The organism is Nonomuraea sp. NPDC003560, assembly GCF_042878785.1.
Taxonomy (GTDB): Bacteria; Actinomycetota; Actinomycetes; order Streptosporangiales; family Streptosporangiaceae; genus Nonomuraea.
Genome location: NZ_JBIAOF010000002.1, coordinates 403,701 through 459,972, shown reverse-complemented (window position 1 = coordinate 459,972; position 56,272 = coordinate 403,701). Strand labels below are relative to the sequence as shown.

Below are 56,272 nucleotides of genomic sequence, written 5' to 3'. Positions count from 1 at the left end.
CCGACAGCCCGCCGGGGCCGAGCTTGGTGTGCAGGGCGGGGTCGGCGCCGCGCGGCAGCCGCTCGGCCTCCATGCGCGCCTTGAGCCGCCTGATCTCCCTGATCGCGTCCTCGCGCAGCCCGCCGGCCGGGTAGCGCAGCTCGTCGATCACGGACGTGAACGCGGCGCCGAGGGAGGCGTCGCCGGCCGAGAAGCGGGCGCGCAGCAGCGCCTGTGCCTCCCACGGCGACGACCAGCGGGCGTAGTAGGCCCGGTAGGAGGCCAGCGTGCGCACCAGCGGCCCCTGGCGGCCCTCGGGGCGCAGGTCGGGGTCGATGAGCAGCGGCGGGTCGGGCGCGGGCAGCGACAGCAGCCGGCGCAGCTCGTTGGCCACGGCGAAGGCGGCGTCGGTGGCCTCCCGCTCCTCCACGCCGGGCAGCGGCGAGTGCACGAACATCACGTCGGCGTCGCTGGCGTACGAGCACTCCATGCCGCCGAGGCGGCCCATGGCGACGACCGCGAACCTGGTCACGTCGGGGGCCTTGGCCAGCGCGGCGTCGAGCGCGGCCTGCAGGGTCACGTCGGTGAGCGACGACAGGGCCGTGCCGACGGCCTCGATGTCGAGCAGCCCCGAGATGTCGGCGACGGCCGTGCGGAACAGCTCCCTGCGGCGCAGCCCGCGCACGGCCGCCACCGCGGTCTCCGGGTCGCCGGCGTGCCGGGACACCGCGGCCGACGCCTCGCCGCGCAGCGACTCGGGCGGGCGCACGGCCAGCTCCGCGTCGGAGCCGAGCATCGCGACCGCGTCGGGGGCGTGCATGAGCAGTCCGGTGGCGTAGCGGCCGGTGCCGAGCACCCGCGCCATGCGGGCGGCCACCGCCGTCTCGTCACGCAGCAGCCGCAGGTACCAGGGGGTGCTGCCGAGCTTGTCGCTGACCTGGCGGAAGCCGAGCAGCGCCGCGTCGGGGTCGGGCGTGTCGGCGAACCAGCCGAGCATGACGGGCAGCAGCGTGCGCTGGATGGCCGCGCGCCTGGACACGCCCGTGGTCAGCGCGGCGATGTGCCGCAGGGCGCCGCTCGGATCGACGTAGCCGAGCGCCTCCAGCCGGGCCGCCGCCGCGGCCGTGGACAGCCGCGCCTCCGACTCCGGCAGCCGGGCCACCGCCTGGAGCAGCGGCCGGTAGAACAGCTTCTCGTGCAACCGCCGCGCCTCCATGGCGTGCCGGCGCCACCGGGCGGTGAACTCCCCCACCGGGTCGGCCTGCATGCCGAGGGCGCGGCCGAGCCTGCGCAGGTCGGCCTCGTCGGTGGGCAGCAGGTGGGTACGCCGCAGCCGGTGGAGCTGCAACAGGTGCTCGACCTGGCGCAGGAACGAATACGCCTCGGCGAGCCCGCGCGAGTCGTCGCGGCCGACGTAGCCGCCGCGGGAGAGGGCGGCCAGGGCCGGGAGGGTGGCCCGGCGGCGCAGCAGCGGGTCGAGCCTGCCGTGCACGAGCTGCAGGAGCTGGACGGCGAACTCGATGTCGCGCAGCCCGCCGGGCCCCAGCTTGAGCTGCCGCTCCCCCTCGGCGCGCACGTGCGACTCGACGCGGCGGCGCATGGCCTGGACGTCCTCGACGAAGTGCTCGCGGGTGGCGGCCGTCCAGACCAGGTCGTTGACCGCCTGGACGTAGGACTCGCCGAGCTCCTGGTCGCCCGCCACCGGACGGGCCTTGAGCAGCGCCTGGAACTCCCAGGTCTTGGCCCAGCGGCGGTAGTAGGCCAGGTGGCTGGCCAGGGTGCGGACCAGCGGGCCGGACCGCCCCTCGGGGCGCAGGCCGGCGTCGACCTCCCACAGCGAGCCCTCCTGGGTGGCCGCCGTGCAGGCCCGCATCATGGCCTGGGCCAGCCGGGTCGCCGACCGCAGCGCCTTGGTCTCGTCGGCGCCCTCGCGCGGCTCGGCGACGAAGATCACATCGACGTCGCTGATGTAGTTGAGCTCGCGCGCGCCGCACTTGCCCATGCCGATGACCGCCAGGCGCGCCTCGGAGTCGTCGACCTCGGCGCGGGCGATCGCGAGGGCGGCCTCCAGCGCCGCGCCGGCCAGGTCGGACAGTTCGGCCATGACCTCCGCGAGCGTGGCCTGCCCGGTGAGGTCGCGGGCGGCCAGGTGCATGAGCCGGCCCCGGTAGGCGACCCGCAGCGCCACCAGCGGGTCGGGGTCGCCGGCGCGCGGCTCGGGCTCGCCGGGCTCGGCGCCGACGGCGCGCAGCAGCGCGGCGCGCGCCTCGCCCAGCTCGGGCTCGGCCAGCAGGGCCGTCTGCCCGGGGTGGCGGACCAGGTGCTCGCCGAGCGCGGCGCTGACGCCGAGCACGGCGAACAGGCGCGCCCTGAGCCGCTCGTCCTCGCGCACCGCGGTCAGGACGGCCGGCTCGCGCTCGGCCAGGCGGGTCAGCGAGACCAGGGCCAGGTCGGGATCGGCCACGGCGACCAGGAACTCCAGGAGGTCGTCGAGGTCGGCCGGGGTGCGGTCGAGCAGCTGGGCGGCTCTGGCGCCGTCGGCGAAGCCGAGCTTGGCCAGGCGTGCGGCGGTCGATTCGATCCTGGGCACCTGCTCATCTTGACAGGTGGCTTCCGGAAGGCCGTAAAGTACAACGCAACGTAGCGTTGTGTTTGCTGAGGAGGGGGACGACATGAGCCGGATGCCCGCGGCGGTGACCTGGGGACTGCTGGCGGCCTGGGCCGTGCACGACGCCGAGGAGCTGGCGACCATGGCGGGATGGGCGCGGCGGGCCCGTCCCCGGCTGGAGCGGCTGTACCCGGGGGTGCCGTGGGAGCGGCTGGAGGTGTCGCAGGCGCGGGTGAACGTGGCGATCGGGCTGATGGGCGGCGTGGTGGCGGGGGCCTCGGCGCTGGGGGCGCGCAGCGGCGGGCGCAGCCCGGTGTTCCAGGCGGTGCTGGCCGGGTTCGGGCTGCACGGGGTCGTCCACCTGGCGCAGGCGGCCGCCACGCGGGGGTACACGCCGGGGGTGGTGACGGCGCCGCTGGTGGTGATCCCGTTCTCGGCGTGGGCATGGCGGCGGTTGCGGCGGGCGGGGGTGGTGGCGGCGCCGGGGCGGTCGGCCGCGTTCGGGCTCGCGGCGCTGCCACTGGCGGTGGGTGGCGTGCACGCGGTCGCCCACCTGCTCACCCGCCGCCATGACCGGGCCGCCGAGCCATCGGCCGCCGAGTCGTCGGCCACGGAGTCATCTGCCACGGACGGCCTCGGCCGCGACCGCTGGTTCTGACCAGCACCGGCGTCCGGCTCCTGGCCGCCCGGGTTGGGCTGTCAGGTCGGGCGGGAGGCTTCGACCACCTGGGCGAACGCCTGCGCCACCGGGCGCCAGGTCGCGACCAGGGCGGGCTCGGCGGCCTTGACGGCGGCGTTCAGGTCCTCGGCCGCCGCCAGGTCCGACTCCGCCGTCCAGGAGGTGAAGATCTCCGGGGTGGCCTCGGGGTGGAACTGCACCGCCCAGGCGCGCTCGCCGACCCGGTAGGCCTGGTTCGGGTACTGGGCCCCGGTCATCAGCGGCACCGCGCCCTGCGGCAGCCGCGTCATGGCGTCCTGGTGGTACTGGATGGCGGTGGCCCGGGCCGGGACGCCGGACAGCAGCCGGTCGGAGGCGGCGGCGGGGAGCGCGACCACCTCGCACGCCCCCACCTCCAGGCCGTTCCCGCCGCGCTCGACCGTGCCGCCGAGCGCCATGGTGAGAAGCTGGGCGCCGAGGCAGATGCCCAGCGTGGGCGTGCCCTCCGCCACGGCGCGGCGCAGCAGGGCGCGGGTGGCGGGCTGCCAGGGGCTGCGCTCGTCCTCCCAGGCGGCCGCGGCGCCGCCGAGCACGATCAGGCCGTCGGCGGCCCGCTCCGGCACCGGCTCACCCCGGTACGGCCGTACGACGTCGCAGGTCAGGCCCAGCCAGTCGGCCAGGTGGCCGAGCCCGGCGCCGGCCTCGTGCTCGATCACGGTGATGCGCATATCGGGTAATTTATCCGCATTTTTTGGCGAAAACGCCCTTACGCCCGCCGTGCGAACTGCGCGCGCGACGGCCGGTGACTCCCGGCCCCGGACGGCGTCCCTAGGATCCGGCTATGAGATTCGACGAAGTGGACGGGCTCCGCGTCGCCACGTTCGGCACCGGCCCCCGCAAGGTCATCGCGGTCCACGGCATCAGCGCCTCGCTGATGGCCTGGGGCGCGGTCGGACGACGGCTGCCCGAGGAGTGGTCGCTGATCGCGATGGACCTGCGCGGCCGTGGTCACAGCGCCTCCCTGCCCGGCCCGTACGGGCTGCCCCGGCACGCCGAGGACGTCCTGCGCGTCGCCGAGCACGTCGGCGCGGGCCCGGACGCGGTGCTGGCCGGCCATTCGATGGGCGCGTACGTGGCCGTGCTGGCCGCGGCCGAGCGCGACTTCGACCGGGTCGTCCTGGTGGACGGCGGCCTCCCCCTCCCCCTGCCCGAGGGCGCGGACCCCGACGCCGCGCTGGCGGCCACGCTCGGCCCCGCGCTGGCCCGGTTGCGCCGGACGTTCGCCTCGCCGGAGGAGTACGTGGACTTCTTCAAGGCCCACCCGGCCTTCGTCGGCCACTGGAGCCCCGACGTGGAGGCGTACGTGCGCTACGACCTCGACGGCCCCGAGGGCGCGCTGCGCTCGCGGGCGGTCGGCGAGGCCGTGCTGGCGGACGGGCGCTGGATGCGCACCGAGACCGCCGAGATCGGCGCCGCGCTGGCCGCGATCAAGGCGCCCGCCCACCTGCTCAGGGCCCCGCGCGGCCTGCTGAACCAGGACACCGGCATGCTCCCCGACGAGGTCGCCCGCACCTGGACCGCCCGCGTGCCCGGCCTGCGCGACGAGGTCGTGCCCGACTGCAACCACTACACGATCCTGTTCGACGAGCAGCCGGTGACGACCGTCCTGGAACGGATCACCGGGGCATGAGAACGGCCCCCGAGCCGAGCTCGGGGGCCGTTCGCAGACGCAGGTCAGCGTGGAGCGATCCACGTGGCGCGGGCGGCGGCCACCAGGGTGCCGTCGTCCTCGTAGATGCCGCTCTCGCCGTACATCTTGCGGCCGTCGCGGCCGGTCGGACGGGCCACGACGGAGTAGCGGCCACCCGGCAGCACCGGGCCGTTGATCTGCACGACCAGGCGGCCGAGCAGGGCCGACTCGCCGGGGCCGAAGTGCGCCCAGCCGGTGATGCAGTCGAGCACCGCGCCCACGATCGAGGCGGGCACGCCGTCCTCGCCGCTCACCGTGAACGGCACCCGCCAGCCGGCGGCGACCAGGTCGGAGCCCTCCACCGGGCCGGGGAAGATGCGCAGGCCGTCGCCCGGCTCGCGCAGGCCGCAGGCGAAGCACTCGGCGAACGGGTGGGCCTTCAGGCCGACGAACCCGGCCTCGGCGCGGGCGGCGTCGGTGAACGGCACGAACCCGGGCCCGGTCAGGGTCTCCGCGACGGGGATGGCCTCGACCAGGACCTTGTCGCCGTCGGACAGCGAGACGCTGTTGGCGACGTGCTCCAGGCGCAGCTCGGTCTCCAGGGGCGTGGGCGCGTGCAGCGTGACCTCGACCGCTGATCGGCCGCCGTTCAGCGCCTCTGCCATGGTGCCCGCGATCCAGCCGCCGTTGGCGACTCCCACCGGGCCCCGGAAACGCTCGGGAACGGTCAACACGGTCTGCAGGGCAGCCGTCGTCATGCCACACCCTCCAATATCGCCCCAGAAGGCGAGAAGTCCGGAAATATCGTAAAGAGTAGGCCGATTTTACTGGACTCCCGGATTACCACGATGCTGGGGGTCCCTGACCGACGGCCGACTCATGCCATAACGCCACAGGCGTGGCCGAAACTTCCCCGGCCGCCCCCGGCCGTCCCCTCCCAGGGTCGGCGCCGTCCATGGCACGGATGTGACTCGGGGGTGAGGAACAACGAAAATCGGCCCCAACCCGGAGCCGCATCTGTATCCGGGGTGAGACCGATCAAGGCGTCGGCAGTACCTTATCCCGTGATTTCCCCGCCCCGGGCCCATTCCCGGTGAATCCCGTCGGACCGTTCCGGCGGCCGGGCCCGCCCGCCGCGCGCCCCCGCGCCCTATGCTGGCGCGAACAGGGGTCGAAGCGAATACGATCGGGCGGGGTGGGGCTGTGCAGCGGGCGACGTTACGCTTTCCGCCCCGGTCGCTGGTCGTGCTGACCGGGCTGCCCGGCGCCGGCAAGACCACGCTGCTGCGCCGCCTCTACGGCCTCCACGGCGCCGAGAGCGCGCCCGTCGCCGCCGACGCGGTCGTGGTGATCGACTCGGGGCAGTCCCGCCTGCGCTGGGACGGCCGGATCCTCTGGGCCCCCCGTCCGGTGCGCCGCGCCGTGGTGTTCGCCACCCACCTGAGCCGCATCAGCCGGGCGCTGGCCGGCGGTCAGGCGGTCCTCGCGCACAACCGGGGCTGCGCCACGTACGTGCTGAAGGGGTTCGCCTGGCTGGCCCGCAGGCAGCAGGCGAGCTTCCACCTGCTGCTGCTCGACGCGCCGCCGGAGGCGGCGGTCGCCGGGCAGCACGCCAGGGGCCGGGTGGTCGCGCCCCGCACGTTCGCCCGCCACCGCCGCCGCTGGGAGAGCCTGCTGGCGCGGGTGACCGGCGGCGACCCGGCCCCGGCCGTCAGCGCGCACGTGCTCACCCGCGCCGAGGCCGACCTGCTGACGCACATCGTCTTCGACAGCGCCGACCGCGCCCCCGCCGACTGACGGCGTCCGGGGGGATGCGGACGCACGAGGAAGGACCACGCCCCATGAAGCAGTACCTGCTCACCCTGTTCGAGCCCGACGGCCCGCCGCCCGAGCCCGCGGTCCTGGAGCCGATCATGCGCGACATCGGCGCGGTCGAGGCGGAGATGCGCGCGGCCGGCGCGTGGGTCTTCTCCGGCGGCCTGGCCCCGGCCGAGCAGGCGTCGGTGATCCGGATGCGCGCGGACGAGCCGTTCACCACCGACGGCCCCTACACCGAGGGCAAGGAGCACGTCGGCGGGTTCACCGTCATCCGGGCCCCCGACCTGGACGTCGCGCTGGAGTGGGGACGCCGGCTCGCCCGCGCCGTGGGCGTGCTGCCGGTCGAGGTGCGCGAGTTCAAGGGCTGAACCGGGCGGGTCTCCCCCGCCCGGCCTCACAACACCGGCAGGTAGCGGCCCAGCTCGAACTCGGTGACCGTACGGCGGTACTCGCGCCACTCGGCCCGCTTGTTGCGCAGGAAGAAGTCGAAGACGTGCTCGCCCAGCGTCTCGGCCACCAGCTCGCTGCGCTCCATGACGGCGATGGCCTCGTCGAGCGAGCCGGGCAGCGGCTGGATGCCCAGGGCCCGGCGCTCGGCGCTGGTCAGGGTCCAGACGTTGTCCTCGGCGGCCGGCGGCAGCTCGTAGCCCTCCTCGATGCCCTTGAGCCCGGCGGCCAGCACCAGCGCGAAGGCCAGGTACGGGTTGCACGCCGAGTCGAGGGAGCGGAACTCGACGCGGGTCGAGCCGCCCTTGTGCGGCTTGTACATGGGCACCCGGACCAGCGCCGAGCGGTTGTTGTGCCCCCAGCACACGTAGGAGGGCGCCTCGCCGCCCTGCCCCGCGATGGCCTCGGCGCCGCCCCACAGCCGCTTGTAGGAGTTGACCCACTGGTTGGTGATGGCGGTGATCTCGGCGGCGTGCCGCAGCAGGCCCGCGATGAACGAGCGGCCGATCTTCGACAGCCGGTAGTCGGTGCCCGCCTCGTGGAAGGCGTTGCGGTCGCCCTCGAACAGCGACATGTGCGTGTGCATGCCCGAGCCGGGGTGCTCGGTGAACGGCTTGGGCATGAACGAGGCCCAGATGCCCTGCTCCAGGGCGACCTCCTTCATGATCAGCCGGAACGTCATGATGTTGTCGGCCGTGGTGAGCGCGTCGGCGTAGCGCAGGTCGATCTCCTGCTGGCCGGGGGCGCCCTCGTGGTGGCTGAACTCGACGGAGATGCCCATCGACTCCAGCATCATGATCGCCTGGCGCCGGAAGTCGTGGCCGGAGCTGTGGGGCGTGTGGTCGAAGTAGCCGCCGGAGTCGATCGGCTCGGGCCGCTGCCCGGCCTCGGGACGGTTCTTCAGCAGGAAGAACTCGATCTCGGGGTGGGTGTAGAAGGTGAAGCCCATGTCGGCGCACTTGGCGAGGGTGCGCTTGAGCACCCAGCGCGGGTCGGCGTGCGACGGGGTGCCGTCGGGCATCAGGATGTCGCAGAAGATGCGCGCCGCGCCCGGCGTCTCGCTGCGCCAGGGCAGGATCTGGAACGTCGAGGGATCGGGCTTGGCCAGCATGTCGGACTCGTAGACGCGGGCGAAGCCCTCGATCGCCGAGCCGTCGAAGCCGATGCCCTCGGCGAAGGCGCCTTCCAGCTCGGCGGGCGCGATCGCGACGGACTTGAGGAAGCCGAGGACGTCGGTGAACCAGAGCCGGATGAACCGGATGTCGCGTTCCTCTAGCGTGCGGAGCACGAACTCCTGCTGGCGGTCCAAGGCGTCCCCTCGTTGAAGACGGTGCGGGTCTTGACATCAGCATGCCGTGCCCGTGTTTCGCACACGTTACGGGGGGTGCCGGTGCGAGCCTCACTGACAAAGGGGCCGCCCAGATCTACTGTGATCACGCAGTTAGTCTCGGGGGAGGCATTGGTGGCTATCGACCTGCTCAATCACAAGCTCGATCGGGCGTTCGACCACATCGACGCGAACGGCAACGGCGTCGTCGAACGGGAGGACCTGCTGGGGCTGGGCGCACGCCTGCTGGTGGGTTTCGGGGAGTCCCCCACCTCGGTCACCGGCAACCGGCTCGTCGGCAGCTTCGACGGCATCTGGTCGACGTTGTCGCGAGCGCTCGACCGCGACGGCGACTCCGGCATCGCGCGCACGGACTTCCGCGGCGGGATGACGGCGGCGTTCGTCACCGGCGACCGGTACGAGCCGGTGTTCCGGCCGGCGACGGTGGCGGTGGCCCAGCTCTGCGACGGCGACGGCGACGGCCTGATCCGGCCGGGCGAGTTCCGGACGATGCTCAGCGCGTTCGGCACCGCCTACGACGACGTGGACGAGGCGTTCGACCGGCTCGACCGGGAGGGCAGAGGCGCGCTCACCGTCGAGGAGCTGATCCGCGCGGCCGAGGACTACTACCGCAGCTCAGACCCGAACGCCGCGGGCAACTGGCTTTACGGTCCGCTGTGAACACGGCCGTGAGCACCACCGTGTTCGCCACGGTGCGCACCGCGCTCCGCTCGGTCCTGCACTGGAAGCCGATGTTGCCGCTGCCGCGCAAGGGCGGCTCGCCCGCGCTGGCGCTGCTGCCGCTCGTCGAGCGGGTGCCGGCGATGGCGGCGCCCTGCCGGATGCACCCGGCCGTGTACGCCATCGAGGCCGCGGTCATCGACTGGGCCAGGCGGACGGGCCTGCGCGCCGACGCCGGGGTGGGCTTCCACCGGATGGCCGGGCGCGCGTTCGCCGAGTTCGACGCGGCCGCGGCGGCGCTGTTCGCCCAGTGGCTGACCTGGCTGTTCCACCTCGACGACGAGCTGGACGAGGGGTCGTGCCCGCTGGACATCTTCGGCGGCATGCTCAAGGGCGCGGCCCGGCACCCGCTGGAGGCCGCCTTCGCCGACCTGTGGCGGGTGACCAGCGCGCGGATGAGCGACCAGTGGCGGGCCCGCTTCGCGGTCAACCTGCGCCGCCAGGCCGACGCCTGCCGCACCGAGGCCGACAACCGGGCCGCCGGGCGCATGCCGACGCTGGAGGAGTACCCGGCCCTGCGCAGGGGCACCGTGGGCCCCTACCTGTACGACCTGGTGGAGCCGTGCCTGCGGGTCGAGGTGCCGGCCTGGGTGGTCCAGTGCGACCCGTGGCGGGAGCTGGTGGAGGCCTGCAGCGACGTCACGGCCTGGTGCAACGACGTGGCCTCGCGGCCCAAGGAGCGCGGCGACGTGCACAACCTGGTCGAGCTGGCGGTGCGGCAGCTCGGGCTGGGCGAGCGCGAGGCCGTGGCGTGGGTGCTCGACCGGATCGCCGGGCGCTGCCAGGACATGAACCGGGCGGCCAGGCGGCTGCCGCTCGACGACCTCCCGCCCAAGGCGGCCAGGGACGTCAGCAAGGTCGCCTGCGCCTACCTGGCCGCGCCGCGCGCCCACCTGGACTGGCTGCTGGAGTCGTCCCGGTACGCCTGAGCCGATCAAGGGGAAGGCGGTCAGGCGGAGGCGCCGGCGAGCATGTCGCCGGCCGCCGTCCGGCGGTAGACGACCTGCTTGCCGAGGCGCAGGCCCACCGCCAGCCCGCCGTCGCTGAGCACCCCGAGGTGCTGGCTGACCGCGCCCGGGGTGAGCGACATCCGGGCGGCCAGCGCCGAGGTGGTGCTCGGCTCGGCCAGCGCGAGCAGGATCTGCGCCCGGCTGCGGCCGATGAGCGCGGCCAGCGCGCCGGGGGCGGGCGGCGGGCCCTGCTCCCACAGCGTGCCGACGCCGAGCACCGGATAGACGAGCATCGACTGGTACGGAGCCGACATCACGGCCACCGACGGCCAGTAGAACGCGCTCGGCACCAGCAGCAGCCCGTCGCCGTGCAGGCCGCCCGCGTGACACCAGGGCCGGTCGATGAGCAGCCGCTCCCCCGTCCACTCCACGGCGGGGCCGAGCCCGGCGAACAGCTCCCTGGCCCCGCCCTGGGCGAGCTGGCGGGAGCGGCGCAGCACGTCGCGTTCGAGCAGCCCGTAGACGCGCGGCCAGAACTCCTCGAAGCAGGCCCGCCAGTACGTCTCCAGCGCGTGGGCCACCCGGGCCACGCCGGCCGCCGGGTCCGCCATGAACCGGTCGAGCGGCGCCCGGTCGGTGCCCGCGATGGTCGCGGCCTCCGTGCGGGCGCGTTCCGGCGGCGTGCTCCGGACCTGCTCCAGCTCGGCGGCGAAGTCGGGCAGCGGCGTCTGCGGGGGCGGGGTGATGAAGTCGGCCAGGTAGCCGGTCGGCGGCACCAGCGCGAACAGCTCGTCGAGGTCGAGCCCGGCCAGCCGGGGGCGCACGGCCTTGACCCAGGGCAGGTGGATCGACTGCCTGGAGGGGTCCTGGAGGGTGCGCAGGCTCGCGACCAGCTCCCACATGGGCGAGAACGCGAACCGGATGCGCGCGACGTCCTCCGGCTTGAGGTCCCAGGTGACGGCCATGGTTTTAGTGTGCACTAAATCGATGGCGCCTCGGCCGTCCAGACCTGACCCTTGGTCCGTGTCTAGCACCGCTGTTGAGAAGCCTTCCTTCCTCCGCTCCCAGATCGGCGGACTGCCGCGGCCCTTCTGGGCCCTGTGGAGCGGCACCCTCGTCAACCGCCTGGGCACCCTGGTCATGCCGTTCACCGGCGTGTACCTGACCCACTCCCGCGGCATGTCGGTGACCGCCGTGGGCCTGGTCATGGGCGTCTACGGCGCGGGCTCGCTGCTGTCGCAGATCCTCGCCGGCGTGCTCACCGACCGGATCGGGCGCCGGGTCACGCTGGCGGGCGGCATGCTGGCCACCGCGGCCACCATGCTGGCGCTCGGTTACAGCACCTCGCTGCCGGCGATCGTCGCCTCCATGTTCGTGCTCGGGCTGGTGATCGACATCTACCGGCCGGCGTCCAGCGCCCTGGTGGCCGACCTGGTGTCGCCGTCGGAGCGGGCCCGCGCGTACGGGTTGCTGTTCTGGGCGATCAACCTGGGTTACGCGGTCGGCATGACGGCCGGCGGCTGGCTGGCGAGCGTCGGGTTCGCCTGGTTGTTCTGGATCGACGCGGCCTCGTGCCTGGTCTTCGCCGCGCTGGTGTGGCGGGCGGTGCCGGAGACCCGGCCGCCGGCGCGCGAGTCGTCCGGCGGGTTCGGCGTCGTGCTGCGCGACCGGCTGATGGTGGCCTTCACGCTGGTCGTGCTCGGCAACGCGCTGGTCTACCTGCAGACCGTGACCATGCTGCCGGTCGCGATGACGTCGGTGGTGAAGCTGACGCCGGGGCAGTTCGGCCTGGCCATGGCGCTGAACGGGGTGCTGATCGTCGTGGTCCAGCCGCTGGTCTCCGGCTGGCTCGGGCGCAGGGACCCCTCCCGCACGTTCGCGCTCGGGCTGGCGGTCATGGGGGCCGGGTTCGCGCTGACGGCCTTCGTCACCACGACGTTCTGGCTGGCCGTCACGATCGCGGTGTGGACCGTCGGCGAGATCATCACCGCAGGCATCTCCGGGACGATCGTGGCCGCGCTGGCCCCCGAGCACCTGCGGGGGCGGTACTCGGGGCTGTTCGGCTTCGCCTGGTCGCTGGCCTCGGTGCTGGCGCCGCTGATGGGCGGCCCGCTGCTCGCGGCCGGGCCGAAGACGCTGTGGTTCGCCGTGGGCGGCGTCGCACTGGTCTCGGCGGCCGGCATGCTGGCCCTCGGCCCGGCGATCCGGCGGCGCTGACGCGGCCTGAGGTCCGGGGCGGCGTTCCACGGAATCCGCCGCCGTTGAGAGAATTTTGATCGGATGTTGGCCGGTTCCCGATAATTTCCTGCCGATCACGGAAGGAAATGGTGGGATGCGCCACGCAGTCTGGGCGCGCCGGGCGGTGACGAGGCTGGCCACTCCCCGCGTCGCGATCGGGATCGCCACGTTCGCCGTCGTGCTGGAGCTGGCCGACATCTGGGTGACCGCCCAGTTGCCGCCGTCGCCGTACACGCCGCTGCCGTTCGCGCCGGAGGACATGGCGGGCACGGCCTTCCCGGTCTTCGGCGCGATCCTCGTGCACAGCAGGCCGCGGCTGGTCATCGGCTGGCTGCTGTGCCTGGGCGGGGCGAGCGCCGCGGCCAACATCCTGTCGGCCAACCTCTACCAGCTGCTCGACGGACGGCCGGGGCCGCGCTGGCCGGTCGTCAACCTGACCTGGAACGTCTGCGAGCTGACCCTCGGCGTCCTGCTGCCGCTGCTGTACCCGGTGGGCAGGCTGCTGTCGCGGCGCTGGCGGGCGGTGATCGCGCTGGCCGTGGCCGGGCAGGCGCTGGACTGGGCCGGGCTGCTGACCGGCCGGCCGGAGCTGCGCGAGGCCGGGCACGGCACGCTCTCGGCGAGCATGGTGCTGGCCTTCGCCTCGCTGGTCGTGCGCTTCCGGCGCGGCGACGCGGTCGAGCGGCGGCAGCTCCTGTGGCTGCTGGTGGCCCTGCCGGGCCTGCTGGTGCCCTGGATGCTCGGCGCGGACGTCTGGTGGATGGCCTCGCTGGCCATCCCGCTGATCCCGGCGGCCATCGCCGTGGCGGTGCTGCGCTACCGGCTGTTCGGCATCGACACGCTGATCAGCAGGGCGCTGGTGGGCACCGGCCTGGCCATCGTGATCACCCTCGTGTACGTGGCGGTCAGCGCGGCGCTCAGCCTGTTCCTGTCGGAGGTGGACCGGATCGCCGGGATCCCGGCGGCCCTGTTCGCCGGGGCGTTCTTCCAGCCGATGCGCCGCGGCCTGCAACGCGGCGTGGACCGCCTGCTGTACGGCAGCACCGGCGTCCCCGGCACGCTGGCCCGGCGGCTGCGGCACCGGCTCCAGCACACCGACCCGGTGCACGGCCTGCTGGCCACGCTCGACGTCCTGCGCGAGGGCCTGTCGGTGACCGGCGTGGCGGTCGAGGCCGACGGCGCGGTCACCACGTCCGGCGTGGTGGCCGCGGCGGCCAGGACGGTCCCGCTGGTGTGGCACGGCGAGCCGGTCGGGCTGCTGCTGATCGGGCCGACGGACCGGCGCAGGTTCCCCGCGGCCCACGACGAGCGGGTGATCGCCACGATCACGCCGTACATCGCCGACGCCGCGCACGCCGTACGGCTGACGGCGGCGTTGCAGCGCTCGCGCGAGCGCATCCTGACCGCGCGGGAGGAGGAACGGCGGCGGCTGCGCCGCGACCTGCACGACGGGCTCGGCCAGTCGCTCACCGGCATGGCCATGTCGATCAACGCCGCCCGGCTGACCGTGCACAGCGCCCCCGAGCAGGCCGACCGGCTGCTGGCCGGGCTGCGCGCCGGCATGGACGCCGTGACCGGCGACATCCGGCAGCTCGTCTACGGCCTGCGCCCGCCCGCCCTGGACGAGCTGGGCCTGGCCGGCGCGGTCGAGGAGCTGGCCGGGACGCCGATCGAGACGTCGGGCGAGCTGACCGGCCTGCCCGCCGCGGTCGAGGTCGCGGCCTACCGCATCGTGCAGGAGGCGCTCACCAACGCCCGCAAGCACGCCAGCGCCTCACGGATCACGGTGGCGCTGCGCCGCGACGACCGGCTGCGCGTCACGGTCGGCGACGACGGGATCGGCCTGCCGCCGGACGCGCGGCCCGGCGTCGGGCTGGGCTCGATGCGCGAACGGGCCGCCGAGCTCGGGGGCACCTGCGCCGTACGAGCGGGACCGGGAGGTGGCACGGTTGTCCACGCCGAACTCCCCCTGTGACAATTCGCCATATCCCCGGACGTGTTCTCCCTCTACGCTTACCCCTGACATGCTGACATTCACCGCACTGGGACCGTTCCACGCCTGGAGCGACGGCGTCCCCCTCGACCTCGGCGGCCAGCGGCAGCGGGCGGTACTCGCCCGCCTGCTCGTGGCGGGCGGCCGGGCCGTGCCCGTGCACACCCTCATCGACGAGCTGTGGCCGGGCGATCCGCCCGCGCAGGCCCTGTCCACCATCCAGGGCTACGTCTCCCGGCTGCGGCGTGCGCTGGAGCCCGGCCGCGCGCCGCGCGAGGAGGCCGAGGTGCTGGTCTCGGCCGCGCCCGGCTACGCGCTGCGCGCCGCGCCCGAGCAGGTGGACTCGTGGCGGTTCGAGGGCCTGGTGAAGACCGAGGGGCCGCCGCCGCAGGTGTGGGCGGCCATGGAGAGCGCGCTCGGATTGTGGCGCGGGCCGGCGCTGGCCGAGTTCGCCGAGCTGACCTGGGCGGCGACCGAGGCGGGCCGGCTGGAGGAGCTGCGGCTGATCGCGGTCGAGCGGCGCGCCGACGCCGGTCTCGCGCTCGGCCGGGCCACCTCCCTGGTGGCCGACCTGGAGGCGCACGCCTCGGCCCATCCGCTGCGCGAGGAGGCGTGGCGGCTGCTGGCCCTCGCGCTGTACCGGATGGGCCGCCAGGGCGACGCGCTGGCCGCGCTGCGCCGGGCCCGCGCGGTGTGGCGAGACGAGCTGGGGCTCGACCTGTCGGCCGGGCTGCGCCGGCTGGAGGCCGACATGCTGGCCCAGCGGCTGGAGGAGCCGCCGCCCCCGCCATCCCCGACGCCGTCCCCAGCGCCGTCGTCGCCCGCGCCCGCCGACGAGCGGGTGCTGCGCGTGCTGGTGGCCGACGACCAGGCGCTCGTACGGGCGGGGCTGCGCGCCATGCTCGACAGCGAGGACGGCGTCGCGCTGGCCGGCGAGGCCGCCAACGGCGAGGAGGCCATCGCGGGCGTGCGCGCGCACCGGCCGGACGTCGTGCTGCTCGACATCCAGATGCCGCACCTGGACGGCCTGGCCGCCGCCCGCCGGATCCTGGCCGGGGAACGCCCGCCCAAGGTCGTCATGATGACGACGTTCGGCAGCGACGAGAACCTGTACGCGGCGCTGCGCGCGGGCGTGAGCGGCTTCGTGCTGAAGACCTCGGCCCCCGAGCAGTTCCTGGCCGCCATCAGGGCGGCCGCCGTCGGGGACGCGCTCATCGATCCCGCGGTCACCACCCGGCTGATCTCGGCGTTCGCCGGCCGCACCGACCCGGCCTCGCCGCCGGCGCTGGCCGGGCTCTCCGACGCCCGGCTCGACGTGCTCAAACTCGTCGCCCGCGGGCTGACGAACCGGCAGATCGGCCAGACGCTCGCGCTGCCCGAGGAGGAGGTGTCGGCGCTGGTGAAGTCGCTGCTGGACCACCTGGGACTGTTCGACCGGGCGCAGCTGGTGATGGCGGCCTACGAGTCCGGATTGGTCACTCCTGGCGACATGGGACACTTTTCGTCGCTTTGACGATAAAAATCGGGTCGTACTAGGCTAATGACGTGGCACAACTGCGCATAGCCCTGGCACAGACGAACCCGACCGTCGGCGACCTCGCCGCCAACGCCGAGCGGCTGGTCGCGTGGACCCGTGACGCCGCCGAGCGGGGCGCTCACCTCGTCGTCTTCACCGAGATGTTCCTCACCGGCTATCCCGTCGAGGACCTGGTACTGCGCACGTCCTTCGTGGACGCCAGCATCAGGACCCTGGAGGAGGTGGCGCGCAGGCTCGACCGCGAGGGACTGGGCGACCTCCCCGTGGTCGTCGGCTACGTCGACCGCGCCGGCCTGGCGCCCCGCGTGGGGCAGCCCAAGGGCGCGCCGCTGGACGCGGCCGCGCTGCTGCACAAGGGCGAGGTCGTCACCCGCACGGCCAAGCACCACCTGCCCAACTACGGCGTGTTCGACGAGTACCGCTACTTCGTGCGCGGCGACCGGTTGCCGATCTTCCGGCTGCACGGCGTGGACGTGGCGATCGCGGTCTGCGAGGACCTCTGGCAGGAGGGCGGGCCGGTGTCCGTCGTCGGCCAGGCGGGCGCCGGGCTGCTGGTGGTGCCGAACGCCTCGCCGTACGAGAAGGAGAAGGACGACGTACGGCTGGAGCTGTGCGCCCGCAGGGCGCGCGAGGCCGGCTGCGCGCTCGCCTACGTCAACCAGGTCGGCGGCCAGGACGAGCTGGTCTTCGACGGCGACTCGATCGTCGTGGACGGCTCGGGCGAGCTGGTCGCGCGGGCCGGTCAGTTCCGTGAGGAGCTGCTGGTCGTGGACCTCGACCTGCCGGTCTCCGACGCCGAGCCCGGGACGTTCCCCCACGACGCCCTCGACGGCACCACGATCACCGTGGAGCGCCGGGTGCTCTCGCAGGAGCCCGTGGCGCCCTACCCGGCGGCGCCCGCCCCCGTCGCCGAGCGGCTCGACCTGGCCGCCGAGGTGTACTCGGCCCTGGTGCTCGCGGTACGCGACTACGTGGCCAAGAACGGCTTCCAGTCGGTCATCCTGGGCCTGTCGGGCGGCATCGACTCGGCCCTGACGGCGGCCATCGCCTCCGACGCGATCGGCCCGTCCAGGGTCCACGTCGTGCTCATGCCCTCGCGCTACTCCTCCGACCACTCGCTGGCCGACGCCGAGGACCTGGTGGCCAGGCAGGGCATCAACTCCAGGATCGCGCCGATCGCCGAGATCGTCACGGCCTTCGAGAAGGAGATCGAGCTGTCCGGCCTGGCCGCGGAGAACCTCCAGGCCAGGGTGCGCGGCATGATCCTCATGGGCCTGTCGAACGAGCACGGCCACCTGGTGCTCACCACCGGCAACAAGAGCGAGCTGGCGACCGGCTACTCCACCCTCTACGGCGACTCGGCCGGCGGCTTCGCCCCGATCAAGGACGTGCCGAAGACGATGGTGTGGGAGCTGGCCAGGTGGCGCAACGCGCACACCTGCGAGGGCTTCCTGATGGCCGTCGAGCAGCCGATCCCGGAGAACTCGATCACCAAGGAGCCCAGCGCCGAGCTCCGTCCCGACCAGCGCGACACCGACTCGCTGCCGCCGTACGAGGTGCTGGACCGGCTGCTGGACGACTACGTGGAGAAGGACATGGGCTCGCAGGAGCTCATCGCGGCCGGGCACGACCCGGCGCTGGTCACGCGGGTGATCAGGCTGGTGGACCTGGCGGAGTACAAGCGCCGCCAGTACCCGCCGGGCCCCAAGATCACGCCGAAGAACTTCGGGCGCGACCGCCGTCTGCCCATCACCAACCGGTGGCGGGAGACGACCGGCTGACCCACCGCCCTCGTCCACCCGCGGGACGACGGGCTGCCCCTACTTCCGCAGGACGGCCGACAATCCCTCCGCCATTCCGGAGGGGCGGGCGGATTGTCGGTCGTGCGTGGCAGGGTGGGCGCGTGGCACAACCGCTCAAAGACCTGATCAACGCCCGGTCCGTCTCGGTGCTGGCCGGTGGCATGGCCGCCGTGTGGCCGTCGTTCCCGCGCGCCCGGTTCACCGAGCACGCCCTGGCCGGGCTCGGCCCGCTGGAGCTGAAGGGCCGCGTCAGGCACGTCTCCACGGCCCTCCACGACGCCCTCCCGCTGCCCTATCCGCGGGCCGCCGAGCTGGTGCGGGCCTGCGCCGCGCGCGGGGAGCTCGACCTGTGGAGCGGCTGGCCGCTCACCGACCACACCGCCGTCCACGGGCTCGGCCACCTGGAGGCGGCGATGGCCACGCTGGCGGCGCTCACGCCGTACTCGACGGGCGAGTTCGCCGTGCGCCCCTACCTCGACCGCCACCGCGACGACGCCCTCAAGATCATGTACGGCTGGGCCGAGTCCTCCGACGAGCACCTGCGCCGCCTGGCCTCCGAAGGCTCCCGGCCGCGCCTGCCGTGGGCGCCGCGGGTCGGCTGGCTGATGACGCCCGGCCCCACCCTGCCCCTGCTCGACCTGCTGCGCGACGACCCGAGCGAATACGTCCGCCGCTCGGTCGCCAACCACGTCAACGACCTGGCCAAAGACCACCCCGACGCGGCGCTCGCCGTGCTGGCCCGCTGGCGGGCGGGCGGCGGCTCGCACGTCGAGCGGGTCGTCCGCCACGCGGTGCGCGGGCTGCTGCGGTCCGGGCATCCCGAGGCGCTCGCGCTGCTGGGCGCCACGCCGGGCAGCGGCTCGGCGCGGGCGCTCACCCTGGAGTCCGACACGGTCGCCGTCGGCGGCAGCCTGACCTTCACCGTCACGGTCACGGCGGGCGCGCCCGGCCCGCTGGTGCTCAGGTACGCCGTCCGCCGGGCGGGCTCGCGCCGCGTCTTCCACCTGGGCGAACGCTCGGCCACCGCCGAGGGGGCGGCGTTCACGCTGCGCAAGAGCCATTCCTTCCGCCCGGTCACCACCCGCAACGAGCCGCCCGGCCCGCGCGAGCTCGACGTCATCGTCAACGGCCGCGTGGCCGCCACCGTGCCCTTCACCCTGACCGACGCCCCCGGCCCGGCGGCGCAGGCGGGTCAGGGCATGGCGCGACAGTAGGGCACAGGCCCCGGAACGACGAACGGAGGCCGTCCCGAGGGGCGGGCCTCCGTGGCGGGTGAGGGCGGCTCAGGGCTCGGCGCGGTCTCCGGCCAGCCCGAGCAGGACCATGTCGACCACCCGTTCGGCCAGGTCGGCCGGGAGGTCGCCGGCCGGACCCCACTTCGACTGCCACATCATCGTGCCGGAGAACAGGGCCATCACCAGGTCGACGTCGAGGTCGGGCCGGAGCTCGCCGGTGGCGACGCCGCGCTCGACCACCGAGCGCAGCGCCTCCCTGCGCGGTTCGACGGCCCGCTTCACGAAGCGCTCCATCAGCCGGGGATAACGATCGGCCTCGCTCATCGCGATGTTCATCACGCACCGGGTGCGGGCCTGGCCCGCCTCCCGGCGCATCGCGTCGAGCAGGACGATCAGGTCGTCGCGCACGGAGATGCCGGACAGCGGCGGGAGCGGCGCCTTCAGCGTGGACAGGGCGTCGACGACCAGGTCCTCCTTGTTGGACCAGCGCCGGTAGATCGTGGTCTTGCCGACGCCCGCCCGCGACGCGATGGCCTCGATCGACAGCTCCGACACCCCCATGCCCTCGCCGATCAGGTCGAGGGTCGCGTCGATGATCGCCTTCTCGGCCTTCTCGCTGCGCGGACGGCCCGCCGGGCGGGCAGTCCCTGAATCCTGGATCGTCATCGCGGCCTCACACTACCGCTGGTTCCTTCTGTTCCGCCTGCTGGACCGGGCGCGCCTTGCCCGGCATCCACTTGGCCACCACCGCGACGCCCACCAGGCCGATCACGGCCGACACCATCGCCGTGACGTGCATGCCGTCGACGAAGGCGGCGAAGGCGGGCTTGATCAGCGCATGGCCGCGCTCGCCGAGCCTTCCGGCGAACTCCATCGTCGCCATGATCGACTCACCGGCGGCGTGCGGGGCACCGGCCGGGAGCGCCGAGGCGATCTCGCCGCGGTAGCTGCTGGACAGGACCGAGCCGAGCACGGCCACGCCGAGCGCGCCGGCGACCTGGCGGACGGTGTTGCTCATGGCCGAGCCCACACCGGCCTTCTCCCTGGGCAGCGCCTCCATGATGGCGGTGGTCGCGGGCGGCATGATGTTCGCCATCGCCGCGCCCTGGACGAAGAAGATGATCTCGATCAGCACCACGGGCGTGTCGACGTCCATCAGCGCGTAGCTGCCCAGCGCCGCGGTCACCACGAGCATGCTGACCGTGGCCGACAGCTTGGCGCCGAAGAGCTGGTTCACCCGCTGGCTGAGCGGCGCGAAGATGAGCTGCGCGGCGGCGAACGGGATCATCAGGGCCCCCGCCTGGATCGGGCTGAAGCCCAGCACGATCTGCAGGTAGAAGGTCAGGAAGAACATCCCGCCCATCATCGCGAAGAAGACCAGGCCCATCATGCCGATGGCCGAGCTGAACCGTACGTTGCTGAAGTTGCGCACGTCGAACACCGGGTTGTCGATGCGACGCTCCCACCACACGAACACGCCCAGCACGAGCAGGCCGGCCACCGTCGGGACGATCACCTCGGCGCTGGCCAGGGTGCCCAGGTCGCCGCCGCGGATGATGCCGTAGACCAGCGCGACCAGACCGATGATCGACAGCAGCACGCCCACCGGGTCGAGCCTGGACGGCTTCGGGTCACGCGACTCGGGCACGAAGGCGGCGATGAGGAACATGCTGATCACCACGATCGGCACGTTGATCAGGAACACCGAGCCCCACCAGAAGTGCTCGATGAGCAGGCCGCCGGTGATCGGGCCGATCGCCACCGCGAGCCCCACGCCGCCGGCCCAGATGCCGATCGCCTTGCCACGCTCGCCGGGCGGGAACACGTTGGAGATGATCGCCAGCGTGGCCGGCATGATCGCCGCGCCGCCGATGCCCATCGCCGCCCTGGCGAGGATCAGCTGCATCGGGTCCTGGGAGTAGGCGCTGGCCAGCGAGGCCAGGCCGAACAGCGCCATGCCGATGAACAACATGCGCTTGCGGCCGGTGCGGTCGCCGATCACGCCGAAGGTGAACAGCAGCCCCGCGAACACCAGCGTGTAGGAGTTGATCGCCCACTCCAGCTGGCCCTGCGTCGCGCCCAAGCCGGCATGGGGGTCGGCGATGGTCTTCATCGCCACGTTGAGGATCGTGTTGTCCAGCACGACCGCCAGGAGGCTGAACACCAGCACTCCCAGGATGCCCCACCTGCGTGGATGCCCCGCGTTCTGATCCATGAGAACGTCCTTAATTTCGATACGTCCAAGTTTCGCAACGACACCGTATCGCAAGGTATTCCGATACGCAACGGTCTCGTTTCGTAACTTTCGCCTGACGGGCGGAGTGCGCACAGGGAAACAACAGGGAAACCCCGTTCACCCCCCGCACAGGCCGTCCCAAGGCCCTCCGGACACCGCTGAGAGGCCCCCCGGCCCGGACGGCCGGCAGGCTGGAACCACCGCCGGATCAGCTCTTGGTCGCCGCCGCAGGCAGCACGTGCTCCTTGGCGTCACCCGGCGGGCCCGCGACCGGCGTGCCCGCGACCGGCGGACGCCGCCGCCACAGCGGCAGCGCGACCGCCACCATGACCACCCCGACCAGCCCCGCCACCACGAACGCCCACGTCGGCCCGCTGCCGTCGATGATCGCCCCGGCGATCGGCGAGGACGCGGCACCGCCGATGAGCAGGGCCGTGCCGTGCAGGCCCATCGCCTCGCCCCTGGCCGCGGCGGGCACCCAGCGGCTGAGGACGTCGACGGTGGAGGACAGCGCCGGGGCGCACAGCAGGCCGGCGGGCAGCATCGCCAGGATCAGCCACCGCCAGTCGGCGCCGGCCAGGCCCACGGGGATGGTCAGCAGGCCCATGCCCGCGATGAGCACCAGAGGCGAGAAGCCGCGCGACAGCCCGCCGTAGACGAAGCCCCCGACCAGCGAGTAGAGGCACCAGATCGCCACGGCGAGGCCCACCCACTGCGTCTCGCCCGCGGTGTTGATGGTGGCCACCAGCCCGAGCTCGGTCGCGGTGAGGATGAACGTGGCCGCCGCCGTGGTGCCGAGCAGCGCGACGAAGCCCGGCGTGAGCCACTGCCGCCGCGGCACCTTCACCACCGGCTCCTCCAGCTCGACGGCCGACCGGGTGGGCGGGTTGAACACGATCAGGCCGAGGCCCGCGGCCGTGATGCCGACGCCGATGAGGACCAGCGTCGTCGTGCTGCCCAGCGTGGTGATGCCCGCCGCGGCGAGCGCGGGACCGGTCATGTACGACAGCTCGACCAGCATCGAGTCGAGCGTGAACCCGGTGCGCCGCTGCTCCGGCGGCACCAGCGCGGCCAGCGACTGCCTGGTCACGCTGAACACCGGCAGGTTGAGCAGGCCCGCCACGGCCGCCGCGACGGCGAGGGCGGGCAGCGGCAGCGCCCACGCGCACGACCAGAACACCGCCTGGGCCAGGGTGGTGACGACGAGCACGGGACGCACCCCGTGGCGGTCGACGAACCGGCCCGACAGCGGCGAGCCGACGGCCATGCCGACCGTGCTGGCCATCGTCACCACGCCGGCCTCGACGTAGCCGAGGCGCAGCCCGAAGACCACGTGGAGGGTGAGCGCCATTCCCATGGCGGTGGCCGGGACGCGCGCGAGCATCCCCACCAGGAGCAGAGTGCGGACGCCGGGCAGCCGGAAGAGCCTGCGGTATTGGTCGAGAGCCATGGTGTGTCGTTTACCTCCGCGTCGATTGTGTCAAGAGGCACCGACAGTTTCGCCACCGGATTTCCCGCATGACATCATCGAAGGAGTCCGGGGACGTCACTGGGACGCCTCGAGACGTTTCTGGAGGGAGTTCCATGTCTTCCACCACGCTGTACGGCGGCGCGTCGGGCCGCCGGGTCACCGTCCGCGACCTCGCGGCGGCCAAGGAGCGCGGAGAGCGGTGGCCCATGGTCACCGCCTACGACGCGATGACGGCCCGGGTGTTCGACCAGGCGGGCGTGCCCGTGCTGCTGGTCGGCGACTCCGCGGCCATGGTCGTCTACGGCTTCGACTCCACTCTCCCGGTCACCCTCGACCACCTCGTCCCGCTCACCGCGGCCGTGGTGCGGGGGTCGTCGCGGGCGCTGGTCGTGGCGGACCTGCCGTTCGGGTCGTACCAGGGGTCGCCGCAGCAGGCGCTGGAGTCGGCGGCCAGGTTCATGAAGGAGGCGGGGGCGCACGCGGTCAAGCTGGAGGGCGGCCGGCGGGTGCTGCCGCAGGTCGAGGCGCTGGTGTCGGCGGGCGTGCCGGTCATGGCGCACCTCGGGCTCACCCCGCAGTCGGTCAACACGCTCGGCGGCTACCGGGTGCAGGGGCGCGGCCAGTCGGGCGACGAGCTGATGGCCGACGCCAAGGACCTGGAGCGGGCCGGGGCGTTCGCGGTGGTGCTGGAGTGCGTGCCGGCCGACCTGGCCCACCGGGTGACCACGTCGCTGTCGATCCCCACGGTCGGCATCGGGGCGGGGCCGTCCACGGACGCGCAGGTCCTGGTGTGGCAGGACATGATGGGGCTGACGCCGCGCCCGGCCAAGTTCGTCAAGCGCTACTTCGACCTGGCCTCGGAGATGGACCGCGCGGTGCGGGCCTTCGCCGACGAGGTGACCTCGGGGGCCTTCCCGGCCCCCGAGCACACCTACTGCTGACCGCGAGCGCCTTCCCGCACCATGGAAAGGCCCCGGGCGCCTTCCCGCACCACGAAAAGGCCCCGGGCGCGTTCCCGCGTCCCGCGCACCTGGGCCGGGCTCACCCCGCCGCGCCGGAGAGCGTGGCGGGGTCGGTGTTGGAGCCGCAGACCACGACGGCCACCCGCTCACCCGCCGCGGGCCGGTAGGCCCCCGACAGCAGCGCCGCGTACGCCGCCGCGCCCGCGGGCTCGGCCACCAGCCGGTGCCGCTCCCACAACGTCCGCCGGGCCGCGACGATCGCGTCGTCGTCCACCAGGACGCTGTCCACCCCGGCCCCCGACAACACCTCGAACGCCAGCCCGCCGAGCTGCGTGGCGCCGAGCGCGTCGGCCGCCACGCCGCCCACCTGCACCGGCACCGGACGACCGGCGCGCAGCGCCTCGTGCAGCGTGGGGATGGCGTACGGCTCCACCGCCACGATCCGCGGCGCGTCACCCCCGGCCCGGGCCCCCAGGGTGATCCCGCCGGCGAGCCCGCCGCCGCCCACGGCCACCACCACCGTGTCCACGCCCCCGGTCTGCTCCATGATCTCCAGCCCGGTCGTGCCCTGCCCGGCCAGCACCTCGGCCTGGTCGTAGGCGTGCACGGCCAGCGCGCCCGTCTCGGCGGCGCGCTTGGCGGCGGCCTCCGCGGCCTCGGAGTAGATCGCCCCGGTCTGGGTGGTGTGCGCGCCGAGCGCCTTGAGCCCGGCCACCTTCACCGGGCTCGTCACCTCCGGCACGAAGATCTCGGCCCGCACGCCGAGCGCCCTGGCGGCATGGGCGACGGCCAGTCCGTGGTTGCCGCCGCTGGCCGCGATGACCCCCGCGGCGGGCAACGGGCCGGCCGACAGGATGCGGTTGAAGGCCCCCCGCACCTTGAAGGAGCCCGAGTGCTGCAGCAACTCCAGTTTCAGTAACAGGCCCGGCGAGATCTCCAGGACGGGCGTGCGCAGCACGTGCCCTTCGATCCGGCCGGCCGCGTCGAGGACGTCCTGGTAAGTGACGGTGGTCACGGCTCTCCTTCGGTCGTGCGCCCGCGGTCGGCGGGCATGAGCCGACGCTATCCGAGCGCCTGGGCCACGTCTGCCCACAGGTCCTCGGGATGCTCGATGCCCACGGCCACGCGCACCATGCCCTCGCTCACGCCGTGCCTGGCCAGGTCCTCGGGGCCGAGGAAGCGGTGGGAGGTGGTGGCGGGCTGCATGACGCGGGTCTCGACGCCGCCGAGCGAGGGGGCGATGCGCGCCAGCCGTACGGACCGCATGAACTCCTCCCCCGCCGCCCGCCCGCCGGCCAGCTCGAAGGAGAACACGCCGCCGAAGGCGGGCAGCAGCTTGGCGGCCAGCTCGTACGACGGATGCGCGGGCAGCCCCGGCCAGTGGACGGCCGACACGGCGGGGTGCTCGGCGATCCGCCGGGCCAGGAGGTCGGCGTTGGCGCAGTGGCGTTCCATGCGCAGCGGCAGCGTCTGGATCCCGCGCAGCGTCAGCCAGGCCGTGAAGGGCGCGGCCGCGGCCCCCAGTTCGGTGGCGAAGTGCCAGACCCTGCCGTACAGGTCGGGGTCGGCGAAGACGGCGATGCCGCCGATCACGTCGCCGTGGCCGGACAGGTACTTGGTGGCGGAGTGCACGACGATGTCGGCGCCGTGCTCAAGGGGGCGGCAGAGCACGGGCGTGGCGAAGGTGTTGTCCACCATCGACAGGACGCCCAGCTCGCGGGCCGTGGCGCACATCGCGGGCAGGTCGGCGACCAGCCCCATCGGGTTGCTGATGGTCTCCAGATAGACCAGCCGCGTCTCGGGCCGGACGGCGGCGCGCAGCGCGGCGGGGTCGTTCTCGGGGACGTGGGTGACGGCGATGCCGAACCTGCCGGCCAGGTCGTTGAGCATCGTGGCGGTGCCGCCGTACAGGGAGCGCTGGGCGATGAGGTGGTCGCCGGGCTTGAGCAGGGCGAGCAGCACGGTGTTGATCGCGCCCATGCCGGAGGCGGCGGCCAGCGCGGCGGCGCCGCCCTCCAGGCCGGACACCGCCAGCTCCAGGGCGCGCACGGTGGGGTTGGTGTCGCGGCCGTAGACGAAGGCGTCGTCGGGACGGGTCATCGCCACGCCCATCAGCTCGGGGTCGTCGAAGGCGAACCCGGCGCTCTGGTAGATGGGCATGCCGATCGGCCGGCTGCCCTCGACCGGGGGCTGCGGCAGGTGGACGGCACGCGTCTCAGGGCGAAAATCACTCATGTCATCGAATATCCCTCGGATTGGTGTGCGAGTGCAGAGCCAATACCGGAAAATTGGTCCATGAATAGAGCCAATCCCGATGACCTCGTCCACCTGCTGGGCCGGTGGGCCTCCGGGCGCGGGCCGCTCTACCTCCTGCTCGCCGCCCGGCTGCGGGCGCTCGTCGACGACGGCGTGCTCCCGCCCGGCGAACGGCTGCCGCCCGACCGGGTGCTGGCCGACCGGCTCGCGGTCGGCCGCGGCACGGTGGTCGCCGCCTACGAGCTGCTCCAGCAGGAGGGCCGGGTGACGCGCCGCCAGGGCAGCGGCACCCGCGTCGCGCCGGGCGACCCGCCGGCCACCAGGACGGCCGGCGGCGTGGCGGCCAACCCGCTGATGCTGAACCTCCTGCACGACTCCGACGGCGTGCGGCTGCTGACCTGCGCGGCGCCGGACGACCCGCCGCCGGCGCTGTTCGAGGCGTACCAGGAGGCGGGGGCGCGGGTGGCGGGCCTGCGCGACCTGGGCTACCACCCGGCGGGCGACCCCGCGCTCCGCGAGGCGCTGGCGGGCTACTACGGCGCGCGCGGCCTGCCCACCACGGCGGACCAGATCATGGTGACGACGGGCGCGCAGCAGGCGCTCACGCTGCTGGCCGGGCTGCTGGTGGCGCCGGGCGACACCGTGCTGACCGAGTCGCCGACGTACCCGGGCGCGCTGGAGGTGTTCCGGCACGCGGCGGCCGTCGTCAAGCCCGTCGACCTGGGTGACGACCAGGCACGGCGGGCCGTGCGCGAGCGGCCGGCGCTGGTCTACGGCGTGCCCACCGCGCGCAACCCCGACGGCGCGGTCATGGACGACCCGGGCCGCAGGCGGCTGGCCGCCCTGGCCGCCGCGCACGACGTGCCGCTGATCGACGACGAGGTCTGCGCCGAGCTGTGCTTCTCGGGCGGGACGCCGTCGCCGGTGGCCGCCTTCGGCGGCGGGGATCGGGTCGTCACCGTCGGCTCGCTGAGCAAGCTGGTGTGGGGCGGGCTGCGGGTGGGCTGGATCCGCGCGGCGGCGCCGGTGGTCTCGCGGCTGTCCCGGCTGCGGGCCGTGCACGATCTCGGCGGCGAGGTCTTCAGCCAGCTCGCCGCCGTCGCGCTGCTGCGCCGCCTCGACGAGGTGCGCGAGGCCCGCGTGAGCGCCCTGCGCCGGCGGCACGACCACCTGTGCGCCGAGCTGCGGGCGCGCCTGCCGTCCTGGACGTTCGAGCCGGCCCAGGGTGGCCAGACCGTCTGGGTGCGCCTGCCGCGCGGCGACGCCGGCTCCTTCGCCCAGGTGGCGCTCCGGCACGGCGTCGCGGTGCCGCCGGGCGGCTCCTTCGACCCGCTGGGCGGCCACGCCGCCCACCTGCGCCTGCACTTCCTGTTCCCCGAGGAGGAGCTGTCGCGGGCGGTGTGCGACCTCGCGGCGGCCTGGGCGGCCTACGACGGCGCCGGGAAACCCGTCTCCCGGCACGCCCTCGTCGTCTGACAGGGTGGGGGCCATGGAAACGACCTTCGTGCTGGTGCACAGCCCTTCCGTCGGGCCCTCGACGTGGGCTCCGGTGGCCGAGTCGCTGGGGCGGCGCGGCCGGGCGGCCGTCGTCCCCGACCTGACCGGCGTGTCCGCCGGCGGGGCGCCGTACTGGCCGCGCGTGGTCGCGGCGGTGCGCGCGGCCGTGCCCTCCGACGGGCCGCTCGTGCTGGTGGCGCACAGCAACGCCGGGTTCTTCGTGCCGGTGATCAAGGAGGGGCTGGGCGACCGGGTGGTGGCCTGCGTGTTCGCCGACGCGCACGTGCCACCGTCCCAGGGGCTGGTCAGGACGGCCGAGGAGGGCTTCCTGCCGTTCCTGCGCGGCCTGGCGGGCCCCGACGGCGTGCTGCCGCGCTGGACCGACTGGTGGGACGAGGAGGACATCGTGGCCATGCTCCCCGACCCCGCCCAGCGGCTGCTGGTCACGGGCGAGCAGCCGCGACTGCCCCTCGACTACTACACGCAGCCCGTCCCCGTGCCCGCGGGCTGGGACGCGGTCAGGTGCTCGTGCCTGTGGTTCGGGCCGCCGTACGAGGAGGTGGCCCGCGACGCGGCCGGGCGCGGCTGGCCGGTGACCCGGCTGCCCGGCCTCCACCTGCACCAGGTGATCGACCCCGAGGGGGTCACGGACGCGCTGCTGAAGCTGTCCAGGAAGTCGTGAATTCTTCACTGTCGGCCCCCTGACCCGTCCGGCCATAGTCGGACACATGATCGAGGTGAACGAGCTCAGGAAGAACCACGGGACATTCGCGGCGGTCAGGGGCGTCTCGTTCCGGGTGGGCGAGGGCGAGATCTTCGCCCTGCTCGGCCGGAACGGCGCCGGCAAGACCACCACGGTCGAGGTGCTGGCCGGCTTCCAGCGGCCGGACGGAGGCGCCGTCCGGGTCGCCGGCCTCGACCCCTGGTCCGACCGCGCGGCCGTCCGGCAGCGCGTCGGCATCATGCTCCAGGAGGCCGGGTTCTTCCCCGACCTGACGGTCGCCCAGACGGTCGCGGTCTGGCGCGACTTCACCCCCGCGCCGCGCCCGGCCGGGGAGGCGCTCGACCTGGCCGGCCTGACGGACAAGGCCGGGACCAGGGTGCGCCAGCTCTCCGGCGGCGAGAAGCGCCGGCTCGACCTGGCGCTCGCCCTGCTCGGCCGCCCCGACGTGCTGTTCCTCGACGAGCCCACGACCGGCATGGACCCCGAGGCCCGCGCGAACACGTGGGAGGTCGTCTCCGGCCTGGCCGCGCGCGGCACCACGATCCTGCTCACCACCCACTACCTGGAGGAGGCCCAGCGCCTGGCCTCGTCCATGGCGATCATGGACAGGGGTGAGATCGTCGCGGCCGGCGGGATGGCCGAGACGCTGGCCGCGCGGAGCGGACGGGTGACGTTCCGGCTGCCCGCCGGGGTCTGCGCGGACGACCTCCCACTGCCGGTGGCCGTGGACGGCGGCGCCGCCGTCTGCCGGGCCGAGGACCCCGACCTGGCCGCACAGACGCTGCTGACCTGGGCGGCCGGCCGCGGGCTGCGGCTGACCGGCCTGGAGGTCCGCGCGGCCACCCTCGAAGACCTCTTCCTCGACCTGCCCAGGAGCGCCCGATGAGCCTGACCGCCACCTACCGTCTCGGCACCCGCCTGTTCTGGCGCGACCGCGCCATGCTGGCCGCCTCGGTGATCACCCCCGTCGGACTGACCGTGGGCATGCCGGCGCTGATGCGGCACGTCACCGGGGGCGGCGTGCCGTTCGCGACGGCGGTGTTCCACAGCTCGCTGGCGATCGTGCTGGCGCTCACCGCGTTCATGAACATCGCGGTCGCGCTGACCAACCGGCGCGACCAGCTCGTTCTCAAGCGGCTGCGGGCCGGGCTGCTGACCGACGCGCAGATCCTGGCCGGCCAGGTCGCCAGCACGGCCACGCAGACCTTCCTGGTGATCGTGCTGTGCGCGGTGGCCGTGCGGTTCGCCGCCGGGGTGCCGCTGCCGGACGACCCGCTGCTGTTCGCCGCCGTGACCGCCGCGGGCTCGGCCGTCATGGCGCTGCTGGGGGCGGCGTACACGGCGGCGATCCCGCGGAGTGAGCTGGCCGGGGCGTTCACCATGCCGGTGTTCCTGGTCGCCGCGGTGTCGGCGGGCGCGATGGGGCCGATCCCGCTGCCCTCGTGGCTGAGCCCGGTGCTGGACCTGCTGCCCACCTCGGCCGTGGTGCACGCGGCGAAGACCGGGGAGGCGCTCGTGCCGGCGCTCGTCCTGGCCGGGTGGGCGGTGGTGGGCGTGGTGGCGATCCGGTCGTGGTTCCGCTGGGAACCGCGCCGGTCCTGAGTCGGACATAATCGCTGCTGTGGTGGTCTCGTCCTCGGCGCAGAGGCTCGCGCGCGTGCTCATCACGGGCGTCTCGGTCGTCTATTCGCTCATCGGGCTGCTCTACTTCATGGGCGGCCCGGCGATCGGGCTGCTCGCGGCGGCCGTGACGGTCGCCGTCGTCTCCACCCACTACGTCAACATGCGGGCCGCCCTGCGCGGCGGGCGCCCGCCGCTGTTCCCGGCCACGCCGGCGCTCCAGGCCGTCGTCACCTACGCGGGCGACTACCTGCTGCCGAGCGGCTGGTCGTCGATCGCCGCCCCGCTGCTGGCCGGGACCCTGCTGGTGTTCCTGGGGCTGCGCTGGGCCGTGCCGCTGGTCGTCCTCATGATGCTGTACGAGGGCGCCATCATGTGGATCGGCCCCCACTACGCCGTGGTCACCCTGTTCTACGTGATCGCCATCCCCATCACCGGCTCGATGATCTACGTCCTGGTCCGGCTCGTCCGCGTCGCCGCCGAGCTGGAGGAGGCCAGGGCCGAGCTGGCCGACGCCGCCGTGCTCAAGGAACGCCTGCGCATCTCCCGCGACCTGCACGACGGCCTGGGCCGCAGCCTCACCGCCATCGCGCTCAAGGGCGACCTGGCCGCCCGCCTGATGGACCGCGACCCCGCCTCCGCCCGCGGCGAGGTGGGCGAGCTGGTACGCGTCGCCCGCGAGGCCGCCCAGGACGTCCGCCACGTGGCCCGCGGCTACCGCGCGATGTCGCTGAGCGGCGAGACCGACCGCGCGGCGGCGCTGCTGGAGTCGTCGGGGGTGAGCTGCCAGGCGCACCTGGCCGACGTGGCGCTGCCCCGGCGGGCCGAGGAGGCGCTGGCGTGGGGGGTGCGCGAGGCGGTCACCAACGTCCTGCGCCACAGCAGGGCCACCACCTGCACGATCACCACGTCGCTGCGGGACGGCCGGGTCCGCCTGGAGGTCGCCAACGACGGCTCGACCGGCGAGCCCGGCGTGCCCGGCGGTGGCCTCACCGGGCTCGCCGAACGGGCCTCCCAGGCGGGCGGCACGTGCGCCGCCGCCCCCACGGACGGCGGCGGCTTCCTGCTGGCCATGGAGGTTCCGGCGTGATCCGGGTGCTGCTGGCCGAGGACATGCACATGATCCGCGCCGCGCTCACCGCCCTGCTCCGGCTGGAGCCGGACATCGAGGTGGTGGCGGAGGTCGTGCGCGGCGACGAGATCGTGCCGGTGGCCCTCGACGTCCGGCCCGACGTGGCGGTCGTGGACATCGACCTGCCGGTGACCGACGGCATCACCGCCGCCGCCGAGCTGCGCGAACGGCTCCCGTCCTGCCGGATCCTGGTGCTCACGGCCATGGGGCAGCCCGGCCACCTGCGCCGGGCGCTGGCCGCGGGCATCGAGGCGTTCCTGGTCAAGGACGCCCCGGGCGACCGCCTGGCCGAGGCCATCAGGCGCACCGCGGCCGGCCTGCGCGTGCTGGAGAGCGAGCTGGTCTCCTCGGCCATGGAGTACGGCGAGAGCCCGCTCACCCCCCGCGAGACCACCGTGCTCCGGCAGGCCGCCAGGGGCGCGACCGCCGAGGAGATCGCCGCCGGCCTGCACCTGTCGGCGGGCACGGTGCGCAACTACCTCACGGCCGCGATCACCAAGACGGGCGCCCGCAACAAGATCGACGCCGTCCGCGTCGCCGAGGACGCGGGCTGGCTCTAGACGTCGGTGACGCGCAGCCCGGCGTGGGCCTTGTAGCGGCGGTTGATCGAGATGAGGTTGGCGGTCAGCGCCTCGACCTGGTGGGCGTTGCGCAGCCGGCCGCCGTAAACGCCGCGCACCCCCGGGATCAGCTCGGCCAGCGCCTGCACGGTGTCGGTGGCCTCGCGGTCGTCGCCGAGCACCAGCACGTCGAGGTCGACCTTCTCCACGGCCGGGTCCATCAGCAGCACGGCCGACACGTGGTGGAAGGCCGCCACGACCCGGCTCTCGGGAAGCACCGCGGCGGCCTGCTGGGCGGCGCTGCCCTCTTCCACCGGCAGCGCGTAGGCGCCCTGCTTGTCGAAGCCGAGCGGGTTGACGCAGTCGACCACGATCTTCCCGGCCAGCTCGGCGCGCAACGACTCCAGCAGCGCCTTGTGCCCCTCGTACGGCACCGCCACGATCACGACGTCGGCCTCGGCCGCCACGTCGGCGTTGGCCCCGCCCCGCGCGCCCGAGCCGATCGAGCCGGCCGCCTCCTGGGCCCGCTCGGCGCTGCGCGAGCCGATCAGCACCGTGTGCCCGGCCAGCGCGAACCGCCGCGCCAGCCCCTTCCCCTGGTCGCCGGTGCCGCCGAGGATCGCGATGGAGAGCCCGTTCACATCTGTCATGGCTCCGATCATGCCAGCCCCGGCCGCACGCGCCGCAGGCCGGGGGCGGCACCCGGCGGCGAACGGGCCACCTCCGCCGCGCTCCTCGTGCACCATGGAGGCATGGACTCAGGTTCGGTGGCATTCCTGCGCGAGCTCCTGGCCACGACGGGCTGGCTCGAACGCACCCGCGAGCTGGGCCTGGCCCTGCGGACCACCCGCTCGCCCGGCGGCCTGCTGCTCGTCGGCCCCCCGGACGACGAGCCCTGGCACGTCACCGCCCACCTCAGCGACGAGGCCAGGTTCTCCGGCCTGCCGCAGCTCGCCCCCACCCTGATCCGCTGGTCGCCGCCCGCCGACGCCCCCGCCCACCTGCGCGTCGGCCTCGACCGCCTGCGGCAGGCGGGCCGCGGCGAGACCCTGTTCGTGCTGTCGGAGCAGGCGGCGCCCGTCCCGCTGCTGGAACGCGTCGACGACGCCCGCCGTACGGGGGCCACCATCCTGGCGATCGAGGGCGCCGACTCCGAGCTGAGCGGGCTGGCCCACGACGCCATCGCCGTCCCGGCCACCGGGCTGATCACCTTCGACGGCGCCCAGCACCTGGTCAGCGCGGCGGCCGGTGAGGTCGAGCGGCGGGCGGGGCTGCGCGAGCGCCTGGCCCGCCTGCTGGAGAAGGTCAGCGGCCCCCGCCTGTCGGAGTAGGACGCGGCCGCGGATCAGGGGCCGAGGGCGGCTCGCGGGTCAGGGCTGGGCGGCGAGACAGCGGCCGAGGGCGGCTCGCGGGTCAGGGCTGGGCGGCGAGGCGGGGGCCGAGGGCGGCCCGCAGGTTCTCGGTGGCCTCCTCGATGGCGCCGATCACCACCGCCTGCACCGGGTCCGGCTCGCCCGACCGCGTCCTGCTCACCCGGGTGACCGCGTCCAGGCGGCGCGCTCCCACCTCCCGTACCTCGCTCACCCGCACCTCGCCCTCCGGCACGTCGAGCAGGGCCAGCGCGGGCACGATCGCCACCCCGTGCCCGGCCGCCACCAGCGCGAGCACCGGCGAGAAGTCGGTGACGACGTGCGTCCTGCGCGGCTCGACGCCGTGGATACCGGCGAGCCGGTCGAGCGCCTGCCCGCACGCCTGGTCCGGCTCGGCGGCCACCCAGGGCAGGCGCATCAGGTCGGCCGTCGACTCCGGCTCGGGCCAGTCCGGCGGCAGCACGACCCGGAACTCGTCCACGTGCAGCGGCCGGACGTTCAGCGACGGCTGCGCCGGGACCGGCAGGCTCATGTCCTGCTCGGTGATGAGCAGGTCGACGGCGCCCAGGCGCAGCTCCTGGAGGGCGGGCTGGCCGTAGACCTCGTGGATGACCGGCGTGATGCGGGGGTGGCGCTCGGCCAGGGCGCGCATCGCGGGCACCAGCATGTGCTTGATGGCCGTGGGGAAGGCGGCGATCCGCACCGGCCCGGCCAGGCGTTCGGTGAACCTGGTCAGCTCCTTCCTGGCCTCGCTCAGCTCCTCCTCGACCCGCTCGGCGTACCCGGCGAGCACGCGTCCCGCCGGGGTGAGCGAGACGCGGCGCTGGGAGCGGTCGATGAGCGCCAGCCCGACCTCGCGTTCGAGCTGGGCGAGCTGCTGGGAGACCGCGGAGGGGGTGAGGAACAGCGCCTCGGCCGCGCGCATCACGCCGCCGCGGCGGGCGACCTCGTGCAGGACACGCAGGCGTCGAGGATCAATATCCATGCAGGTCAGCTTACGTCTACCTTTAGCTTTCTTTATTTGTGCTTTAAGGCCAAAAATCCAGAGAATATCGGCCATGGATCTCCTCCTCGACGCCGTCGGCTGGGCCGGAGCCGCCCTGCTGCTGGCCGGGTACGCCCTGGTCTCGTCCGCGCGGCTGTCCGGCGACGGCGCGACGTACCAGGTCGTCAACCTGCTCGGCGCGCTCGGGCTCATGGTCAACAGCGCCTACAACGCCGCCTGGCCCTCGACCGGGCTGAACCTCGTCTGGGCCGCCATCGGCACGGTGGCCCTCGTCAGACTCGTCCGGGTGGGAGCCGCCAAATGATCGTCGAACTCAGCCACCGCATCACCGAGGGCATGACCACCTATCCCGGCGTCCCGGGGCCGACGCTGGGCACCCACCTGAGCAGGGAGGACTCACGCGAGGTCTACGCCCCGGGCACCGAGTTCGAGATCGGCGTGATCACGCTGGCCGCCAACACCGGCACCTACCTGGACACCCCGCACCACCGCTACGCCGGCGGCCAGGACCTGGCGCAGGTGCCGCTGAGCAGCCTGGCCGACCTGCCCGGCCTGGTCGTACCGGCCTCGGGGGGCGGCCGCGAGGTGGTGCTCGACACCGCGCCCGACACGGCGCCCGACGTACGCGGCCGGGCGGTGCTGATCCACACCGGCTTCGACCGCCACTTCGGCACCGCCGCCTACTTCCGCGACCACCCGTACCTGGCGCCCGAGTCGGCGGCGTGGCTGGCCGAGCAGGGCGCGGCGCTGGTCGGCATCGACTCGCTCAACATCGACGACACCCCGCCGCACGGCGAACGCCCCGCCCACACGATCCTGCTGAAGGCGGGGATCCCGATCGTCGAGCACCTGACGGGGTTGTCGGCGCTGCCCGCGGAGGGGTTCAGGTTCCATGCCGCGCCCCCGATGATCGCGGGCATGGGCACCTTCCCCGTGCGGGCCTACGCCGTCGTGCCGTAGGCGGGGGTCACTCGTCCTCCTGCTCGGCCTCGTCCCACGCCTTGTTGCGGTCGGCGGCGCGCTGCAACGCGCCCGCCGCCTCCTCCTCCGAGGCGTAGGGACCCATCCGGTCCTTGTTGGGGCAGCCCTGGTCGGGCTCGACCCGCATGTGCTTGAGACAGAACCACCACTGGCCTTCGCTCACATGGTCAATTCTGCCCCGTAGACTCGTGTTTCATGACGACACTGCTCCAGCCCGGGCGAGTCTCGCCCGTCCGGAAGGTCCCCGCCCACATCGAGCGGCCGGAGTACGTCGGCAAGAAGCGCCCCACGACCGGCGAGTCCGACGTGAAGACCCCCGAGATCATCGAGCGCATGCGCGTGGCGGGCCGCATCGCCGCGCAGGCGCTCGAAGAGGTCGGCCGGCACATCGCCCCGGGCGTCACCACCGACGAGCTCGACCGCATCGGCCACGAGTTCCTGATCGACCACGGCGCCTACCCCAGCACGCTGGGCTACAAGGGCTATCCCAAGTCGCTGTGCACCTCGATCAACGAGGTCATCTGCCACGGCATCCCCGACGACACCGTGCTGCGCGACGGCGACATCGTCAACATCGACATCACCGCCTACATCGGCGGCGTCCACGGCGACACCGACGCCACCTACCTGGTGGGCGAGGTCGACGAGGAGTCGCGCCTGCTGGTCGAGCGCACCCGCGAGGCCATGATGCGGGCCATCAGGGCGGTCGCCCCCGGCCGCCAGCTCAACGTGGTCGGCCGCGTCATCGAGGCGTACGCCAAGCGCTTCGGCTACGGCGTCGTGCGCGACTTCACCGGCCACGGCATCGGCACGAGCTTCCACTCCGGCCTCATGGTCCCCCACTACGACGACCCGTCGCTGCGGGTGGAGCTGGTGCCGGGCATGACGTTCACCATCGAGCCGATGCTCACGCTGGGCACGATCGACTACGACATCTGGCCCGACAAGTGGACCGCGGTGACCAAGGACCGCAAGCGCACGGCCCAGTTCGAGCACACCATCGTGGTCACCGAGACGGGCAGCGAGATCCTGACCCTCCCCTGACCGGCCCCGGCCGTCAGCGTCGCCTGGGGATCGCCCCGCTCACCGTCGTGCCCTCGCCGGGCACGCCGTTGACCGACAGGGTGCCGCCGAGCTCGGCGAACGCGGCCCGCATCCGGGCGATCCCGCGCCCCGCGCCGCCCTCGGCGAAGCCCTGGCCGTCGTCGCTGACCGTCAGGCGCAGGCCGCTCGGGCCCGTGGTCACCGCCACCGCGACCGTACGGGCCCGGCTGTGGCGCTCGACGTTGGACAGCGCCTCGCGCATCGTCTCCATGACGCCGCCGGACACCCGCGAGGGCACGTCGGTGCCGGGCAGCGCCCAGGTCTCGACGGTGATCCCCGTCCGCTCCGACCATTGCGCCAGGAGGCCCTCGAGCGCCTCGGCCAGGCTCTGCCCCCCGCGCATGCGTGTCTCTTCCGCCAATGGTCTCGCCTTCCTCGGCACCCCGGGCCCGCGCCGGTCCCCACTCCGGCGCCCCGCACGCGTCGCGCAATCCCCCCTCAAGGTCTGCGCACGCTAGCTGATGAGGTTATGCCCTTCTCCCCTGTGAGACAGGCTACCCGGCGGTCCTGAGACCTGTGAGCCGAGGATAGGGTGCCATGGCCGAACCGCTACTCGCCCTTGTCAGCGCGGTTGAGACGGGCGAGATAGTCGTTGTAGGAGTCGAGTTCGGTGTCGCGTGCGCCGCCCCGGTCGGCCTTGCGGTCGGCCCGCCGGGCCTGCCGTTCGTCGTCGCGGTACCACTGGGCCGCGATGGCCAGCAACACGAGCAGCGTCGGGATCTCGCCGAAGCCCCACGCGATGGCCCCGCCGTCCTGCTGGGTCTGCAGCAGGTTGTCGCCCCACGTACGGCCGAGCGGCTCGTACCAGCCGGCGGCGATCACCGAGCCGGTCATCATCAGCGCGATGCCGAAGAAGGCGTGGAAGGGCATGGTGACGAAGAGCATCAGCAGCCGGCCGACGTACGGCAGCCGGCTCGGGCCCGGGTCGACGCCGATGATCACCCAGAAGAACAGCGAGCCGCTGAGCAGGAAGTGCAGGGTCATCCAGATGTGCCCCAGGTGCTCCTGCATGGCCGACTCGAACAGCGGCGTGAAGTAGAGGGCGTAGGTGGAGGCGACGAAGATGGCCGTCGCCACGACCGGATGGGACATGACCTTGACCGCCCGGCTGTGCAGGATCGTGGTGATCCACTCCCGGGGGCCCCTGTCGCCCCGCCGGGCCGCCGGCTTGAGCGCCCGCAGCGCCAGCGTCACGGGGCCGCCCAGGACCAGGAAGATCGGCACGATCATGGACAGCGTCATGTGCTCGATCATGTGCACGTCGAACAGGACCTTGGCGTAGCGGGCCAGGCCGCTCTGGGTGGCGAACACCAGCAGCGCGATGCCGATGAACCAGGCGGCGGTGCGCCCCCACGGCCAGGAGTCGCCGCGCCGCATCAGCCGGTAGACGCCTGCGCCGTAAAGCCCGGCGAGCACGGCGGCCACCGCGGCGAAGAACAGGTCGAACCACCACAGCGAGAACACGTTCGCGATCGTGATCTCCGGCGGGACGGGGAAGCCGAGCAGCTCGAAGGCCCGGTCGGCGGGCACGCTGAACTCGGGGGGCGGCGTGCGCGACAGCGCGACCGCCAGCCCGACGGTGGCCAGCATGAGCAGCGTCTCGCCGCCGGCCAGCCGGGTGAACGCCCTGGGCCGGCCCGCCTCCAGGTCGACGAGCGTGCGCTGCCGGTGCCAGTAGCCGACGTAGCCGAGCAGCACGAAGGCGACGATCTTGGCCAGGGCCAGCAGGCCGTACTGGGTGGTCCACAGGTCGGACAGCGCGCCGAGCCGGGCGACCAGGCTGAACACGCCGGACAGGCCGACCGCGACGAAGCACCACAGCGCCAGCGCGGAGAACCGGGCGGCGGCCACGGTGAGCTGCGGCTGCCCGCGCATCGCGTGCGCGGCCAGCACGACCAGGCCGCCCACCCACAGGGCCAGCGCGAGCAGGTGCAGCGAGACCGCCGAGGTGGCCAGGTCGTGGTTGGGCGAGGAGGAGGTGTGGCCGGTCAGCGGCGGCGGCAACATCGTCACCAGTGCGAACACCAGCAGGCCGGCCGCGGACCCGGCGGTGATCGCGCCGCGCGAGAACAGCGCGATGGCCACCCCGAACAGCACCACCAGCGTGAGCGCCACGCCCTGGGTGGTCTGGGTGGCGGTGCTGGTCAGGTATTCCCGGTTGAGGATCTGCGGGACCGTACGGCCCCAGGAGTCGGCCGTGGTGAACACGATGGCCAGGAACGCCGAGGCGGCCCAGCCGAGCGCCGTCCAGGACGAGGCCCTGACGTAGAGCAGGCCCGGCTTGCCGAGCATGCCCTTGTCGTTGGGCAGCAGCAGGGCGGCCGTGAGCAGCAGGCCGACGGTGAGCACGCCGGTGACGTCCATCAGCAGCTTGGACACCGGCAGGCCCCACCTGACCACCGCCCCGGCGTCGGGCAGCCCGGGGATGATCCTGGGGAAGGCCCGGCCGCCGGCGATCATGCCGATCACCAGGGCGGCGACCGCCGCCGCCGCACCCGCGAGCGCGAGCCGCGCCGTTCTGCTCATGGCTTCTTCTTCCGCGCGCTGAACAGGAACCCGATGCCGATGCCGACCAGCGCGCCGATCACGATGACCAGCCAGGTCGGGAAGCCGCCCTTCGGCGTGGCCGCCGCCTGGTCGGCCGCGGGAGCGACCGGAGCGGCGGAGGAGGGAGCGGGGGCGGCGGTGGAGGGCGCGGCCGACGCCGCGTCGGTGGCCGACGCGCTCGGCGAGGCCGCCGGAGCCGCCTTGACCGTGAAGGGGATCTCGCCCTCGATGGGATGGCCGTCGGAGGAGACGACCCGGTAGGCGAGGGTGTACTTCCCGCCCGGCAGCGGCCCCTTGACCGCCTGCCGCACCACCGCGCCGTCGACCTCGGGCTTGCCCTCCTGGAAGACGGCCTCATCCGCGCCCCGGACGATGACGAACGGCATGCGCACCTTGGCGGTGAACTCCAGCCTGACCTCGTCGAGGGCCTCGACCTCGGCGCCCTTGGCCGGGTCGCTGCTCTTGAGTGAGTCGTGGGCCAGCGCCGGGGTGGCGGTGCCGAGCACGAACAGGGCGGCGAGAATCGCGGTGAGTGCCGCGAGCGGGGAACTCTTCATGGCACCCCCAAGGCTACCGACGCCACCGCCCGGTCCTGACCTCGCTACAGCCCCGCGCAGGCGAGAGCCCGCTGGTAGGCGTCCACGGCGCCGTCGGAGTCGCCCAGCTGCTCCATCGTCTCGGCGGCGGCGTACCAGGTGGCGGCCGACCGGCGGGAGTCGGGCAACGGCGAGAGCGAGTCGCGTACGGACGACAGCTGCCGCTCGGCCTGGTCCATGCGGCCGACCGAGCCGTAGACCCTGGCGAGCAGCAGTTCCGCCTCGGCCCTGAGGGCGGAGGCGGTGTTGGGCACCAGCCCTCTGCCCCTGTCGGCATGCTCCACGGATTCGTCGAGGTCACCGGTCATGCACTCGGCACGGGCCAGCTCCACGAGGAGCCGCGCCCGCTCGACGGTGCTGGTGGCGGTCTGCTCGAACTCGGCGATCGCGCCACGCAGCACGTCTCGTACGGCCGCGGCCTCCTGGGGGCGGGCCAGCAGGCGCTTGCGGGCGTGCGCGAGCCGCATCCTGGCGATGCTGCCCGGCTGGCCGGTCTCCAGCTGCACGGCCATGGCGCGTTCGGCGAAGGACAGCGCCTCCTCCGCGTGCCCGGTGGCGGAGGCCGTGTTGGAGGCCATCCAGTTGGCGGCCACGATCGAGCGCGGCGTGCCGAGGGCGTCGGCGGCGTTCAGCAGCTCGGCCGCGAACTGCCGGGCGCGCAGCAGGTCGCCGCGCTCCATGTACGCCGCGAGCAGGCCGGCGCCGAGCTCCACGAGCAGATCGTTCCACGCGGGTCGCGTGGTGCTGCTCAGCATCTGCTCGCCGACCTCCACCGCCTCAGTGAGCCGCTCGCTCTCGCGGTAGGCCCGGCACAGGTTGGAGGCGATCTCGACGCGGCGGTCGGGAGGCAGCTCCTCCTCCGACAGCCTGAGCAGGATCGCGATCGCGCCGTCGAAGTCTCCGCTGGCCTGGGCGGCGAAGGCGAGTCCGAATTCGGTCTCTTGACGCAAGGCTGTCAAGCCTGTCAGATTGTTGTTCGCCAGCAGCTCGGTGTAGCGCGTCCGGGCCTCGGCGACCTCACCGTTCTCGAGCGCGAGACGCGCGTAGCCGAGCGCCAGCTCGATGTCCTCCATCTGCTCGGCGGTCACGCCGTTGATCAGATAGGACAGCGAGCAGTCGAGTTTCTGGGCCAGCAGCTCCAGGACGGCGGGGGTAGGGGTACGCTTGCCACTCTCGATCAAGGAGACATAGCTGTCCGACAACTCTGGATGCGCCAGCTGTGCCTGTGACAGGCCACGCTGTCGCCGAACGGTCTTGATGCGGAGTCCGACCAGGTCAGATGTGGTCACAGTCGTTGCTCCCTGAGATGATGAAGTCCGAGCAACCCCACACAGGCGAGGGAGAACCCCCCATGCGCATGCGTATTGCCCTGTCCGCGCTAGTCACCGCGATTGTCGCCTTGGTGACTATAGGAGGCAATGTTACGGCCGCGAACGCCGCGACGTCTGCCCTCTCTTCCTTCCAGGAAGACCAGCACTGCTGCTGAGGCTCGCAGCAAGAGGGGGTACGGCGCGTGGCTGTGCTCCGAACCGCACCGATCCCATGGACGAGCGCTCTCCAGCAGCAGGGGACGATGAGGCCCGGTCCGCGGATGTGCCCCCTCTTCTCACCACCGGGCTGAGCGTACCCGAACCCTTCTACATTTGATCTACAGTCGCGTGATCGCCATACCGCCACGGAATTCTGAATACGCTGCCCTGGTAAGGGGGACGCCGGGGCTGTGAACGGGGAGGACGCGTGAGCGACGACATCTACATCCGCCTTCTCGGAACCGTTCACGCCGAACGCGGATCGCGGCCCGTCGATCTCGGTCCGGCCCGGCAGCGGGCCGCCCTGGCCGTCCTCGCCTCGGCCGCCGCGCGGCCCGTCCCGATGAGCCGGCTCGTCGAGGGGATCTGGGGCGACGAGCCGCCGCGCAACGCCGAGCAGAGCGTCTACACCTACGTCGCCGGCCTGCGCCGCGCCTTCGAGCCCGACCGCGGGCGGCGCGCCCCGTCGCGGCTGTTGTCGGGCACCGGCGCGGGATACGCCCTCAACGTCGGGCCCGTACAGGTCGACTCCCTGTGCTTCGCCGAACGCCTGGACGAGGCCCGCACGTGCCGCCGCGAGGGTGACGACCGCCGCGCCGTACAGCTCCTGGACGAGGCCCTGGCGATGTGGCGCGGCACCGCGCTGACCGGCCTGACCGGCCCGTTCGCCGAACGGGAACGCTCCCGGCTGGAGCTGTTACGCCTGACCGCGCTGGAACAGCGGCACGAGAGCCTGTTGCACCTGGGCCGCCACCACGAGATCACCGACGACCTGCGCGACCTGACCGTCCGCCACCCGTTGCGCGAGCGCACCCGCGAGCTGCTCATGCTGGCCCTCTACCGCTCGGGCCGTCAGGCCGAGGCGCTGAAGGTCTACGAGGAGGGCCGGGTCCTGCTCCTGGAGGAGCTGGGCCTCACACCGGGCGAGGGGTTACGCAAGTGTCACCAGCTGGTGCTGCGCGGGGAGCCCGGGCCGTGGCGGGGCGACGGGGTGCCGCACCAGCTCCCGCGCCACCTGGCCGGGTTCGTGGGCCGCTCGCGTGAGCTGGACGAGCTGGAGCGGCGGCTGGCCCCCGGCGGCGGGCGTCCGCCGACGCCGCTGGTGATCGTCTCCGGGCCGCCGGGCGTCGGGAAGTCCGCGCTGGCCGCCCAGGTCGCCCACCTGGTCCAGGACCGCTTTCCCGACGGCCAGCTGTTCGTCAACTGCCGCGGCGCGACGCCGGAGCTGCCCGCGCTGACCGGGCTCGACGTGCTCGGCCGGTTCCTGCGGGGGCTGGGGGTGGCGGCCGACGCCGTACCCGCCGACCTGGACGAGGCGGCGGCGACGTGGCGCAGCCTCCTGCACGGCCGCCGGGTCCTCGTCCTGCTGGACGACGCCGCCGACCTGGCGCAGATCCGCCCGCTGCTGTCCACCCCCTTCGGCACCGCGCTGCTGGTGACCAGCCGCGAGAGCATGACCTGGGGCGAGGACTCCTACCAGCTCGAACTCGGCCGGATGTCCCCCGCGGAGTCGGCCGCGATGCTGGCCGGGCTGGCCGGGGAGGAGCGCGTGCGGGCCGGCGCGGGCGACACCGCCGAGCTCGTCCGGCTCTGCGACGGCCTGCCTTTGGCGTTGCGCATCGCGGGGGCCCGCCTGGCCAGCCGCCCCGACTGGAGCGTCGCCACGATGGCCGGCCGGCTGGGCGACGAACGCCGGCGGCTGCACGAGCTCGTGGCCGGCGACCTGGCCGTACGCGCCGGTCTGGCGGCCAGCTTCACCGCGCTCGAACGCAGCCCCCGCCCCCTCGACCGGCTGGCCGCCCGCGCGCTGACCCTGCTGGGCCTCCTGCACGTCCCCGAGATCACCGCCGAGGCCGCCGCGGCCCTGCTCGACGCCGACCCCGCCGACGCCGACCTGGCCCTGGAACGGCTGACCGACGCGCACCTGCTCGACCGCCCCCGGCCGGGCCACTACCAGCTCCACGACCTCGTCCGCCTGTTCGCGGGCGAGGTGCGTCCCCCCGACGCCAAGAAGCCGGTGCTGCGCGCGCTCGCGTACTACGCGGCCTCCGCCCGGCTGGCCAGCCAGGTCATGGACCCGCACCGCGTCCAGCGTGGCCCGGTCGCCGAAGCCGTCACGCACCAGGTCGGCACGCGGGAGGAGGCGACGGCCTGGCTGCTGGAGGAGGAGGCCGTGCTGCTGGCCGCGGCCCGCCAGGCGCTCACCGCCGCCGACGACGACATCGCCGCGCTGGGCCTGGCGCTCGCCTTCGCCCTGCATTGGCCCCTGCAGCGCGCCTACCGCACGACGGACCTGGTGGAGCTCGGCCTGATGGTGCTGCGGGTCTGCGAACGGCTCGGCGACGTGGAGATCGCGATGCACGCGCACGGCGAGCTGGCCACGGCCCTGAGGATGAAGGGCAGGAGGGACGAGGCCGTCGAGCACCTGCGGATCGAGCTGGCGATCGCCAGGCGGCTGGGCGACGCCTTCTCCGAGCAGCGCGCGCTGGGCAACCTCGCCAACGTGCACTACCACGATGAGGACTTCGAGCAGGCGATCGTCCTGGCGGAGCAGCAGCTCGCCGTCGCGGGGCTGATCGGCGCGCGGGTGGGCGTCCGCTACGCGAGGCTCATCCTCGGGGAGGCCCACCACAGATGCGGCCGGCTCGAACAGGCCCGCGAGATCCTCTGCCTGGCCCTGGCCGACGCCGAGGAGGTCGGCGACACCACCCACCAGGCCCACCTTCGAGGGGTGCTCGGCGAGGTCCACCTCGACCTGGGCATGCCGGACCAGGCCCTGCCGAACTTCCTGCTCGCCCTGAAGCTGATCGAGCCCGCCGGCAACCGGGTGGCGCGGCTGCGGTGCCTCCTCGGACTGTCACGCACCTACCGGGCTCTGGGCGAGCTGGACAGCGCCACCGGTTGTGTCACCGCGGCCCTGACCGCGGCCGTGACCGACAGGCTGGCCACGGAATGGCAGCAGGAGGCCAGGAGCGAGCAGGAGGCCGTACGAGAGGCACGGCAGGCCACGGGCGCCCGGGGCGCATGGGGATGAGCGACAGTCTGAGCATCGGCCTTCTCGGCCCGGTGACCGGCGCCCGCGACGGGGTGGCGTTCGACCTGGGGCCCGCCCGTCAGCAGGCCGTCCTGGTCATGCTGGTCTCCCCGCCGGGCCGGGTCGTGACCATGGATCAGCTGGTGGAGGGGCTGTGGGGGGAGAAGCCCCCGGCCAGTGCCGGGCAGAGCGTCTATACCTACGTCGCGGGGCTGAGGCGCACCCTGGAGCCGGGCCGCAGGCCGGGTGAGCGGTCGAGGCTGCTGATCAGCAAGGCCGGCGGCTACCAACTGCTCGTCGAACCGCACAAGGTGGACGCCTTCGCCTTCTCCGAGCTGGTGAACGCGGCACTGCGCGCGCGGGGCACGGGTGCTCTGGAAGAGGCGTTACGCCTGTTCGACGAGGGGCTCGGCCTCTGGCGGGGCGTGGCGCTGAGCGGGGTGACGGGCCCCTTCGCCGAGACCGAACGCGCCGTGCTGGACGAACTGCGCCTGGTCGCCTTCGAGGGCCGCTCCGAGCTCCTCCTGCAGCAGGGCCGCGCCGGCGAAGCCATCGCCACGCTGCGGGAGCTGGCCGCCCGCCATCCCCTGCGCGAGCGTCTGCACGAGCTGCTCATCCTCGCCCTGAGCCGGTCGGGCCGCCAGGCTGAGGCGCTCAGGGCGTACGAGGACGTCCGGGTGAGCCTGGCCGAGGAGCTGGGCATCGACCCCGGTCAGGGGCTGCGCGAGGCTCATCGGGTCGTGCTGGCGGGCGATCGGGCGTCCGTCCGCGTCGCCGCCGAGACGGTTCCCCGCCAGTTGCCGCGCGAGCTCATCGGCTTCGTGGGCCGGGCGCAGGAGACCGTCCGGCTGGCAGCGCTGCTGGCTCCCCGTGACGACGTCCCGCCGCATCCGCTCGTCGTGATCTCCGGACCGCCCGGCGTGGGCAAGTCGGCCCTCGCCGTACGGGTCGCGCACGCCGTGCGGGACCGCTTCCCCGACGGCCAGCTCTACGTGAGCCTGCGCGGAAGCACCCCCAACGTGCCGCGTCTGTCCGCCCATGGGCTCGCGGGCCGGCTCCTGCGCGGGATCGGGACGCCTCGCGAGGACGTCCCGGCCGAGCTGGACGAGGCGGCGGCCATGTGGCGCAGCAGGTTGCACGGCAGGAACCTGCTCGTGGTCCTGGACGACGCCTCCGGGCTGGACCAGATCCGGCCGTTCCTGTCCACGCCGCTCGGTGTCAGCGTGCTCGTGACCAGCAGGGAGTCGCTCAACGTCGGCGACGACTGCGTCCAGCTCCGGCTGGGACGGCTGTCGGAGGCGGAGGCGACGACGATGTTGTCCAAGCTGGCCGGCGACGGACGGGTGGGCGCCGACCCGGCCGGGACCTCGACGCTGGTCCGGCTCTGCGACGGCCTCCCGCTCGCCCTGCGCATCGCGGGCGCCCGCCTGGCCGATCATCCGGAGTGGACCGTGGGCACCCTCGGCAGGCGGCTGGCGGACCAGCGCAGACGGCTGCACGAGCTGGCCGCGGGAGACCTGGCCGTACGGTCCAGCCTGGCCGCCAGCTACGACGGGCTCATCGGCGGCAGCCGTCCCGTGGACCGGCTGGCGGCCGGCGCCCTGCCTCTCCTCGGACGGCTGCACGTGCCGGACATGACCGCGGACGTGGCGGCGGTGCTGCTGGACAGAACACCGGACGAGGCACGGCGCGCCCTGGACCGGCTGGCGGAGGCGAACCTGATCGAACGTACCGGGGACGGTCGTCATCAGCTGCACGACCTCGTCCGGCTGTTCGCCGGCGACCTGCCCGTACGCGATCCGGAAAAGCCGCTCCTGCGGGTGCTCGGGTACTTCGCGGCCTCCGCCCGGCAGGCGAACGTCGTCATCGACCCCCATCGCGTCCAGCTCGGGCGCCCGGTGGACGAAGCGACGTCCCGGGCGTTCGCCACGCCCGAGGAGGCGCTCGCCTGGCTGCGGGCGGAGGAGCACGTCCTGAACGCGGTGGCCGTCCAGGCCCTCTCCTCCCCGGACGACGGGATCGCCGAACTCGGCGTGCGGCTCACGTTCGCGCTGTTGTGGCATCAGCAGCGGTCGCACGAGGGCCACGACATGCTGACGCTCAACACCATGGCACTGCGGGTGTGCGAACGGCTGGGCGACGACGCCGGCGCACAGATCGCCCACGGCCACATCGCCAACGGGCTGCGCCTGACCGGACGCCCCGAGGAGGGGATCCCCCACCTGGAGGCCGAGCTGGCCATCGCGAGGCGACTCGGCGACGGCTTCGGGCAGATGCGGGTGCTGGGGAACCTGTCGAACGCCTACGTCGCCAGACAGCGCTACGAAGAGGCGCTGCCCCACGCCGAACAGCAGCTCGCGGTCGCCAGGCAGATCGGCTCCGAAGTCGGCGTCCGCTTCGCCTGCTTGATGCTCGGCACGGCCCGCCAGGGCATGGGGCACCACGCGCAGGCGCGGGCCCCTCTGGAGCGGGCCCTGGCCGCGGCCCGCCAGAGCGGTGACACGACGCATGAGGGACACGCGCACGTCGTGCTCTCGCAGGTCATGCTCGACCTGGGCGATCCCGAGCTCTCCCTGGAGCACATGAGCGAGGGGATGAAGCTGCTCGGCGGAACCGGGTACCGGTTCATGGTCGAGTGTCTCATCACCATGTCGAGGGCCTGCAGAATGCTCGGCCGGCTGGACGAGGCGCTGTCCCACGCGACCGAGGCGGTGGCCAACGCGGAGTCCGGGGGCAACGCCCTGTGGGAGCGGCGGGCCGACGCCGAGCTGGCGGCCGTGCGGGCGGCGATGGGGGCGGCGGAGCGGGAGGCGTGAGGTCAGCGGGGCGGGGTGGTGTCGCGGAGTGCGAGGAAGAAGTCGACGCGGTCGGACATCGCCGACAGGTTCCTCCCGGTCAGCTCCTCGATCCTGCGGATGCGGTACCGGACCGTGTTGACGTGCACGTGGAGCCGTTCGGCGCAGGCGTTCCACGAGCCCGAGCAGTCGAGGAAGACGTCGAGCGTGCGCACGAGGCCCGACTGGTGGCGGCGGTCGTAGGCGAGCAGCGGGGACAGCAGCCGGTCGGAGAAGGAGCGGCGCACGTCGCCCGGCACGGTGGCCAGCAGCAGCGCGTGGGTGTAGATCTCGTCGCTGGTGACCACGCCGCCGTCGCGGGCCTCGGCCAGCCGCCTGGCGTGCCCGGCCTCCTCCACGCCGCCCTTGAGCGCGGCGGCGCCGGTCAGCGCGCCGCTCAGGCCGACGCTCAGGCGGGCGCCGGGCAGCGCGGCCAGCACGGCGGCCCCGGCCCGCAACCGCGCGGCCAGCTCCCCGACGCTCCTCCCCCGCAACGCGACCACCGCCACCGCCCCACCGCCGCCGCTGCGACCGCCACCCTCGACGGCCGTGCCGCCGCTGCCCTGAGGTGGTTCGGCCGGGACGGGGGCGGCGACGACCTCGCGGGCGAGCAGTTCCTCCAGGATCCGGCCGCCGAGAACGGCGGGGGCGGTGGGGGCGCCGGGGGCGCCGGAGCGTGGGACGGTGGCGCCGGGGCGCGGGACGGTGGCGCTGACCACGGCGTACGGTTCGTCCGCGTCGATGCCGCACGTGCGCAGCCGGGCGTTGAGCTCGGCCGCGTCGGAGTCGGCCAGGGCGGCCGCCACGAGCTGCCCGGCCAGGCGGCGCTCGACCCGGCGGCCCTCCTCCAGGCGGCCGCGTTCGAGCGCCACGCAGGCGGCCAGCTCGTAGCCGAGGTCGGCGCGGCCGAGCAGGTCGCCGTCGCAGGCCAGGACCCAGCCGGCCGCCCGGTGGCCGCGTCCGACGGCGAAGAGAGTGGCGCCGCCGGCCAGCGCGGGCAGCCGGGGCGCGGTCAGGTAGGCCCTGGCCAGCCCCGCCGGATCGGCGGCCGTACCGACGACCACCTCACCGGACGCCGACAGGACGGCGCCCGTGACGCCCAGCTCGGCGGCGGTCAGCTCGAACAGCCCGCGCAGGTCGGCGCCCTCGGCCAGGGCCGCCACGAGCCTGCGGTGACGCCCGAGGGCGTCGCGCACGTCGCCGGACAGCCGGGGCGCGACCAGCTCGGCCAGCGTGCGGAAGGAGACCTCGACCGGCACCTCGACCAGCGGCAGCCCGGCCTGGCGGCAGGCCGAGACCAGGTCGGCGGGCACGTGCCCGAGCCGGGCCGCGCCCGCGCCGAGCGCGGACACCCCGCCCTCGACCAGGGCGGTGACGAAACGGGCGGAGTCGGCGGCGGTGTCGCGCCACATCAGGCCGGTCAGGACCAGCTCGCCGCCGGACAGGTAGCGCCCCGGCTCGGGCAGGTCGGTGATGTGGACCGTGCCGAACTCGCGCTCCGGGTCGCCGGCCAGCAGCCTGAGACCCAGCTCGTCGATCGCCAGCAGGTCACTGATGCGCACTTGGAGGAATATACAAGCCCGCTCTGTCAAGCGATGACCGGGATTTCACGTCACGGGCATAGGAGGCCGGGCCGGGCCGGTGCTCTACTCGGAGGATGACGGAGACGGTCCACTCCACCAGGTCCGAAGGCGTCGGCGGGGCCGAGGGGGTCGGCACGAGCGCGCGGCGGCCGGACGCGACGCTGAAGGTGACCGGCGAGTTCGCCTACGCCTCCGACCTGTGGCTCGACGGCATGGTGTGGGGCGTGACGCTGCGCAGCCCGCACCCGTCGGCCTGGATCCGGTCGATCGACGTGGGCCCGGCGCTGCGCATGCCGGGCGTGCTGGCCGTCCTGACGCACGAGGACGTGCCCGGCGAGAAGTTCTACGGGCTCGACCACAAGGACCAGCCCGTGCTGGCCATCGACCAGGTCCGCCACCAGGGCGAGCCGGTGGCGCTGGTGGCCGCCGACCACCCGGAGACCGCGCGCAGGGCGGCGCGGGCCATCGTGGTCGACTACGAGCCGCGCCCGGCGGTGACCGATCCGCGCGAGTCGCGCGAGTACGTCAGGCGCCAGCCGGTGCGCAAGGGCGACATGTTCGAGGCGGAGGTCGTCGTCACCGGCGAGTACGAGGTCGGCATGCAGGACCAGGCGTTCCTCGGCCCGGAGTCGGGTCTCGCGGTCCCGGCCGAGGACGGCGGCGTGGACCTGTACATCGCCACCCAATGGCTGCACGTGGACCGCGACCAGCTCGCCCCCTGCCTGGGCCTGCCGCCGGAGAAGGTACGGCTGACGCTGTCGGGCGTCGGCGGCGCGTTCGGCGCCCGGGAGGACCTGTCGATGCAGGTGCACGCGTGCATGCTGGCCCTGCGCCTGAACCGCCCCGTCAAGATCGTCTACGGCCGCGAGGAGTCGTTCTTCGGCCACGTGCACCGCCATCCGGCCCTGATGCGCTACGAGCACGGCGCGACCCGCGACGGCAGGCTGGTCTACGTCAAGGCCGACATCCTGCTGGACGGCGGCGCGTACTGCTCCTCCTCCCCCGCCGTGGTCGGCAACGCCGCCTCGCTGGGGGCCGGGCCGTACGAGGTGCCGAACGTGTGGATCGACGCCGCGGGCGTCTACACCAACAACCCGCCGTGCGGGGCGATGCGCGGGTTCGGCGCGGTGCAGGCGTGCTTCGCCTACGAGTCGCAGATGGACCGGCTGGCCGAGGCGTGCGGCCTGTCGCCGGTCGAGATCCGGGCGCGCAACGCCGTCTCCCAGGGCTCGGCGCTGGCGACCGGCCAGGTGATCGACTCTCCCGCGCCGCTGGCCGGCATGTTGCGCGAGCTGGAGGCCATGCCGCTGCCCGCCCCGCGGACGGGGGCGGACCTGCGCGCGCTGCCGGGCGGCGTCTCGCAGACCACGCACGGCGAGTCGGTGCGGCGCGGGATCGGCTACGGCGTCGGCATCAAGAACATCTGCTTCTCCGAGGGCTTCGACGACTACTCCACGGCCCGGGTGCGGGCCGAGCTGGTCGGCGGCGAGCCGCGGGTCACCGTGCACACCGCCGCCGCCGAGGTGGGCCAGGGCCTGGTCACGGTCCAGGCCCAGATCGCGCGCACCGAGCTCGGCATCGAGGACGTGACGGTGGCGACCGCCGACACCGCCGTGGGCTCGGCGGGCTCGTCGTCGGCCTCGCGGCAGTCCTACGTGACGGGCGGCGCGGTCAAGGCGGCCTGCGAGGCGGTGCGCGAGCGGTTCGAGGGGCTGCCGCCGCGGGAGGCGCTGGCCAGGTTCGGTCCGATCGAGGAGACCCGCGAGTACCGGCACCGGCCCACGAAGCCGATGGACCCGGTGACCGGGCAGGGCGACTCGCACACGCAGCTCGCGCTGTGCGTGCACCGCGCGGTGGTGGACGTGGACGTCGAGCTGGGGCTGGTCAAGGTGGTGGAGCTGGCCGCGGTGCAGGACGTGGGCAAGATCATGAACCCGCAGGCGCTGGAGGGCCAGATCCACGGCGGCACGGCGCAGGGCCTCGGGCTGGCGCTCATGGAGGAGATCCAGATACGCGACGGCCGCGTGCTGAACCCGTCGTTCACCGACTACCTGATCCCCACCATGCTCGACATGCCGCCCATGCAGCTGAAAATCCTGGAAAATCCGGACCCGTCCGCGCCGTACGGCCTCCGCGGCGCCGGCGAGCCGCCCACGCTCTCCTCCACCCCCGCCGTCGCCGCCGCCGTGCGCGCCGCGACCGGGCTCCGGTTGACTCGCGTTCCGATCAGGCCGGAAGATATCGCCTTGTCCAATCACGGGGAGGTATCCGATGGCAAGCGGTCGTGAAGCCGCCGAGGCGGAGTTCAGTCGCTTCGACACCGACGGCGACGGTCTGCTGACCGCGGCCGAGATCAGGAAGGCCAACGAGGCGCTGGGGGTCCACGGCGCCTCCGAGGAGGAGATCGAGGCGTTCATCAACGCCGCCGACACCGACGGCGACGGCCGGATCGGCCTGGAGGAGTTCGTCGGCCTGGTCGGCCACGGGCGGCACGAGAAGGCGTGATCATGTCCCCCGCCGGGTAGGTGACCCGCACTCCCCTCGCCATGACGAGGGGGACGTGTGGTGCTCGACAGACTCTTCGAGCTGACCGGGCGGGGGACGACCGTCGGACGCGAGGTCCGCGGCGGCCTGACCACTTTCATGGCGATGGCCTACATCATCCTGCTCAACCCGATCATCCTGGCCGGCGCGAAGGACGTCACCGGCGCCCGGCTGTCGATCGCCGAGCTGACCACCTCGACCGCGCTGGCGGCCGCGCTGTCCACCCTGCTCATGGCGTTCGTCGGCAACGCGCCGTTCGCGCTGGCCGCCGGGCTCGGGCTGAACGCGGTGGTCGCCTACCAGGCCGCGCCGCACATGACCTGGCCGCAGGCGATGGGCCTGGTCGTGCTGGAGGGCGCGGTCATCATCGTCCTGGCCGTCACCGGCCTGCGCACCCTGATCATGAACGCGATCCCGCTGGCGCTCAAGCACGCGATCAGCGTCGGCATCGGCCTGTTCATCGCTTTGATCGGCCTGGTGGACGCGGGTTTCGTCGCCCGGGGCACCGGCACCCCCGTGCAGCTCGGCGCGACCGGCCATCTCACCGGCTGGCCGGTCACGCTGTTCTGCTTCGGCCTGCTGCTGATGATCGTCCTGTACGTGCGCAGGACCCCGGCCGCCATCCTCATCAGCATCGCGGTCACCGCGGTCCTGGCCGTCCTGGTCAACTCGCTGGTGCCGGTCCCCGCCAAGGAGTGGGGGGTGGTCGTGCCGCACATGCCCGAGTCGCTGGTCGCGGCGCCGAGTTTCGGGCTGGTGTGGCAGTTCGACCTGTTCGGCGGGTTCGCCAGGGCGGGCGCGCTGACCGCGACCGTGGTGCTGTTCACGCTGGTGCTGTCGGGCTTCTTCGACGCGATGGGCACGATCATCGGCGTCAGCGACGAGGCCGGGCTCGTGGACCAGCTCGGACGGGTGCCGCGGCTGGGCCGCATCCTGACCGTCGACGGCGTCGCGGGCATGATCGGCGGCTCGGTCAGCGCCTCGGCCAACACCGTCTTCGTCGAGTCGGCCGCCGGTGTGGGCGAGGGCGCGCGCACCGGTCTGGCCAGCGTCGTGACCGGGGCGCTGCTCGGGCTGACGCTGCTGTTCACGCCGATCGCCGCGGTGGTGCCGGCGGCCGCGGCGGCGCCCGCGCTGGTGCTGGTCGGGGCGCTGATGATGACGCAGTCCAAGAACGTGCCCTGGACCGACATCGAGCTGGCCGTGCCGGCGTTCCTGACGATCGCGCTGATGCCGTTCACGTACTCGATCACGAACGGGGTGGGAGCAGGCGTGATCTCGTACACGCTGATCAAGGCGGCCCGGGGGAAGTTCGCGGAGATCCCATGGCTGTTGTGGGCCGTCTCGCTGGTCTTCCTGGCCTACTTCGGCATCGACGCCCTCCGGGCCCTGTTCGGTTAGCGGATGTCAGCGCTGTTGCAGGCCACGCCGTTGTGGTCGAGGTCGGGATACCAGGAGTACTCCTCATGCCGTCCGCGCGTGTAGGGGCCGTCGCCGGCGGCCTGGGCCTCCTTGCAGCTCGCGTACCGCTTGTCGGGGACGCGGGCGACGCCCGCGGGGGCGGTCGTACCGGTGGTCGCGGTGCCCTGGCCGGTGTCCGTGGGCTGCTGCGGCTGCTGGTTCGTCGGCTGCTGGTTCGTGGGTTGCTGGTTCGTGGGCTGCTGCTGGTCCGTCGGCTGCTGGTTCGTCGGCTGCTGGGGCTGCTGGTCGGTGCCCGGCTGGGACGACTGCGGCTGCGCGGGCTGCGACGGCTGGGACGGCGGCGTGCCGAGCATCCGGACCACCAGCGCGTCGGCCTCCTCCTTGGTGAAGCCCGCGATGCTCAGGCTGTCGCCGTCCATGCTCTGCGTGACGACCGGCGCGGCCAGGACCGTCTTCGGCGTCTGCTCGCCTTCGGGCGCCAGCACGATCGCGACCTGCCGCTGCGTGGGCTGGAGCTCGTCGATGAGCCGCACCAGCCGGTCCTTGAAGACGGGCGCGACCGCGATGCGCACCGAGTAGGAGTTGTCGGTGCCCCGTACGGCCTCGATCCGCTGCACGGCGCCGACCGTGACGCCGTCCTCCAGGAGGTAACAGGTGGTCTGCTGCTCGTCGAGCACGGCCGGGTCGCCCGGACAGGGCGCGGTCTTGGTCTCCTTGACCGGCGCGAAGTGGATGGGGACGGCCAGGCGCTGCGGCGGCGCGCCGCCGAGCAGCGGGCTGTCGGGGCTCTTGGTCATCAGGACGGCGACCGTGCCGAGCACGCCCGCCACGACGACGACGAGCACCAGCGAGACGGTCAGCACGATGGTGGTGAGGCGGCTGGCCTTCGGCTCCTCCGGCTCTTCCGGCTCCGCGGGAGGCGCCTCTACCGGTCTGTCCATCGTTGACGACCCCATCCTGACGTTCGGGCTGCCGGTGAGCTTATCGAGGACGGGCAGCAGCGGGGTAATCAGCCGAAAAATCCTCACCTATCTGTGAGATCGGAGGAAAAATGGAAATGAGAACGCAGGTTGTCGGCAACTTTCCACGCGAACGAGGGATGACCCCATGAAGGTCGGAGTTCCCCGCGAGGTCAAGAACAGCGAATACCGCGTCGCACTCACCCCCGCGGGCGTCCACGAACTGGTACGCCACGGGCACCAGGTCCACGTCGAGCGGCAGGCGGGCCTCGGCTCGGCCATCCCGGACGAGGACTACGCCGCGGCGGGCGCCGTCATCGCGCCGCACGCCGACGAGGTGTGGGCCACGTGCGACCTGATCATGAAGGTGAAGGAGCCGGTGGCCGAGGAGTACCACCGGATGCGCAAGGGCCAGATCCTGTTCACCTATCTCCACCTGGCCGCCTCGGGCCCGCTGACCAGGGCCCTGCTCGACTCGGGCGTCACGTCCATCGCCTACGAGACCGTGCAGAACAGGGACGGCTCGCTGCCCCTGCTCGCCCCGATGTCGGAGGTGGCCGGACGGCTGGCGCCGCAGGTCGGCGCGTACCACCTGATGCGCTCGCAGGGCGGCAGGGGCGTGCTCATGGGCGGCGTGTCCGGCGTGCGGGCGGCGAACGTCGTGGTGATCGGCGCCGGGGTGTCCGGCATGAACGCCGCCGCCATCGCGCTCGGCATGCAGGCCGAGGTGCTGCTCCTCGACCGCAACATCGACAAGCTGCGCCAGGCGGACATGATCTACCAGGGCCACTGCCAGACGGTCGCGTCGAACACCCTGGAGATCGAGAAGGCCGTGCTGGAGGCCGACCTGGTCATCGGCGCGGTGCTGGTGCCGGGGGCCAAGGCGCCCATGCTGGTCACCGACGACCTGGTGAGCCGGATGAAGCCGGGCTCGGTGCTGGTGGACATCTCGATCGACCAGGGCGGCTGCTTCGAGGGCTCGCGGCCGACCACGCACGCCGAGCCGACGTACCGGGTGCACGAGTCGGTCTTCTACTGCGTAGCCAACATGCCGGGCGCGGTGCCGCACACCTCGACGTTCGCGCTGACCAACGTGACGCTGCCGTACGCGCTGGCCGTCGCGGGCAAGGGGTGGCGCGAGGCGGTCCGCACGGACCCCGCCCTGGCCGCCGGCGTGAGCACCCACGAGGGACGCCTGACCAGCCGCCCGGTGGCCGAGGCGCACGGCCTGGAGTGGTCGCCGCTGGAGGAGGCGCTGACCTGAGCCGCGGGCCCGGTCGCGTGGAACGCGACCGGGCCTTGGCCGTCACGGATCCGCACGTTACGGTGAGTCACGAGACCATGACGATCCGTGACAACGGAGGCTTGGATGGATCCGGTGCTCCTGCGCGGCAGCGCGGAACGCAACTTCGACGACCTCGACACCGACGGCGACGGCTTCCTGACCAAGGACGACTACCTCGCGCTGGCCCGCCACCGCATCCGGCGGGCCGGCGCGCGGCCGGACAGCCCTGAGGGCGAGAAGGTCGTGGCGGCGTTCCTCGACACCTGGGACGTCCACGTGCACGCCCTCGACGCCGACCACGACGGCCGGATCAGCAGGGAGGAGTACGTCGAGTCCTTCCAGGCGCTGGTGCGCACGGGCGCGCTCGACGGCGTGCTGAACCCCATGTTCCGCGCCACCTTCGACCTCGCCGACCACGACGGCGACGGCGAGCTCACCGCCGCGGAGTTCCGCACGCTGTGGAACCGCGACGACGGGCTCTCGGCCGCCTTCCAGCGGGCCGACGCCGACGGCGACGGCCGCATCTCCTTCGAGGAGTACGCCCGCCTGCGCCGCGGCCTGCTCGTCGGCGAGCTCTAGCACGAGCCCCCGGACACACGTCGAGGGCCCGGCCGGAGCCGGGCCCTCGACGTGTCGCGAAGGGGCGTTACTTGGACTGGCTGGGCGAAGGCGCCAGCGTCTCCATCGGGGTGTTGCCCGTCGGCGCGGGCGGCAGCGGGGCCTGGTCGGACGTGGTGGTGATGGCGTCCTGGCCGCCGCAGATGGCGCCCGGCTCGGGGGTGTCACGGCCGTTCTGGTACTTCTTGATGAAGGCCGGGAGCTTGGGGTCGGACGGGTCCTGGAGCTTGAGCTGGTGGCCCCACGTCGAGGCGACGATCGGCGCCGGCAGGCCCGGGTAGGGGCTGACCAGCATGTAGTCCTGCTGGCCGGTGGAGGTGGCCACTTCCTTCAGCGCGTCGAGCTGCGCCTTGGGCAGGTCGGGGCGGTAGGTGATCCAGACCGCGCCGTGCTCCAGCGAGTGCACCGCGTGCTCGTTGTGGATCGGCTTGTCGTAGACCGCGCACTGCTGCCAGTAGTTGTTGTGCTCGCCGCCGACGGGCGGGGTCTCCTTGTAGGTGACCGTCTTGGCGACGTGCTGGCCGGCCTCGTACTTGTAGTTGGTCACCGCGTCGAGCGAGGTCGCGCGCGCCTGGTTGACCAGGTAGATGCCGACCACGCCGACGAGGAGCACGACGATGAGACCGCCCGTCCCCCACATGAGCAGTGCGGCGCGGCGTTGTTTGCGCTGCTGCTCGGCCCGCATCTTCTGCAGATGCTCGCGCCGCGCCTGCGCCTTCTCCTTCGTCATCGTCCCTCCATCGGCGTACCTGACTTCGGTCACCCTATGCCCTACCGGCGTATGCGGAGAATAAGAGGCGCATAAGCGTCGGATCACAGCTTGCGCGGGGATGGGTACGCTGGACTGGCCATGGAAAAGCCCGCCAGAAAACCCGTTCTGATCGTCTGCGCCGTGCTGGTGCTCCTCGCCGCGGCGTTCCTGCTGTTCGGCCGCGACTCCACGCCCGGGGACTCCTCGCCCGAAGCCGGGTTCGCCCGCGACATGGCCACGCATCACGCGCAGGCCGTGGAGATGGCGTTCGTCATCCGGGACAAGGGCCCGGCCAAGGAGATCAGGAACCTCGCCTTCGACATCATCACCACGCAGTCCAACCAGCGCGGCATGTTCCAGGGCTGGTTGCAGCAGTGGGGCCTCGACCAGGCGACCGACCAGCGCCCGATGGCCTGGATGGCGGGCCACGGCCACGGCGCCACGCCCGCGACCGCGGGCACGGCTGCGGGCACGGCCGCGGGCGCGATGCCCGGCATGGCCTCGCCGCAGGAGCTGGCCAAGCTCAAGGAGCTGCAGGGCGTCCAGGCCGAGGTGCTGTTCCTGCAGCTCATGATCCGCCACCACGAGGGCGGCGTGGAGATGGCCGAGGGGCTGCTCAAGCTGTCCA

50 protein-coding genes (2 of these 50 only partly in view) are annotated in these 56,272 nt (G+C 73.3%); 30 read left to right on the top strand and 20 right to left on the bottom strand.

All coding sequences use genetic code 11. From position 1 onward, the window contains the following. Positions 1 to 2,569 carry the 5' portion of a bifunctional [glutamine synthetase] adenylyltransferase/[glutamine synthetase]-adenylyl-L-tyrosine phosphorylase gene (locus tag ACFYUV_RS07450; protein ID WP_387666054.1) on the bottom strand. The gene continues 353 nt to the left of window position 1, outside the view, so the window shows 2,569 of its 2,922 coding nt (coding positions 1–2,569); it begins with the start codon at positions 2,567 to 2,569; its stop codon lies off the left edge, out of view. A gap of 82 nt (positions 2,570 to 2,651) precedes the next feature. On the opposite strand from ACFYUV_RS07450, the gene ACFYUV_RS07445 reads away from it, so the two are divergent. Continuing rightward, complete coding sequence (locus ACFYUV_RS07445; protein WP_387666051.1) at positions 2,652 to 3,245, top strand: HXXEE domain-containing protein; 594 nt, start codon at positions 2,652 to 2,654, stop codon at positions 3,243 to 3,245. A 41-nt stretch (positions 3,246 to 3,286) separates the two neighbouring features. Here the strand turns inward: ACFYUV_RS07445 and ACFYUV_RS07440 are convergent, their stop codons facing one another. Continuing rightward, positions 3,287 to 3,973, bottom strand: coding sequence for a type 1 glutamine amidotransferase (locus ACFYUV_RS07440; protein ID WP_387666049.1), 687 nt, complete (start codon positions 3,971 to 3,973; stop codon positions 3,287 to 3,289). 113 nt (positions 3,974 to 4,086) lie between these two features. Between ACFYUV_RS07440 and ACFYUV_RS07435 the strand changes: the two genes are divergently transcribed. Beyond that, the gene (locus ACFYUV_RS07435) at positions 4,087 to 4,935 is read left to right on the top strand and encodes an alpha/beta fold hydrolase (protein ID WP_387666047.1); all 849 of its coding nucleotides are present in this window, start codon (positions 4,087 to 4,089) and stop codon (positions 4,933 to 4,935) included. 44 nt (positions 4,936 to 4,979) lie between these two features. Here the strand turns inward: ACFYUV_RS07435 and ACFYUV_RS07430 are convergent, their stop codons facing one another. Further along, entirely contained in the window at positions 4,980 to 5,693 is a 714-nt protein-coding gene (locus ACFYUV_RS07430; protein ID WP_358294213.1) for a hotdog fold domain-containing protein, read from the bottom strand. A gap of 445 nt (positions 5,694 to 6,138) precedes the next feature. On the opposite strand from ACFYUV_RS07430, the gene ACFYUV_RS07425 reads away from it, so the two are divergent. Then, positions 6,139 to 6,732, top strand: a complete 594-nt coding sequence (locus ACFYUV_RS07425; RefSeq protein WP_387666044.1) for an AAA family ATPase — start codon at positions 6,139 to 6,141, stop codon at positions 6,730 to 6,732. Between the two features lie 44 nt (positions 6,733 to 6,776). Next, positions 6,777 to 7,121 (top strand): YciI family protein, encoded by a 345-nt coding sequence (locus ACFYUV_RS07420; RefSeq protein ID WP_387666042.1) that lies wholly within the window; start codon positions 6,777 to 6,779, stop codon positions 7,119 to 7,121. A gap of 26 nt (positions 7,122 to 7,147) precedes the next feature. Here the strand turns inward: ACFYUV_RS07420 and glnA are convergent, their stop codons facing one another. Then, on the bottom strand, positions 7,148 to 8,509 hold the full coding sequence (gene glnA / locus ACFYUV_RS07415; RefSeq protein ID WP_352328047.1) for a type I glutamate--ammonia ligase: 1,362 nt from the start codon (positions 8,507 to 8,509) through the stop codon (positions 7,148 to 7,150). A 153-nt stretch (positions 8,510 to 8,662) separates the two neighbouring features. On the opposite strand from glnA, the gene ACFYUV_RS07410 reads away from it, so the two are divergent. Together ACFYUV_RS07410 and ACFYUV_RS07405 are read left to right on the top strand one after the other, a co-directional pair. Next, positions 8,663 to 9,208, top strand: coding sequence for an EF-hand domain-containing protein (locus tag ACFYUV_RS07410; protein WP_364331930.1), 546 nt, complete (start codon positions 8,663 to 8,665; stop codon positions 9,206 to 9,208). Between the two features lie 8 nt (positions 9,209 to 9,216). Further along, a complete protein-coding gene (locus ACFYUV_RS07405; RefSeq protein WP_387666039.1) occupies positions 9,217 to 10,197 on the top strand; it encodes a terpene synthase family protein in 981 nt (326 codons plus the stop codon). Positions 10,198 to 10,217: 20 nt separating this feature from the next. Here ACFYUV_RS07405 and ACFYUV_RS07400 read toward each other — a convergent pair whose 3' ends face one another. Further along, a complete protein-coding gene (locus tag ACFYUV_RS07400; protein ID WP_387666037.1) occupies positions 10,218 to 11,183 on the bottom strand; it encodes a DUF5937 family protein in 966 nt (321 codons plus the stop codon). 58 nt (positions 11,184 to 11,241) lie between these two features. On the opposite strand from ACFYUV_RS07400, the gene ACFYUV_RS07395 reads away from it, so the two are divergent. From ACFYUV_RS07395 to ACFYUV_RS07375, 5 genes are all read left to right on the top strand, one after another. After that, complete coding sequence (locus tag ACFYUV_RS07395) at positions 11,242 to 12,435, top strand: MDR family MFS transporter (RefSeq protein WP_387666035.1); 1,194 nt, start codon at positions 11,242 to 11,244, stop codon at positions 12,433 to 12,435. 115 nt (positions 12,436 to 12,550) lie between these two features. Continuing rightward, positions 12,551 to 14,431, top strand: a complete 1,881-nt coding sequence (locus ACFYUV_RS07390) for a sensor histidine kinase (protein ID WP_387666033.1) — start codon at positions 12,551 to 12,553, stop codon at positions 14,429 to 14,431. A gap of 49 nt (positions 14,432 to 14,480) precedes the next feature. Then, positions 14,481 to 15,962 carry a BTAD domain-containing putative transcriptional regulator gene (locus ACFYUV_RS07385; protein ID WP_387666030.1) on the top strand — a complete coding sequence of 494 codons (1,482 nt, stop codon included), beginning with the start codon at positions 14,481 to 14,483 and terminating at the stop codon, positions 15,960 to 15,962. Between the two features lie 32 nt (positions 15,963 to 15,994). Then, positions 15,995 to 17,767: an NAD+ synthase gene (locus ACFYUV_RS07380; RefSeq protein ID WP_387666028.1), complete on the top strand. Its 1,773-nt coding sequence runs from the start codon at positions 15,995 to 15,997 to the stop codon at positions 17,765 to 17,767. 122 nt (positions 17,768 to 17,889) lie between these two features. Next, positions 17,890 to 19,002, top strand: coding sequence for a DNA alkylation repair protein (locus ACFYUV_RS07375; RefSeq protein ID WP_387666026.1), 1,113 nt, complete (start codon positions 17,890 to 17,892; stop codon positions 19,000 to 19,002). Between the two features lie 69 nt (positions 19,003 to 19,071). On the opposite strand, the gene ACFYUV_RS07370 is transcribed toward ACFYUV_RS07375, so the two are convergent. The 3 genes from ACFYUV_RS07370 to ACFYUV_RS07360 all read right to left on the bottom strand — a co-directional run bounded on the left by ACFYUV_RS07370 (position 19,072) and on the right by ACFYUV_RS07360 (position 22,709). Next, positions 19,072 to 19,689: a TetR/AcrR family transcriptional regulator gene (locus tag ACFYUV_RS07370; RefSeq protein WP_387666025.1), complete on the bottom strand. Its 618-nt coding sequence runs from the start codon at positions 19,687 to 19,689 to the stop codon at positions 19,072 to 19,074. Between the two features lie 7 nt (positions 19,690 to 19,696). Next, the gene (locus ACFYUV_RS07365) at positions 19,697 to 21,238 is read right to left on the bottom strand and encodes an MFS transporter (protein WP_387666022.1); all 1,542 of its coding nucleotides are present in this window, start codon (positions 21,236 to 21,238) and stop codon (positions 19,697 to 19,699) included. 229 nt (positions 21,239 to 21,467) lie between these two features. Next, positions 21,468 to 22,709 carry an MFS transporter gene (locus ACFYUV_RS07360; RefSeq protein ID WP_387666020.1) on the bottom strand — a complete coding sequence of 414 codons (1,242 nt, stop codon included), beginning with the start codon at positions 22,707 to 22,709 and terminating at the stop codon, positions 21,468 to 21,470. A gap of 134 nt (positions 22,710 to 22,843) precedes the next feature. On the opposite strand from ACFYUV_RS07360, the gene panB reads away from it, so the two are divergent. Further along, positions 22,844 to 23,671, top strand: a complete 828-nt coding sequence (gene panB / locus ACFYUV_RS07355) for a 3-methyl-2-oxobutanoate hydroxymethyltransferase (protein WP_387666018.1) — start codon at positions 22,844 to 22,846, stop codon at positions 23,669 to 23,671. Positions 23,672 to 23,771: 100 nt separating this feature from the next. Here the strand turns inward: panB and ACFYUV_RS07350 are convergent, their stop codons facing one another. Then, positions 23,772 to 24,707 (bottom strand): serine/threonine dehydratase, encoded by a 936-nt coding sequence (locus tag ACFYUV_RS07350; protein WP_387666016.1) that lies wholly within the window; start codon positions 24,705 to 24,707, stop codon positions 23,772 to 23,774. A gap of 47 nt (positions 24,708 to 24,754) precedes the next feature. Then, on the bottom strand, positions 24,755 to 25,927 hold the full coding sequence (locus tag ACFYUV_RS07345) for a trans-sulfuration enzyme family protein (protein WP_387666014.1): 1,173 nt from the start codon (positions 25,925 to 25,927) through the stop codon (positions 24,755 to 24,757). A gap of 60 nt (positions 25,928 to 25,987) precedes the next feature. Between ACFYUV_RS07345 and ACFYUV_RS07340 the strand changes: the two genes are divergently transcribed. From ACFYUV_RS07340 to ACFYUV_RS07315, 6 genes are read left to right on the top strand one after another with little or no spacing between them, the layout of a single operon-like run. After that, positions 25,988 to 27,424, top strand: a complete 1,437-nt coding sequence (locus tag ACFYUV_RS07340; RefSeq protein WP_387666012.1) for a PLP-dependent aminotransferase family protein — start codon at positions 25,988 to 25,990, stop codon at positions 27,422 to 27,424. A 13-nt stretch (positions 27,425 to 27,437) separates the two neighbouring features. Beyond that, positions 27,438 to 28,127, top strand: coding sequence for an alpha/beta hydrolase (locus tag ACFYUV_RS07335; protein WP_358294246.1), 690 nt, complete (start codon positions 27,438 to 27,440; stop codon positions 28,125 to 28,127). Positions 28,128 to 28,173: 46 nt separating this feature from the next. Further along, positions 28,174 to 29,055 carry an ABC transporter ATP-binding protein gene (locus ACFYUV_RS07330; protein WP_387666009.1) on the top strand — a complete coding sequence of 294 codons (882 nt, stop codon included), beginning with the start codon at positions 28,174 to 28,176 and terminating at the stop codon, positions 29,053 to 29,055. After that, a complete protein-coding gene (locus ACFYUV_RS07325; protein WP_387666006.1) occupies positions 29,052 to 29,771 on the top strand; it encodes an ABC transporter permease in 720 nt (239 codons plus the stop codon). Before ACFYUV_RS07330 ends, ACFYUV_RS07325 begins: the two co-directional genes overlap by 4 nt. 19 nt (positions 29,772 to 29,790) lie before the next feature. Further along, positions 29,791 to 30,879: a sensor histidine kinase gene (locus ACFYUV_RS07320; protein WP_387666004.1), complete on the top strand. Its 1,089-nt coding sequence runs from the start codon at positions 29,791 to 29,793 to the stop codon at positions 30,877 to 30,879. After that, positions 30,876 to 31,481 carry a response regulator transcription factor gene (locus ACFYUV_RS07315; RefSeq protein ID WP_358294254.1) on the top strand — a complete coding sequence of 202 codons (606 nt, stop codon included), beginning with the start codon at positions 30,876 to 30,878 and terminating at the stop codon, positions 31,479 to 31,481. The genes ACFYUV_RS07320 and ACFYUV_RS07315 overlap by 4 nt, the downstream gene beginning before the upstream one ends. On the opposite strand, the gene npdG is transcribed toward ACFYUV_RS07315, so the two are convergent. Next, positions 31,478 to 32,131, bottom strand: coding sequence for an NADPH-dependent F420 reductase (npdG, locus tag ACFYUV_RS07310; RefSeq protein WP_358294256.1), 654 nt, complete (start codon positions 32,129 to 32,131; stop codon positions 31,478 to 31,480). The two genes, ACFYUV_RS07315 and npdG, sit on opposite strands and share 4 nt — an antisense overlap. A gap of 102 nt (positions 32,132 to 32,233) precedes the next feature. On the opposite strand from npdG, the gene ACFYUV_RS07305 reads away from it, so the two are divergent. Then, positions 32,234 to 32,812, top strand: a complete 579-nt coding sequence (locus ACFYUV_RS07305) for a hypothetical protein (protein ID WP_364331988.1) — start codon at positions 32,234 to 32,236, stop codon at positions 32,810 to 32,812. An 82-nt stretch (positions 32,813 to 32,894) separates the two neighbouring features. Here the strand turns inward: ACFYUV_RS07305 and ACFYUV_RS07300 are convergent, their stop codons facing one another. Then, positions 32,895 to 33,836 (bottom strand): LysR family transcriptional regulator, encoded by a 942-nt coding sequence (locus tag ACFYUV_RS07300; protein WP_352353485.1) that lies wholly within the window; start codon positions 33,834 to 33,836, stop codon positions 32,895 to 32,897. A 73-nt stretch (positions 33,837 to 33,909) separates the two neighbouring features. Between ACFYUV_RS07300 and ACFYUV_RS07295 the strand changes: the two genes are divergently transcribed. Together ACFYUV_RS07295 and ACFYUV_RS07290 are read left to right on the top strand one after the other, a co-directional pair. After that, complete coding sequence (locus tag ACFYUV_RS07295; RefSeq protein WP_364331991.1) at positions 33,910 to 34,161, top strand: hypothetical protein; 252 nt, start codon at positions 33,910 to 33,912, stop codon at positions 34,159 to 34,161. Further along, positions 34,158 to 34,817, top strand: coding sequence for a cyclase family protein (locus ACFYUV_RS07290; protein ID WP_387665999.1), 660 nt, complete (start codon positions 34,158 to 34,160; stop codon positions 34,815 to 34,817). The genes ACFYUV_RS07295 and ACFYUV_RS07290 overlap by 4 nt, the downstream gene beginning before the upstream one ends. 7 nt (positions 34,818 to 34,824) lie before the next feature. On the opposite strand, the gene ACFYUV_RS07285 is transcribed toward ACFYUV_RS07290, so the two are convergent. Further along, positions 34,825 to 35,001: a hypothetical protein gene (locus ACFYUV_RS07285; RefSeq protein WP_352323881.1), complete on the bottom strand. Its 177-nt coding sequence runs from the start codon at positions 34,999 to 35,001 to the stop codon at positions 34,825 to 34,827. 32 nt (positions 35,002 to 35,033) lie between these two features. Here ACFYUV_RS07285 and map point away from each other — a divergent pair, with 32 nt between their 5' ends. Continuing rightward, positions 35,034 to 35,882 carry a type I methionyl aminopeptidase gene (gene map / locus ACFYUV_RS07280; protein ID WP_352353489.1) on the top strand — a complete coding sequence of 283 codons (849 nt, stop codon included), beginning with the start codon at positions 35,034 to 35,036 and terminating at the stop codon, positions 35,880 to 35,882. Between the two features lie 13 nt (positions 35,883 to 35,895). Here map and ACFYUV_RS07275 read toward each other — a convergent pair whose 3' ends face one another. The 4 genes from ACFYUV_RS07275 to ACFYUV_RS07260 all read right to left on the bottom strand — a co-directional run bounded on the left by ACFYUV_RS07275 (position 35,896) and on the right by ACFYUV_RS07260 (position 40,374). Continuing rightward, positions 35,896 to 36,285 (bottom strand): ATP-binding protein, encoded by a 390-nt coding sequence (locus ACFYUV_RS07275; RefSeq protein WP_358294264.1) that lies wholly within the window; start codon positions 36,283 to 36,285, stop codon positions 35,896 to 35,898. Positions 36,286 to 36,491: 206 nt separating this feature from the next. Beyond that, entirely contained in the window at positions 36,492 to 38,468 is a 1,977-nt protein-coding gene (locus ACFYUV_RS07270; RefSeq protein ID WP_387665995.1) for a cytochrome c oxidase assembly protein, read from the bottom strand. Further along, the gene (locus ACFYUV_RS07265; RefSeq protein WP_358294267.1) at positions 38,465 to 39,046 is read right to left on the bottom strand and encodes a copper resistance CopC family protein; all 582 of its coding nucleotides are present in this window, start codon (positions 39,044 to 39,046) and stop codon (positions 38,465 to 38,467) included. Before ACFYUV_RS07265 ends, ACFYUV_RS07270 begins: the two co-directional genes overlap by 4 nt. 44 nt (positions 39,047 to 39,090) lie before the next feature. After that, on the bottom strand, positions 39,091 to 40,374 hold the full coding sequence (locus ACFYUV_RS07260) for a tetratricopeptide repeat protein (RefSeq protein WP_387665991.1): 1,284 nt from the start codon (positions 40,372 to 40,374) through the stop codon (positions 39,091 to 39,093). Between the two features lie 448 nt (positions 40,375 to 40,822). Between ACFYUV_RS07260 and ACFYUV_RS07255 the strand changes: the two genes are divergently transcribed. Together ACFYUV_RS07255 and ACFYUV_RS07250 are read left to right on the top strand one after the other, a co-directional pair. Then, positions 40,823 to 43,648 (top strand): BTAD domain-containing putative transcriptional regulator, encoded by a 2,826-nt coding sequence (locus ACFYUV_RS07255; protein ID WP_387665989.1) that lies wholly within the window; start codon positions 40,823 to 40,825, stop codon positions 43,646 to 43,648. Then, positions 43,645 to 46,464, top strand: coding sequence for a BTAD domain-containing putative transcriptional regulator (locus ACFYUV_RS07250; RefSeq protein WP_387665986.1), 2,820 nt, complete (start codon positions 43,645 to 43,647; stop codon positions 46,462 to 46,464). The genes ACFYUV_RS07255 and ACFYUV_RS07250 overlap by 4 nt, the downstream gene beginning before the upstream one ends. Before the next feature lie 2 nt (positions 46,465 to 46,466). On the opposite strand, the gene ACFYUV_RS07245 is transcribed toward ACFYUV_RS07250, so the two are convergent. Further along, on the bottom strand, positions 46,467 to 48,044 hold the full coding sequence (locus ACFYUV_RS07245) for a PucR family transcriptional regulator (RefSeq protein ID WP_387665983.1): 1,578 nt from the start codon (positions 48,042 to 48,044) through the stop codon (positions 46,467 to 46,469). A gap of 95 nt (positions 48,045 to 48,139) precedes the next feature. Between ACFYUV_RS07245 and ACFYUV_RS07240 the strand changes: the two genes are divergently transcribed. The 3 genes from ACFYUV_RS07240 to ACFYUV_RS07230 are packed head-to-tail and all read left to right on the top strand — an operon-like array spanning position 48,140 to position 52,010. Then, the gene (locus ACFYUV_RS07240) at positions 48,140 to 50,353 is read left to right on the top strand and encodes a xanthine dehydrogenase family protein molybdopterin-binding subunit (protein WP_387665980.1); all 2,214 of its coding nucleotides are present in this window, start codon (positions 48,140 to 48,142) and stop codon (positions 50,351 to 50,353) included. Next, entirely contained in the window at positions 50,337 to 50,570 is a 234-nt protein-coding gene (locus ACFYUV_RS07235) for an EF-hand domain-containing protein (RefSeq protein WP_387665978.1), read from the top strand. The genes ACFYUV_RS07240 and ACFYUV_RS07235 overlap by 17 nt, the downstream gene beginning before the upstream one ends. 60 nt (positions 50,571 to 50,630) lie before the next feature. Beyond that, entirely contained in the window at positions 50,631 to 52,010 is a 1,380-nt protein-coding gene (locus ACFYUV_RS07230) for an NCS2 family permease (RefSeq protein WP_387665975.1), read from the top strand. Here ACFYUV_RS07230 and ACFYUV_RS07225 read toward each other — a convergent pair. Then, positions 52,007 to 52,972: an excalibur calcium-binding domain-containing protein gene (locus ACFYUV_RS07225; RefSeq protein ID WP_387665973.1), complete on the bottom strand. Its 966-nt coding sequence runs from the start codon at positions 52,970 to 52,972 to the stop codon at positions 52,007 to 52,009. The two genes, ACFYUV_RS07230 and ACFYUV_RS07225, sit on opposite strands and share 4 nt — an antisense overlap. A gap of 166 nt (positions 52,973 to 53,138) precedes the next feature. Here ACFYUV_RS07225 and ald point away from each other — a divergent pair, with 166 nt between their 5' ends. After that, positions 53,139 to 54,254: an alanine dehydrogenase gene (gene ald, locus ACFYUV_RS07220; RefSeq protein WP_387665970.1), complete on the top strand. Its 1,116-nt coding sequence runs from the start codon at positions 53,139 to 53,141 to the stop codon at positions 54,252 to 54,254. A gap of 105 nt (positions 54,255 to 54,359) precedes the next feature. Further along, positions 54,360 to 54,854, top strand: coding sequence for an EF-hand domain-containing protein (locus ACFYUV_RS07215; protein ID WP_387665967.1), 495 nt, complete (start codon positions 54,360 to 54,362; stop codon positions 54,852 to 54,854). Between the two features lie 67 nt (positions 54,855 to 54,921). Here ACFYUV_RS07215 and ACFYUV_RS07210 read toward each other — a convergent pair whose 3' ends face one another. Further along, complete coding sequence (locus ACFYUV_RS07210; RefSeq protein ID WP_387665964.1) at positions 54,922 to 55,623, bottom strand: DUF3105 domain-containing protein; 702 nt, start codon at positions 55,621 to 55,623, stop codon at positions 54,922 to 54,924. A 120-nt stretch (positions 55,624 to 55,743) separates the two neighbouring features. On the opposite strand from ACFYUV_RS07210, the gene ACFYUV_RS07205 reads away from it, so the two are divergent. Then, a protein-coding gene (locus ACFYUV_RS07205; RefSeq protein WP_387665961.1) for a DUF305 domain-containing protein crosses the window boundary here: on the top strand, positions 55,744 to 56,272 show its 5' portion. It continues 125 nt past the right edge of the window; the window shows 529 of its 654 coding nt (coding positions 1–529); its start codon is at positions 55,744 to 55,746; the stop codon falls past the right edge of the window.

Bases quoted from the DNA above. Each gene is read 5' to 3' on its own strand.
- ACFYUV_RS07445 (WP_387666051.1), top strand. From the start codon at position 2,652: ATGAGCCGGATGCCCGCGGCGGTGACCTGGGGACTGCTGGCGGCCTGG.
- ACFYUV_RS07440 (WP_387666049.1), bottom strand. From the start codon at position 3,973: ATGCGCATCACCGTGATCGAGCACGAGGCCGGCGCCGGGCTCGGCCAC.
- ACFYUV_RS07435 (WP_387666047.1), top strand. From the start codon at position 4,087: ATGAGATTCGACGAAGTGGACGGGCTCCGCGTCGCCACGTTCGGCACC.
- ACFYUV_RS07430 (WP_358294213.1), bottom strand. From the start codon at position 5,693: ATGACGACGGCTGCCCTGCAGACCGTGTTGACCGTTCCCGAGCGTTTC.
- ACFYUV_RS07420 (WP_387666042.1), top strand. From the start codon at position 6,777: ATGAAGCAGTACCTGCTCACCCTGTTCGAGCCCGACGGCCCGCCGCCC.
- ACFYUV_RS07400 (WP_387666037.1), bottom strand. From the start codon at position 11,183: ATGGCCGTCACCTGGGACCTCAAGCCGGAGGACGTCGCGCGCATCCGG.
- ACFYUV_RS07390 (WP_387666033.1), top strand. From the start codon at position 12,551: ATGCGCCACGCAGTCTGGGCGCGCCGGGCGGTGACGAGGCTGGCCACT.
- ACFYUV_RS07385 (WP_387666030.1), top strand. From the start codon at position 14,481: ATGCTGACATTCACCGCACTGGGACCGTTCCACGCCTGGAGCGACGGC.
- ACFYUV_RS07370 (WP_387666025.1), bottom strand. From the start codon at position 19,689: ATGACGATCCAGGATTCAGGGACTGCCCGCCCGGCGGGCCGTCCGCGC.
- ACFYUV_RS07365 (WP_387666022.1), bottom strand. From the start codon at position 21,238: ATGGATCAGAACGCGGGGCATCCACGCAGGTGGGGCATCCTGGGAGTG.
- ACFYUV_RS07360 (WP_387666020.1), bottom strand. From the start codon at position 22,709: ATGGCTCTCGACCAATACCGCAGGCTCTTCCGGCTGCCCGGCGTCCGC.
- panB (WP_387666018.1), top strand. From the start codon at position 22,844: ATGTCTTCCACCACGCTGTACGGCGGCGCGTCGGGCCGCCGGGTCACC.
- ACFYUV_RS07345 (WP_387666014.1), bottom strand. From the start codon at position 25,927: ATGAGTGATTTTCGCCCTGAGACGCGTGCCGTCCACCTGCCGCAGCCC.
- ACFYUV_RS07340 (WP_387666012.1), top strand. From the start codon at position 25,988: ATGAATAGAGCCAATCCCGATGACCTCGTCCACCTGCTGGGCCGGTGG.
- ACFYUV_RS07335 (WP_358294246.1), top strand. From the start codon at position 27,438: ATGGAAACGACCTTCGTGCTGGTGCACAGCCCTTCCGTCGGGCCCTCG.
- ACFYUV_RS07330 (WP_387666009.1), top strand. From the start codon at position 28,174: ATGATCGAGGTGAACGAGCTCAGGAAGAACCACGGGACATTCGCGGCG.
- ACFYUV_RS07325 (WP_387666006.1), top strand. From the start codon at position 29,052: ATGAGCCTGACCGCCACCTACCGTCTCGGCACCCGCCTGTTCTGGCGC.
- npdG (WP_358294256.1), bottom strand. From the start codon at position 32,131: ATGACAGATGTGAACGGGCTCTCCATCGCGATCCTCGGCGGCACCGGC.
- ACFYUV_RS07305 (WP_364331988.1), top strand. From the start codon at position 32,234: ATGGACTCAGGTTCGGTGGCATTCCTGCGCGAGCTCCTGGCCACGACG.
- ACFYUV_RS07300 (WP_352353485.1), bottom strand. From the start codon at position 33,836: ATGGATATTGATCCTCGACGCCTGCGTGTCCTGCACGAGGTCGCCCGC.
- ACFYUV_RS07295 (WP_364331991.1), top strand. From the start codon at position 33,910: ATGGATCTCCTCCTCGACGCCGTCGGCTGGGCCGGAGCCGCCCTGCTG.
- ACFYUV_RS07290 (WP_387665999.1), top strand. From the start codon at position 34,158: ATGATCGTCGAACTCAGCCACCGCATCACCGAGGGCATGACCACCTAT.
- map (WP_352353489.1), top strand. From the start codon at position 35,034: ATGACGACACTGCTCCAGCCCGGGCGAGTCTCGCCCGTCCGGAAGGTC.
- ACFYUV_RS07275 (WP_358294264.1), bottom strand. From the start codon at position 36,285: ATGCGCGGGGGGCAGAGCCTGGCCGAGGCGCTCGAGGGCCTCCTGGCG.
- ACFYUV_RS07270 (WP_387665995.1), bottom strand. From the start codon at position 38,468: ATGAGCAGAACGGCGCGGCTCGCGCTCGCGGGTGCGGCGGCGGCGGTC.
- ACFYUV_RS07265 (WP_358294267.1), bottom strand. From the start codon at position 39,046: ATGAAGAGTTCCCCGCTCGCGGCACTCACCGCGATTCTCGCCGCCCTG.
- ACFYUV_RS07250 (WP_387665986.1), top strand. From the start codon at position 43,645: ATGAGCGACAGTCTGAGCATCGGCCTTCTCGGCCCGGTGACCGGCGCC.
- ACFYUV_RS07240 (WP_387665980.1), top strand. From the start codon at position 48,140: ATGACGGAGACGGTCCACTCCACCAGGTCCGAAGGCGTCGGCGGGGCC.
- ACFYUV_RS07235 (WP_387665978.1), top strand. From the start codon at position 50,337: ATGGCAAGCGGTCGTGAAGCCGCCGAGGCGGAGTTCAGTCGCTTCGAC.
- ACFYUV_RS07225 (WP_387665973.1), bottom strand. From the start codon at position 52,972: ATGGACAGACCGGTAGAGGCGCCTCCCGCGGAGCCGGAAGAGCCGGAG.
- ald (WP_387665970.1), top strand. From the start codon at position 53,139: ATGAAGGTCGGAGTTCCCCGCGAGGTCAAGAACAGCGAATACCGCGTC.
- ACFYUV_RS07215 (WP_387665967.1), top strand. From the start codon at position 54,360: ATGGATCCGGTGCTCCTGCGCGGCAGCGCGGAACGCAACTTCGACGAC.
- ACFYUV_RS07210 (WP_387665964.1), bottom strand. From the start codon at position 55,623: ATGACGAAGGAGAAGGCGCAGGCGCGGCGCGAGCATCTGCAGAAGATG.